The sequence below is a fragment of the Erwinia sp. PME.40.26/001 genome, from assembly GCF_055556675.1.
This window is the reverse complement of the sequence record NZ_JBVHNP010000004.1, coordinates 57,014-113,095: the sequence shown is the minus strand read 5'-3', so window position 1 is coordinate 113,095 and position 56,082 is coordinate 57,014. Positions and strand designations below refer to the sequence as shown.

Here is a 56,082-nt window from a genome sequence, read left to right as displayed (position 1 = left end):
TCACCGAACTCATGGGCACCGGCGTCTTACGATGCCAAACTGGATCTGGTCTATCTGCCGATCGGCGTGTCCACGCCGGATATCTGGGGAGGACACCGTACTCCGGAAATGGAGCGTTTCGCCACCGGAATGCTGGCCCTGAATGCCACTACCGGTAAACTGGCCTGGTTCTATCAGACGGTTCACCACGATCTGTGGGATATGGACGTACCGGCGCAGCCTACGCTGGCTGATATTAACGACAAAGACGGTAACAAGGTGCCGGTCATCTATATTCCGACCAAAACCGGCGATATCTTTGTGCTGAACCGTACCAACGGTAAGCCTGTGGTGCCGGCACCGGAAATGCAGGTGCCGGGCGGGGCAGCGAAGGGCGACCACGTTTCGCCAACGCAGCCTTACTCTGAACTGAGCTTCCGTCCGAAAGCTCACCTGTCCGGAAAGGATATGTGGGGTGCGACGATTTACGATCAGCTGATTTGTCGCGTGATGTTCCATCAGCTGCGTTACGAAGGCCCGTTCACGCCACCGTCCGAGCAGGGCACCCTGGTCTTCCCGGGTAACCTGGGTATGTTCGAGTGGGGCGGGATCGCCGTCGATACTGACCGTCAGGTGGCGGTGACTAACCCTATGGCGCTGCCGTTTGTTTCCCGTCTGATCCCACGCGGTCCGGGTAACCCGATCGAGCCGGACGAGAATGATAAAGGCGGTACCGGTACCGAGTCTGGCGTTCAGCCGCAGTACGGCCTGCCGTACGGCGTGACGCTGAATCCGTTCCTGTCGCCGCTGGGCTTCCCGTGCAAGCAGCCTTCATGGGGCTATATCTCTGCGGTTGACCTGAAGACTAACGATATTGTGTGGAAAAAACGTATCGGCACCGTGCGCGATAGCTCACCGGTTCCGCTGCCGTTTAAAATGGGTATGCCAATGCTGGGCGGGCCGGTGACGACTGCCGGTAACGTGTTCTTTATTGCGGCTACCGCTGATAACTTCCTGCGCGCCTTTAACGTCTCCAACGGCGAACAGCTGTGGGAAGCCCGTCTGCCGGCAGGGGGCCAGGCTACGCCAATGACTTATGAAGTGAACGGCAAACAGTACGTGCTGATTGTGGCCGGTGGTCACGGTTCGTTTGGAACTAAGCTGGGCGATTACGTGAAAGCGTATGCGCTGCCTGACAGCAAATAAGCCTTAACGTCAGAAGCAAAAAGGGCGACCCCAGGGTCGCCCTTTTTTTATGCCAGCGCCCTGAGTGCAGCTATTTGTTGCTGCCAGCGCATCAGTGCCGCAGCCTCATCCTTCAGGTGGAACGTCAGGCCGCTGGTGACCGTTGCGTACGGCGCGCGATGGGCGATCACCTGCTTCACTTCCGCATGGAATACCGCCAGCGCCAGGTCGGTCAGGGTCTCGTCACGCAGGGTGGCCTGCGCCTGGACTTCGACGACGGCTCCCTCCAGCACCAGCGCCAGGGTCATTTTCCCGTCGCGACGCAGATTGCGGGTGGTGGTGGAGTCAGGCCAGATGGCAAACAGCAGTTCGCCCGGGGAGCGGGCGATGATCTCGCCCAAGCTGAGCTGTGCCGCATAGGGCCAGCCGTTATCGCCTACGCTGGACAGGCGAATGGCCTGATGGCGGTGGCTGGCGGGCAGGGAGCCGTCGAGAAGCGCCAGCAGGGCGTCTGGCAGGTGAGTGGCAGGGATCATATCCGCTTCCTTAAAGGGTCAGGCAGCCAGTTTACCCTGCAATCGTCCTGACCTGCATCTGTCTGTTCATCGGTGAAACCGTACCCGCCTGTTTTTCTCCGTCTGCGTTCAGCGACTCCCTGCCGATAAAATTAAAATGTTTTGCTACAAAATAATGAAGTTATTTTTATATTTTAGTTTTATCCGATGCCGTTCCCCTGACCATCCCTTTTATAGCTAAACTTCGTGTAAACCAGACTGATTTAATCGGCCACCGGCAGCGTCTCCTTAATCTTCCCCTAAGTATTTTCATTTAGGCTCCATATATATGGGTGTTGGTAAGCTCTTTTTGCGCCTTTATCACCCTTGAAGGTGGCGCTTGATGCTTTTATACCCGATTCGGGCGCAGGAAGATGACAGCCACCGGCTGGAAGCGATAAGGCGGGATGCCGAACAGGATCGGACGCTGGCGCGCCTGTGGGCCTGCGCTGAAAATCATTCGTGATGTTTATTGTTTAATGGAAGTAATCAATGTCAGACTTTTTGCCTTTCTCGCGTCCGGCAATGGGTGCGGAAGAACTGGCCGCGGTGGCCGACGTGCTGCGCTCCGGCTGGATCACTACCGGACCGAAAAATCAGCAGCTTGAAGCGGCTTTTTGCCAGCTGACCGGCAACCGTCACGCTATTGCAGTCAGCTCGGCCACGGCCGGAATGCACGTCACGCTGATGGCGCTGGGCATTCAGCCCGGTGATGAGGTGATCACCCCCTCGCTGACCTGGGTTTCCACGCTGAATATGATCGTGCTGCTGGGGGCGACCCCGGTGATGATTGATGTGGATCGCGACACGCTGATGGTGACCCCGGCGCTGATTGAAGCGGCCATCACGCCGCGCACCCGGGCCATTATTCCGGTGCACTATGCCGGTGCTCCGGCTGACACTGATGCCATCCGTGCGCTGGGTCAGCGTTACGGTATTGCCGTTATCGAGGATGCGGCCCACGCGGCAGGAACCACGTATCGCGGGCGGCACGTCGGAGACCGGGGAACGGCGATTTTCTCCTTCCATGCGATTAAAAATATGAGCTGCGCGGAAGGCGGCCTGGTGGTGACAGACGATGAGGCGCTGGCTGACCGCGTGCGCAGCCTGAAGTTTCACGGTCTGGGGGTGGATGCTTTCGACCGTCAGACTCAGGGCCGTGCGCCGCAGGCCGAAGTGATCTCCCCGGGGTTTAAATACAATCTTGCTGACATTAATGCGGCGATTGCGCTGGTGCAGCTGGATAAGCTGGCCGCGAACAATGCCCGCCGCGAACAGATTGCACTGCGTTACCTCGATGAACTTTCCACGACGCCCTTCCTGCCGCTCACGCCGCCCAGCTGGCCGCATCAGCATGCCTGGCATCTGTTTATTCTGCGCGTTGATTCTGAACGGTGTGGCCTGAACCGCGACGCTCTGATGCAGGCGCTGAAGGACCAGGGGATCGGTAGCGGTCTGCACTTCCGCGCCGCACACACGCAAAAATATTACCGCGAACGTTTTCCTCACCTGAGCCTGCCGCATACGGAGTGGAACTCAGAACGCATCTGCTCGATTCCGCTGTTTCCGGGCATGACCGATGAAGATGTCAGCCGCGTCATTGCGGCACTGCATGCGCTGGTGAGGAAATAACATGACCGAACAACCAATCAACAAAGTCTCCGTGGTGATCCCGGTCTATAACGAGCAGGAGAGCCTGCCCGAACTGATCCGCCGTACGGATGCCGCCTGCGCACAGCTGGCCCTGGACTATGAAATCCTGCTGGTCGATGACGGCAGCAGCGATGCCTCTGCCGATATGCTGGTTGCGGCGGCTGAAGCGCCCGGCAGCCATATTGTGGCGGTACTGCTTAACCGTAACTACGGCCAGCATTCCGCCATCATGGCCGGATTCAGTCACGTCACCGGCGATCTGGTGATCACCCTCGATGCCGATCTGCAAAATCCGCCGGAGGAGATCCCCCGGCTGGTGGAAACCGCCAGTCAGGGCTACGACGTGGTGGGCACCGTGCGGCAGAACCGTCAGGACAGCTGGTTCCGTAAGTGTGCCTCACGCATGATCAACCACCTGATCCAGCGCACTACCGGCAAAGCGATGGGGGACTACGGCTGTATGCTGCGCGCCTACCGCCGCCACATCGTCGATGCCATGCTGCACTGCCACGAGCGCAGCACCTTTATTCCGATCCTTGCCAATACCTTTGCCCGCCGTGCGACGGAGATCCCGGTGCACCATGCCGAACGAGAGTTTGGTGATTCGAAATACAGCCTGATGCGACTGATCAACCTGATGTATGACCTGATTACCTGCCTGACGACCACGCCGCTGCGCCTGTTAAGCGTCTTTGGCAGCGTGATTGCTCTGGCGGGCTTTGCCATTTCCCTGCTGCTGGTTGCTCTGCGCCTGTTTTTCGGCCCGGCGTGGGCGGCAGAAGGGGTGTTTATGCTGTTTGCCGTCCTGTTTATTTTTGTCGGCGCACAGTTTGTTGGTATGGGGCTGCTTGGCGAGTATATCGGGCGAATCTATAACGATGTGCGTGCCCGTCCCCGCTATTTTATTCAGCGCGTTGTCAGCCACGACGCCAATTCCACACAGGATAAAACCTCATGAAAGCCGTTGTTTTTGCCTACCATGATATGGGATGCGCAGGCATCCGGGCGCTGGCTGAAGCCGGTTATGACATCTGCGCCATTTTTACACACGCGGATAATCCCCATGAAAACCACTTTTTCGGTTCCGTCGCGCGCACCGCAGCCCAGCTCGTCGTGCCGGTTTATGCCCCGGAAGAGGTGAATCATCCGCTGTGGGTTAACCGCCTGCGTGAGATGAAACCGGATGTCATTTTCTCTTTCCACTACCGACAGATGCTGAACGACGAGATCCTCAGCGCCGCCCGGGCAGGAGCTTTCAACCTCCATGCCTCGCTGCTACCGAAATATCGTGGACGTGCTCCCCTTAACTGGGTGCTGGTAAACGGGGAACAGGAAACCGGTGTGACGCTGCACCGCATGGTGAAACGTGCCGACGCCGGGGCCATTATCGCCCGGGAAAAGGTGGTCATCGCAGCAGAAGACAATGCGCTGACGCTGCATTACAAGCTCTGTGAAAGCGCCAAAACGCTGCTGACGCGCAGTCTTCCCGCCCTGCGGAGCGGTGATTTCACTGAGATTCAACAGGATGAAAGCCAGGCCACCTATGTCGGACGGCGGACACCGGAAGACGGGCGCATTGACTGGCACCAGCCGGTGCAGCAGGTGCATAATCTTGTGCGTGCGGTGACCGATCCGTGGCCGGGTGCTTTCAGCTATGTTGGCGGCGCGAAATTTATCCTCTGGCAGTCGCAGATCCGCCATGACTGGCCAGCGGCAAAACCGGGAACTGTGCTCTGCGTTTCACCGTTTGTCGTGGCCTGCGCAGAGGGTGCGCTGGAAGTGGTTACCGGCCAGAGCGACAGTGGCGTGTATATGCAAGGCAGCCAGCTGGCGCAGACGCTGGGGCTGGTGGCGGGTGCGCTGCTGCATAACCAGCCGGCAGCGGCAGCGAAACGCCGGACCCGCGTACTGATCCTCGGTGTCAATGGCTTTATCGGTAACCATCTGACCGAACGCCTGCTGGCCGATGATAATTTTGAGATCTTTGGTCTGGATATTGGTTCCGACGCCATTAGTCGCTTTATTGGTCACGATCGTTTCCACTTCGTTGAAGGGGATATCAGCATTCACTCCGAGTGGATTGAATATCACATCAAGAAATGTGATGTCGTTCTGCCACTGGTGGCGATTGCCACCCCGATTGAATATACCCGTAACCCGTTGCGCGTGTTTGAGCTGGATTTTGAAGAGAATCTGAAAATCATCCGTGACTGCGTGAAGTATAAAAAGCGCATTATCTTCCCGTCGACCTCGGAAGTGTATGGCATGAGTACGGATGCCACCTTTGATGAAGACCACTCTAACCTGGTGGTTGGGCCAATCAATAAGCAGCGGTGGATCTACTCCGTCTCTAAACAGCTGCTGGACCGCGTGATCTGGGCCTACGGGGAAAAAGAGGGGCTGCGCTTTACGCTGTTCCGGCCGTTCAACTGGATGGGGCCACGGCTGGATAACCTTAATGCTGCCCGTATTGGCAGTTCGCGCGCCATTACCCAGCTGATCCTGAACCTGGTGGAAGGTTCGCCGATCAAGCTGATTGACGGCGGGCGTCAGAAACGCTGTTTTACCGATATTCGTGACGGCATTGAAGCGCTGTTCCTGATCATTGAGAACAAGCAGCAGAACTGTGACGGCCAGATCATTAACATCGGTAATCCGGACAACGAGGCGAGCATTAAAGAGCTGGCTGAGCAACTGCTGGAAAGCTTTGAGCGTCACCCGCTGCGCGACCGTTTTCCGCCTTTTGCCGGTTTCCGCGAAGTGGAAAGCAGCAGCTACTATGGCAAAGGATATCAGGATGTGGAGCACCGCAAACCGTCCATCCGCAATGCGAAGCGTCTGCTGAACTGGACGCCTGAAGTGGCGATGAACTTCACTATTGACGCCACGCTGGACTTCTTCCTGCAAACCGTGGAACCGGGTGAGACCACCGAATGATCAACGTCGGTCTGCGCATTGATGTAGACACCTGGCGTGGCACTCGTGACGGTGTGCCGCGCCTGCTCTCCCTTCTTGAGCGCCAGCAAACCCGGGGCAGCTTTTTTTTCAGCGTCGGCCCGGACAATATGGGGCGGCATCTCTGGCGTCTGCTGAAACCGCGCTTTCTGTGGAAAATGCTGCGCTCTGATGCCGCCTCGCTTTATGGCTGGGATATCCTGCTGGCAGGGACGGCCTGGCCCGGACGTCGCATCGGGGAAGGGCTGGCAGAGGTGATCCGCCAGGCGACAATACAGCATGAGGTAGGGCTGCACGCCTGGGATCATTTCGCCTGGCAGACCTGGGCTGGCGTATGGTCTGCGGATAAGCTGAGTGAAGAAATCCGTCGGGGCGTGGACGCATTGACGGCCCTGACGGGGCAGCCGGTGACCTGTTCGGCGGCGGCGGGCTGGCGGGCAGATGGCCGGGTGGTCGCTGCCAGACAGCCTTTTAACTTCCGTTATAACAGCGACTGCCGTGGCTCTGAACCTTTCCTGCCGCTGCTGCCGGACGGGCGGACGGGTACTGTGCAGATCCCGGTGACGTTACCCACCTGGGACGAAGTGGTGGGGACGCGCATTGCCCGTCAGGACTATAACGCCTTTATCCTTGATGAAATCAGCCGCCAGCAGGGTGTGCCGGTCTACACCATTCATGCGGAAGCGGAAGGGATCGTGCTGGCGGAGATGTTTGACGCCCTGCTGACCGAGGCGCGTCGCCGGGGTATTCGCTTCTGCCCGCTGGGCGAGCTGCTGCCGCAGGATCTGTCGCAGCTGCCGACGGGTAAGATTGTCCGGGGTAGTCTCCCCGGCCGTGAAGGCTGGCTGGGATGCCAGCAACGAGTCGAGTGATTGCGGATGAAAACCACCCGTTATGCGTTATTACTGCCCGTACTGTATGTGCTCTATTATCTGATCCCCCTTGAGCTTCGCTCACTGTGGCAGCCGGATGAGGTGCGCTATGCCGAGATCAGCCGTGAAATGCTGCTCAGTGGAAACTGGGTGGTGCCTCACTTTCTGGACCTGCGTTACTTCGAAAAGCCGATTGCCGGGTACTGGATCAATAACATCAGTCAGTGGCTATTCGGCCACACCAATTTTGCCGTACGCTTTGGTTCCGTATTTTCCGTCTCGATCAGCGCGCTGCTGATCGGCTGGCTGGCGATGCGCCTGTGGCGCGATCGGGCGACGGCGGTGCTGTCCGCCGTTATCTTCCTCACCTGCATGCTGGTGTACAGCATCGGGACCTATGCCGTACTCGACCCGATGATCACCCTGTGGCTGACCGCTGCCATGTGCAGCTTCTGGCTGGTCGGGGAGGGGGGCAGCAGGCGTCAGAAAGTCGCGGGCTGGCTGCTGCTGGGCCTGGCCTGCGGCATGGGTTTCCTGACAAAAGGGTTTCTGGCGCTGGCGGTGCCGGTGGTGGCCGTCGTTCCGTGGATGATCTGGCAGCGGCGCTTTAAAGAACTGATGCTGTTCGGGCCGCTGGCGCTGGTGAGTGCGGTCGCCATCTCGCTCCCCTGGTCAGTCAGCATTGCCCGGCAGGAGCCAGATTTTTGGCGCTATTTCTTCTGGGTCGAGCATATTCAGCGCTTTGCCGAGAGCAATGCCCAGCATAAGGCCCCGTTCTGGTACTACCTGCCGGTGCTGATTGCCGGAACGCTGCCGTGGCTGGGGCTGTTGCCGGGGGCACTACGGCGGGCCTGGCAACAGCGGCAGGAGGCTCCGGGGGCGGTTTATCTGCTGGGCTGGGTGGTGATGCCGCTGCTGTTCTTCAGCGTGGCGAAAGGCAAGCTGCCGACCTATATTCTGCCCTGCTTTGCGCCGCTGGCGATGCTGCTGGCCCGCCATGCGCTGTTGCTGGCGGCGGCGGGGCGACGCGGGCTGAAACTCAATGGGATGCTCAACCTGCTGGTAGGAACGGTCTTGCTGCTGGTGATGCTGCTGGTGCTGGCCCCCTGGGGCCTGGCAAAGCATCCTGCTTATGCCCAGCATGAGCTGATCAAAGTGCTGCTGGGCAGTACCGCATTTCTGTTCTGGGCGCTGGTGGGGGCGGCCAGCCTGGTTGGAAACGCCAGACACTGGCGGCTGGCGGCACTGTGTCCCCTCGGTCTGGCACTGGTGATTGGGGCAGCCATCCCGGACAAAGTGATTAACTCTAAGCAGCCACAACCGTTTATTGCTGACGTCAGTCAGGATCTGCAACAGAGCCGCTTTGTGCTGGCCAATAACACCGGCATGGCTTCGGCGCTGGCCTGGTCGCTGAAACGGAGTGATATCCGTATGTTAGATCAGCCGGGAGAGCTTGAGTACGGTTTAGGGTACGCCAGCGGGGCCGATCGGCTGGTGACCACACCCGATTTTGCGTCGTGGCTGTATCAGCATCGCCGTGAAGGTAACGTCTCTCTGGTAATGAAACTGTCCGGTGAGGATCGGCAGATAGATGGGCGGATCCCCACGCCTGACCGTATTGTGCAGCGCGGCAGAATGCTGCTCTACTTCTACCGTCAGCAGCCATGAATTTACTGCTGATTGTGCTGGCCAGCCTGCTGAGTTGTGGCGGCCAGTTATGTCAGAAACAGGCCACCGCCCAGGCTCATCGTCGCGGCCTGTTTGGCTGGCTGGCGGCGAGCATTGTACTGCTGGGCGTGGCGCTGCTGGTGTGGTTGCGGGTACTGCAAACCGTTCCGGTGGGGGTGGCTTACCCGATGTTGAGCCTTAACTTTATTTTTGTTTCTCTGGCCGCCCGCTGGTTGTGGAAAGAGATAATTCCGTGGCGTCATGCGCTGGGCATCGCACTGATTGTGGCTGGCGTGGCGGTAATGGGGAGCTATACCTGATGGGGTGGCTGTTTGCCTTTTGTAGCGTAATGCTGGTCAGTGCCGCACAGCTGGTGCTGAAGTGGGCCATGGTGCAACTGCCTCCGGTGGGTCAGACAGGGCTGTTTATTGACACGCTTTTTACGTTCTCCTGGCCGGTACTGGCGCTGGTGGGCGGGCTGGTGGCCTACGGACTGTCCATGCTGTGCTGGGTGCTGGCCCTGCAGCGTCTGCCCCTGAGCCAGGCCTATCCGCTGTTAAGTCTCAGCTACCTGCTGGTCTGGCTGGCCGCCCTCTGGCTGCCGGGGCTGAATGAGGCCTTTCACTGGGGCAAGCTGGCGGGCGCGCTGCTGATCCTCGGCGGGCTGTTGCTGATTTTCTCTCCGGGGAAAAACGGCCGCAGATAATGTTATTATCACCCGATTAATGACTCAGAGTCTGGTTAATCACATGGATGCTTTACCCCCTCTCCTGCAGGTCAGGGAGGTCACTTTTGTGCGCCAGGGGAAAACCCTGTTAGCGCCGGCCTCCTTTGAACTTCACCGCGGCGAATTCGTCTGGCTGACCGGGCCATCCGGAGCCGGTAAAACCACGTTGTTAAAAATTATTGCCTCACTGCTTGAGCCGACCGGGGGCGAGGTGCTCTTTCACGGCCAGCCGATCGTTACGCTGAAGCCAGAGCCTTACCGTCAGCAGGTCTCCTGCGTGTTTCAGACGCCGCAGCTGTTTGGCCGCACGGTGTGCGACAACCTTTCCCTGCCTTATCAGATCCGCCAGCAGGCGACTGACCGGCAGCATCTGGGCCGTGAATTGCGGCGCATCAATCTCTCAGAAGAGATGCTGGATAAGCCTGTTGATCAGCTCTCCGGCGGGGAGAAACAGCGGGTGGCGCTGCTGCGCCATCTGCAGTTTCCTCCGCAGATCCTGCTGCTGGATGAGGTCAGCAGCGCGCTGGATGAGGCGAATAAGCTGACGGTGCAGGCGATCATTAACCAGCAGGTGAGTAACGGCACGGCGGTTATCTGGATCAGCCACGACAGCCATGAGACAGACGATGGCAGGCGACGCATTGCGCTGCGCCCCGCCGGGCAGGGGAGCGAGCATGGACCAGCATAATATTACCAATTCGTCACTGGCTCTGGCGCTGGTGCTGGTAGTGATTGCGCTGCTGGTGAGCAGCAAAGAGCGGCTGGGGCTGGAGAAAGATATTCTCTGGAGCGTGACGCGGGCTGTCATCCAACTGGTTATCGTCGGCTTTGTGCTTAAGTATATCTTCGACGTGGATCACCAGTGGCTGACGGTACTGATGGTGTTGTTTATCTGCGTTAACGCAGCGCTGAATGCGAAAAAACGCAGCGGGTCGATCGACAGAGGCTTTCTGATTGCGTTTGTGGCGGTGGGCTGTGGAACGACGCTGACGCTGACCATTCTGCTACTGAGCGGCGCGATCGCCTTTATCCCCATGCAGGTCATCCCGATCTCGGGAATGATAGCCGGTAATGCGATGGTGGCGGTGGGGCTGTGTTTCAGCAACCTTAACCAACGCTTCAGCGACAATCGTCAGAGGGTTGAAGAGATGCTCAGTCTCGGGGCCGGCATGAAGCTGGCCTCGGCGGCTATCCTGCGCGACAGCATCCGCGCGGCCATGATCCCCACGGTGGACGCCGCAAAAACCGTCGGTCTGGTGAGTTTACCGGGCATGATGTCCGGCCTGATCTTTGCCGGTATTGATCCGGTAAAAGCGATCAAATACCAGATTATGGTGACCTTTATGCTACTGGGAACGGCCAGCCTGTCGACCATTATTGCCGGCTATCTGGCCGCCCGGCGATTCTACACGGCGCGCGTTCAACTGAAATAACCTGAACAGATACCGCATTTTGGGCGGACCACAACAAGGGGCCCGCCCGTCACCATCAGAAATTCACATTGGCGCTCAGACCGCCAATAAAGGCGTCTTTCACCCCAGAGACGGCACCGGGTGAAGCGACGTACTGGAGGCTGGGACGCAGATCAAGCCAGTGGGTGGCGTGAACGTTGTAGTAAACTTCGTAGTTCCATTCTGACCCGTGCTGCACGGGCAGATAGGTCGGGCTGCTGTAGTCATACTCGCCGTTAAACTGATTGGTGCTGCGCTGCATTTTGCTGTAGTCGCTGTTGACGTGAATACGCGCCACGCCAAAACCGATCTCATCCTGCGCACGGGTGGCAAAGGGACCTTTCCACGTTAACTCTACCGCCTGGTAATTATCCGTTTTCGACGTTTTATGATCGTTCATAACGGCCTGTACCGTCAGGCCCAGCCCCCGGCTGACATCGCCATCGGTGGCAGTCATTTGCTGTTGTAGCAGTACATATCCGCCGTAGGCCTTCGCCTGCCTGCCGTAGCCGCCATTGCGATAGCTGGAATATTTATCCCCGTTTACCGAAGAGTAGTAGCCACCAATACGGTAGTTGCCCGGCAGCCTGTTCGCCCCAAGCAGGGGTTTCCAGCCGAATTCGAAGGGCACCATATTCCCCAGGGACGGGCTGCCGTCAAGGTAGAAGCCGTTGCCGCGATCGTAATTATTCCGGTTCTGATTATAGAAACCTGCCTGGAAGAACATATCATCCGGCAGGTTCAGTTTTATCCGTCCTCCCCACTGCGATACTGGCCAGTTATACCAGCGGTCACCGCGCCAGTTGCCCGGCTGACCGCTACCAAAGGCCAGGTTTTCGAACTTGCTGTCGAATGAGTCGAAGTCCTCTCCCGTGGTAACGCGACCGGCTTTGATCTCCACCAGATGGTCAAAGAATCCTTTATTGACCCAGAACTGCGTCAGACGCCAGGTCTGGCCACGGCCCCAGACTTCCTGTACCGAGGAGAGGCCGCCGGTACGCGGGTCATTGATATGCTGGGTCAGATCCCGCCCGTTTCGGCTGGTAATGGTGAACTGGAACTGCGTATCGTCCCAGTTGAGGAGTTTTTCCAGGTCCAGGCTAGTACCAAAGGCCCACTGGTCGGTATAGCGGGCAGTGGTCGAGGTGTTATAGCCACCGGCAAGGTTACTGGCGGATTCCATGGTGTAGTTCACCTGAAAGTCGACGCCTTCCTTTTTCAGTTCGCTACGGTAGCCGCCCCAGTCACCAAATAAATAATCGGAATCCATACTGAGCGGGGCCATATCGGCGTTCGCCGCCGCAGAGGCCAGCAGCAGGGCACCGCTGTACAGCAGTGGGGATATTTTTCGTTTAAACACGCGTTTGTTTGTCACTGTCTTTCGCCTTTTTATTATTGATCTGTACAAGTCCTGGGCGCTTTCTGCTGAGAAGAAAGCCGTACAGATTGTTTGAGGTTGAATGCTTTAAGGACGCCGGGCGCACGTAATTGATCGCCGTGAAGCTATGACACCATGTGTGCGAATGACGGGGAGTGTATTTTTGTGCTGAAAATAATTAGCATGCTTATTTATTTGTATGAAACTAACAACGAAGATAAGCAAATATGTCTGTGGAAGACCGGGCGACAAAAGACCCGTTTTACAGGCGGTGCAAAACGGGTCTTTACAGCGTCAGAAATTAATCCCGGCGCTCAGTCCACCAACGAAAAGATGGGCGTCATCACTCACCGAGCCGGGTTTTGTGGTCTGTTGCAGATTAGGCCGCAGAATGAGATGGGGCGTTAAACGATAATTGTAATAGAGGTTGTAATTAAATCCATCGCCCCGCATCAGCGGCTGGGGTTTGTTATTACGGTACTCTTCGGGGATCTTATACGCGTTCGCATCCGTGGTAAGACTTTCCACAGGCGCGGCCTGGTAGTGCGGAAGCCGTAGCGGTGTTCTGGCCGACGCACCACTGGCAAGCAGCAGCGCTGCCAGACTGGCGGCATACAGATACTGGTTCAGATGTGATGTTCTTTCCATGATTTCACCTCGTTCTGCGATTAACCATCAGGATGATTTCTTTACCCGATCAGTACATCACAACTCGCTGCGGCCGTTTCAATGTTTAATGCGACGGTGAAAATCCTGGGCGAAACAAATAAAAAAAACGCCCACAAGGGGCGTTCAGAAGGATATTTTAGGGCTTAACGGCGGCCGAATATTTTGGCCGCAAGGAAGCCAACACCCGCAGCAATCACCAGAGAAACCAGTGGTGACTCCTGCGTTTTTGTTTTCACGCAGTCCAGTGCGTCATCAACGGCGTAGGAGGCTTTGGCGGCCTGCTGACGGACTTTGCCTCTGAATTCATGCTCTGGCGAGTCTACGGCTTTACCAAACTCTTCCTGACCTTTGCCGATGGCTTCTTGTGCTTTATCGTTCGCTTTATCAAACAGACTCATTGTGCCTCCTTTTGATGGCATGATTTCCTGTAACGATTTTAAGCGTAGACCATCTGGCGGGCTTTACCGGGGTGTTATGTGTAAAAGTATGAATGAAAAGGTCAGCAACGGGCAAAAAAAGAGGAGGGATGACTCCCCCCTCCTGACACGATGATCGTTTGTCGATCCTCAGTGATAGCCTTCGTCCGGCTTGATTTTGCCGCGGAACACGTAGTAGCTCCAGAAGGTGTACACCAGAATGACCGGAATAATCAGCAGGGCACCGACCAGCATAAAGCCCTGACTCTGCGGCGGTGAGGCAGCCTGCCAGATGGTGATGGACGGTGGAATGATATACGGCCAGATGCTGATACCCAGCCCGGTAAAGCCGAGGAACACCAGCGCCAGCGTCAGCAGGAACGGGGTGTAGTGCGCGTGGCGCAGCAGCGAACGCCACAGACCCCAGGCGGCTGCCAGCACCAGTAAGGGCACCGGCAGGAACCAGAACAGATTAGGCAGGGTGAACCAACGGTGCATAATATTGGTGTGGGCCAGCGGCGTCCAGATACTGACGATGGCGATCACCACCAGCAGTGCGATCAGCAGCGGCCGGGTCAGCGCCGTCATTTTACGGTGCAGTTCATTTTCAGTTTTCATGATAAGCCAGGTGCTGCCCAGCAGAGCATAGGCCAGAACCAGACCTACACCGCAGAACAGCGTAAACGGCGTCAGCCAGGCCAGTGCCGGGCCGCTGTAAGTGCGGTCCGTCACTTCGAAGCCATTAATGACCGCACCCAGTACCACACCCTGGCTGAAGGTGGCAACAAACGAGCCGCCGATAAATGCCTTATCCCAAAACGGACGGTGCTCTTCGGTCGCTTTAAAGCGGAACTCAAAGGCCACGCCGCGGAAAATCAGGCCGATCAGCATGATGGTCAGCGGGACGGCGAGCGCAGAGGTGATCACCGCGTAAGCCAGGGGGAACGCACCAAACAGTGCCGCTCCGCCCAGTACCAGCCAGGTTTCGTTACCATCCCAAACCGGAGCGACGGTGTTAACCATCATATCGCGTTCAATGGGATCTTTATTGAACGGGAACAGGATGCCGATACCGAGATCGAAACCATCCATGATGATGTACATCAGGGTGGCGAAGATGATGATGGTAAACCAGATAATTGAGAGATCGATACCCACCTTACTTCTCCTCCTGTGACGACTGTAATTTTTCTTTCACCGCAGACAGCGGACGAGCCGGCGTATGTGATGTGCCCGGGCCGCCGTCTGCTGGCGGATGACCTTCACCGGTCTGTGGACCTTTCTTGATCAGATTAGCCAGATAGCTGTAACCCACGCCAAATACGGCGCAGTAGACCAGCAGGAAGACGATCAGGCTGATGCTCATCTGTAGCGTACTGTGCAGAGATACGGCATCACGGGTGCGCAGCAGGCCGTAAATCACCCAGGGCTGACGGCCCATCTCCGTGGTGATCCAGCCTGCTACCAGTGCAATCAGACCGGAAGGCCCCATCAGCAGGACAAACCACAGGAACGGACGCGAGGTGTAGAGGCGCTGGCCGCGACGCATCCAAAGGCTGACGGCACCCAGCAGGATCATCAGCATTCCCAGCCCGACCATAACGCGGAAGGACCAGAATACCACCGTAGAATCAGGGCGGTCCTCTTTCGGGAAGGACTTCAGAGCCGGTACCTGCTTGTCCAGGCTGTGGGTCAGGATCAGGCTGCCGAGGTAAGGAATTTCCACCGCATACTTGGTGCGCTCCTCTTTCATATCCGGGATACCAAACAGGATCAGCGGGGTGGATTCACCCGGACGGTTTTCCCAGTGCCCCTCGATGGCTGCGATTTTGGCCGGCTGATGTTCCAGCGTGTTCAGGCCGTGAGCGTCACCAATCATCGCCTGAATGGGCGAAACGATCAGCGCCATCCACAGGGACATCGACAGCATTTTGCGTACGGCCGGGGTGTCATTTTTACGCAGCAGGTGATAAGCGGCCGAGGCACCCACAAAGAAAGCGGTCACCAGGAAGGCGGCCACGGACATATGCAGCAGGCGGTATGGGAAGGACGGGTTAAAGATGACTTTAAACCAGTCTACCGGGATGACGATACCGTTTTCCAGCGCATAGCCCTGCGGCGTCTGCATCCAGCTGTTAGAGGCCAGGATCCAGAAGGTGGAGATGATCGTGCCAAGCGCCACCATGCAGGTAGAGAAAAAGTGCAGGCCACGGCTGACGCGGTTCCAGCCAAACAGCATCACGCCGAGGAACCCCGCCTCAAGGAAGAACGCGGTAAGCACTTCATAGGTCAGCAGTGGGCCGGTAATACTGCCGGCAAACTGCGAGAAACCCGCCCAGTTGGTGCCGAACTGGTAGGCCATGACCAGGCCAGAAACTACGCCCATGCCGAAGTTAACGGCAAAGATTTTTGACCAGAAATGATAGAGGTCGCGATAAACCTCATTTTTGCTTTTCAGCCACAGACCTTCGAGCACGGCCAGAAAACTGGCCAGGCCGATGGTGATGGCGGGGAAGAGAATGTGGAAGGCTACGGTGAAACCAAACTGTATCCTCGCCAGATGGAACGCATCTAATCCGAACATTGCTTACCTCGATCTAACATGAACTACGGCCTTTTATTTTTCTACCCACAGTTAACAAATAGGTGAAATAGTGCAAAAAAGAAAATTTGTCAGCTGGGGACTTCTCATCGGAAATGGGATCTTAAAACCAAAACGGGTGAAGAAGTAGCAACAGTAATAGTGAACCGGCCTATAACAGTAACGATTATTACGAGTAATTGTTTCATCAGCAGGTTAAATCAGCGAAAATTATTGTTAACGCAAGATAGTAGGATGCTGCCCGGATGTGAAAATGCTGTATCTTTATGTCGTAAAAGCTTTTTTTTGACCGAAAATGCGATCGCTTGTTGCGCAATAGCACGGGGGGAAAGCCTTAAAATAACCGCAGTGGTGCGGCTATTAATATAGCTTTTAAGGCTATAAAAAAGAGTGTTTACACCTCATTATTATAATAGCCATAAGGTTTGCCACAACTTGTGAATAATATGTGTATTTACTGTTATGTTTTAACTGCTTATTTATCCCCGATCCGTAACTGCTTTTTTTAGCTTTACTGTACGGCTTTTGCCGTAAAGGACGTCTGCGGACGGCGCGCAGTTGTTAAAGTTGTAATACACACAAATATGTAATTTGAATCATTTAGTTACAAATTGATGGCGTTTATCTGTTCGATTCTTGCCGGAAATCAAGAAAGTTCATCTTGAATGGTGGGCTGTGGTGTGATGTTAGTGTCCATGATATAACCGTAAAAAAGTGTCAGGAGCGGGAGTCAGATGGAAACCTTTTTGATGTTGTTACCGGTGTATATGGCCTACCTGCTGGGTACGGCAAGTCCGGGTCCGAGTAATATGGCGATCATGGCTGTGGCGATGAGCCAGGGACGTCGCCCGGCACTGATGCTGGCCTTTGGCGTCATTACCGGTTCGCTGTGCTGGGCACTGCTGGTGGCTACCGGGCTGTCTGCACTGCTTCAGGCCTGGGCACAGGCGATTGTGGTGATCAAAGTAGCCGGCGGTATTTATCTGCTGTGGATGGCGTGGAAAGCCGCCCGTAGCGCGGCGCGCCGGGGAGAGGTCGCAGCGGTACAGCGGGCGTCATCGGGTTCAGCCCTGTCGCTCTATCGCCGTGGTCTGTTGCTGCATCTGGGTAATCCCAAGGCTATTCTGGTGTGGACGGCAATCATGTCACTCGGTATCCGACCCGATGCAGCCCCCGGCGTGCTGCTGCTGATTGTCGGCGGTTGTGCGCTACTGGGGATCCTGGTTTTTAGCAGCTACGCGCTGCTGTTCTCCACCGCGGCGATGAGCCGGGGTTATCGCCGGTGCCGCCGGGCAATTGAGGGCATTTTTGCTGCGTTCTTTACCTTCGCCGGTCTGAAACTGCTGTTTTCCCGCTAGCTCCGGGCGGGCGACCCTCAGGGTCGCCCGCGCATCAGGCCGCCGGACAGGCGTCCAACTCGTCTTGCGGCATCCCGGCTTCGCGCGCGGCCAGGCAAATCTGCTGCCAGGTGTTGGCATCAACCGGAATACCATGCTGCCGGCGCGCTGCGCGCTGCGCCTCTTCCCACTCACCGGGGATAAGAATCGGGTTGTCGCCCGCCTGCGGTGAGGCTTTTACCCAGTCAATAAAGGCATCTGCTTCCTGCTGTAGTGCCGGGGCATCAAAGGCGGCCGGATCGAGCACCACGGTGGTCATACTGTTAAAAATGGCTTCCGCCGATGTTTGCAGCGACTGCGGGTGCGTGGTTTGTCCGCCGGACAGCGCTCCGCCGAGCACTTCACACATCACCGCCAGCGCATAGCCTTTATGCAGGCCAAACGCCCGCAGTGAACCATAAGGCGCTTCATGCATGACGCCGGGATCGACGGCCGGTTGACCCTGGTGGTCAATCAGATAACCTGGCGCAACCTCCAGCCCTTTATTCCAGGCCACCCGCGTTTTACCAAAGGCGATACCGCTGGTGGCAAAATCGAGCAGCAGCGGCGGTTTTCCCGGACGCGGGAAGACCGCACAAAACGGATTGGTGCCAAAGCGGCGGTCGCTGCCGTTAAACGGGGCCACCATCGGATCGCCCACTACGTTAACAAAGTGGAAAGAGATAAACCCGGCGCGCGCGCACTGTTCAGCCCAGTGGCCGATTCGGCCGATATGGTGCGAACGACGCAGCGCAACGGCACACATTCCCAGATCGCGGGTGCGGTCGATAGCCAGCGTCATCGCTTCTGCGGCCATCACCTGGCCAAAACCCTGACCGCCGTCAACGGTGATCACTGCGCCAGCATCTTTCGCAATCTGTAAACGCTGGTTCAGTTTCAGGTGTCCCTGCGCTCTGGAGATCATATAGCTGGGGATCATCCCGACGCCGTGCGAGTCGTGCCCGGCAAGATTCGCGGCCACCAGATGTTCCGCCACGCGCTGTGCCTCCTGTTCGCTGCTGCCTGCGTATTGCCACAGGCGCTGTACCAGGGTTTGTAAGCGGTGGTGATCGATCCGTAACTCCTTCTGTTTCTGACTCATCTTTTTTCCTTAAAATAATGAAGGTTACTGTTTATTTTTAAACGAATAATTGACGTTTGTCCGTTTAATTTTTACGCAGCAGGGCTTTTTATTATCAGGAAAATTCAGGCAATACTGCATGAGATATTGCTAATTCTGGTGATTGATATCTATACTATTGCATTGATATATATTGACTTTTTTGACTAAAGCCAAATTTTTGCGCTGAAGCAAAATGCTTTTGGGGTAAAACAGCCGTATGGAAAGTGAACACAACGATCCCAGCATTATTCCCTCACTGGATCTGTCTGCCATTCCGCGTGAGATCATGCTGCTGGGGAAACGGCTGGCCGATACCAAATATCAGATTGATATGCTGGGTAAAGTGGGCTGGGGTGAACTGACGGCGAACCTGCACGGTCTGGAAGCCAGCGGCGAATGGAATGGCCCGGATGATGCGCTGACGTTTTTCAGCAAAGTATTCCCGTTTGCCATTTTGCCATCCGAGACCGAGCCGATGGGGGTCTACCAGGTTCCCACCGAACAGGTTATCGGCCGCAGCTGGCGCTGGTGGCCCGATCATCTCAGCGGCAACAGCGAAGAGAAGCTGCGGGAGCATCTGAATGGACCGCATGCGGCTGAAAGCACCTCTTACTATTTTATTTCTGCGCTGGCTGTACTGCTGGCGGTACAGGGGCAGAGCAGGGTTAACTATTGCCGCCAGCGACATATTCCGGCCATCACCGCCCGCGTGACCTATCTGTCCTATCCGCCGGCGGATCGCTTTAAGCTTTACCATGTCACCCATGGTTCGACCCGGCAGAGCTGGGTTGTCCTCAACGACCGCTACCTTCAGGCGCTCCACTGGCCGCGCATTTCACTGCCGGCGCTGGCGACGTATGGCGTCCACAGCGCCAGCTGGCCGCAGACTTTTCCCCCTGTTGCCCGCATATTTGATGAGTTGCATCACCCTCAGCAGGCGGAGGATTTTGTTGCGCCCTGCGTGGATTTACAGGCGCTGAATGAAACGATAGAAGCGGAAAAACGCGAGGCACAGCTGGCAGCGAAACCGGTGAAAATGTCTCTGAGTGATATGGACATCGTCAATATCTGGCCGGTCAGCATGACGCTGATGTTCTTTTTCCTGCTTTCTCTGGTCGCTGCCGGTCTCACGGCGGGGGAGGGATGGTTAGGACTGATTGGTCTGGTGATTTGTGGTATGTCCGGCAGTCTGCTGCTGTTTCTGGCCGCGCCCGTGTTCCTGGTGCGTAAGAGTACGTCAGGACGTGCGCAGGAAGGGGAGGCGGTATATTTACCCGAACCTGCTGATAACAGTCAGCTTCCTCCGGCGGCACAATAAAAAGTGCCCACGCTGAGGTGGGCAAAAAAACTATTCATCTGACTTTGCCATTTATTATATAGCAATTAATGATCGCACTTTTTCCGTAGAAATAATAAGCGTTTATACAGATCGATTCAGGGGGATCGATCGGCTAAATCGATTGATGACGTAAAATGTGAAGCTAACGGTACAATGCGGATTCAATTCAGATTATTTAGCACTAAATCACCCATAACAGGCTTAATGTTGTCTTGAAAATCCGGCTTTAATCATCTCCTCACGCAGGGCACTGGCAATCGCCCGGTTGCCGCCGGTAATCGGGAAAATCACGTTATTGACTACATCGTCCAGATCGTGTTCGTTAAATTCCTGTGACGTCAGCTGCGTGCCGCCTTCATCATTGATCGCAATCGACCCGATAATATGGGTGCCCGCATTTTTGGCTGACAGGCTGTAACGGCCGAGGCTGGTATTTATTGTGCTCATAAGATCTCCTTGTAACCTTTTCAGTGGGAAAGTGGAGCAAGTGAGTCTTTAAAATGACCTGATAAGTTTAGTAACACCCGCCACTTTCCTCCCCGTCTGTAAGGTAAAGATTTGAAAGAGCGTGATCCTGTTCGCATAAATCTTGCCGTGTTTGTCGCCGCATTATGGCCGTTATGACTCTGCCAGCGTGACATCCAGTTCCAGTCTGGCCAGCTCCTGGCGCGCGGGTGCGGGCAGATGCGGATCGGTGATGACAGCATCAAACTGGGTCAGCGGCAGGGCGAGGAAGGTGGCAATTTTATTATATTTTGAACTGTCGGCCAGCAGAACGCGCTTGCGGGTGACCTCACTCACGGCCCGTTTTACCGCAATTTTTTCTTCATCAGGCGTAAAGATCCCACGCATTCCCCAGCAGGAAGCTGAGATAAACGCAATATCCACTGAAAGACCGCGCAGCGCCTGTGCTGCTGCCTCCCCCACGCACGAGCGGTTATCCCGGCACAGCGTTCCCCCGGTATGGATCATCCTGCACTGGCTGGTTTCGATCAGGAAATGAGCAATAACGAAATCATTGGTGATAATCAGCAGGTCGTCACGCGTTCCCAGCTCCCGCGCCAGCGCCAGCGTGGTAGTGCCTGCATCAAGGTAGATGCAGCTGTTACGGGGAATATGGCGGGCGGCCGCAGCACCAATGGCCTGCTTTTCCAGGCTGAACATGCTGGTTTTATCCTGGTGCGTCGGCTCGCTGGACAGACGCTCTGTCGAACGTACCCCTCCTGAGACCATCAGTACGGCACCCTGCTCCTCCAGTTTTTGCAGATCGCGGCGAATGGTCATGTGCGAGACGGCCAGCCGCTCGGTCAGTTCGGCAATGCTCACCACACCACGTTCCTGCACCAGCGCTAAAATTTGTTGATGTCGTTCTACCGGGATCATACTTACTCCTGATGGGTCTGCCGGGATGCTGCGCTGAGTGTAAAGGAGGGCAATGCTCCTCTGCACCACAATTTTTCTCAATTTATCACGTTATAGTGAAGTCAGGTGCCCGATACATTCTGATTATCCTACTTAACATGATGATAAAAGACTGATTTTAGTATCAGAGCGTGTTAATGGCGCTGTGTTAATTCTTGTTAAATCGAAAGTGATTCTGTTAATTATTGTGATACTCATCACCAAAACTGCCGGATAAAACGCCTATACTTCACACATCAAAACAAATAATCACCAAAATTAACACGGAGAGCATATGTCTGACGCAGCATCAATGTCGGTTTGTGTTGTTGGCCTCGGTTCGATGGGCATGGGGGCCGCGCAGTCCTGTATTAAAGCGGGCCTGAAGACCTGGGGTGTGGATCTTAACCCACAGGCGCTACAGACGCTGCGCGACAGCGGCGCTCAGGCGGCAGAAACCTCTGCCCGTGATTTTGCCGACCGGCTTGATGCGGTGCTGCTGCTGGTGGTCAACGCCACGCAGGTGAAGCAGATCCTGTTTGGCGAGAATAGTCTGGCCGCGCTGCTGAAACCGGGGACAGTAGTCATGGTTTCTTCCACCATCTCGTCTCAGGATGCGCAGGACATTGAGCAGCAGCTTGCCGCCTATCAGCTGATCATGCTGGATGCCCCGGTGTCCGGCGGGGCGGCAAAGGCCGCTACCGGCGAGATGACGGTGATGGCTTCCGGCAGCGATCGGGCGTTTACGCGATTACAGCCGGTGCTGGATGCGGTAGCCGGGAAAGTGTATCGCATTGGCAGTGATATCGGCCTCGGCTCTACCGTAAAAATTATCCATCAGTTGCTGGCTGGCGTGCATATTGCGGCAGGCGCAGAAGCCATGGCGCTGGCAGCCCGTGCCGGTATTCCGCTGGATACCATGTACGACGTGGTGACCCATGCGGCGGGCAACTCGTGGATGTTTGAAAACCGGATGCGTCACGTGGTTGACGGTGACTATTCTCCTAAGTCTGCCGTGGATATTTTTGTGAAAGATCTGGGGCTGGTCGCGGATACGGCGAAAGCCTTGCATTTTCCGCTGCCGCTGGCCTCTACGGCCTTCAATATGTTTACCTCTGCCAGCAACGCGGGTTTCGGACGCGAAGATGACAGCGCGGTGATTAAGATTTTCAGCGGCATTACCCTGCCGGAAAAAAAGGAGCAGAAATAATGCGTCTGGGTGTGATTGCTGATGATTTTACCGGGGCAACGGATATTGCCAGTTTCCTGGTGCAGAACGGAATGTCTACCGTGCAGGTCAACGGCGTTCCTGAGCAGCCGCTGGCCCATACGGCCGATGCCCTTGTGGTCAGCCTGAAATCGCGCTCCTGCGCACCTGAAAAAGCCGTGACGGACTCGTTGCAGGCGCTGCGCTGGTTGCAGGAGCAGGGCTGTGAGCGGTTCTACTTTAAATACTGTTCGACTTTTGACAGTACGCCACGCGGCAATATTGGCCCGGTCACCGATGCCCTGCTGGCGGCGTTGGGGGAAACGCAGACCATTATTTCTCCATCGCTGCCGGTCAACGGGCGAACGGTCTATAAGGGGCATCTGTTTGTGATGGATCAGCTGCTGTCGGATTCCGGGATGCGTCACCATCCGGTCACGCCCATGACCGACAGTAATCTGCTGCGTCTGATCGAAGCCCAGGGCAGCGGCAAAGCGGGATTAATTGACAGCCAGACGCTCGATCGCGGTGCGGCAGCGGTGCAGCAGGCACTGGAGGCGCTGGCGCATGAAGGGGTGCGCTATGCGGTACTGGATGCGCTGACTGAACAGCATCTGCTGACCCAGGGGGAAGCCCTGAAGGACAGGCGCCTGGTGACCGGCGGTTCAGGGCTGGCTATCGGGCTGGCGCGGCAGTGGGCCACGGAAGGTTATGATGCGACGCACGCCCAGGCCGCAGGTAATCCGCAGGGCGCGCGTGCTGTGGTGCTGTCGGGCTCCTGTTCCAGCATGACCAATCGCCAGGTGGCACGCTATCGTCAGCAGGCGGCAGCCTGCGCTGTCGACGTGGAACGGGCGCTGCATGACCGCGACGGCTACGCCAGTGAACTCAGTGACTGGGTGGCACAGCATGAGACCGCTCCCCTGGCACCGCTGGTGTACGCCACCTCCGAACCGGAAGCCTTACAGCGTATTCAGCAGCAGTACGGCGCAGAGCGCAGCAGTGAGGCGGTAGAGCAGTTGTTCTCCGCGCTGGTGCGCAACCTGCAGCAGCGCGGCTGGCAGCGCTTTATTGTCGCGGGAGGCGAAACCTCCGGAGTGGTCGCACAGACGCTGGGTATCGATGCTTTTCATATCGGCCCGACTATCTCTCCTGGCGTCCCCTGGGTACGGGCCGTCAGCCAGCCGGTCTCGCTGGCGCTGAAATCCGGGAATTTCGGCGATGAAAACTTTTTTGCCCGCGCACAAAGGGAGTTTGCAGTATGACTGAACAACAGGCTCGCGAAGAGATGGTCCGTCTGGGCGCCTCGTTTTTCCAGCGCGGCTATGCCACCGGATCGGCGGGGAATCTGTCCATGCGCCTGGAGGATGGATCGCTGCTGGCAACGCCAACCGGCTCCTGCCTGGGAGAACTTAAGGCCGACAGGCTGTCGAAAGTGACCCCGGAAGGTGAGTGGATCGGGGGAGATAAACCCTCGAAAGAGATCAGCTTCCACCGTGCTATCTATCTGAATAATCCGGCGTGCGGTGCGATTGTTCATCTGCACTGCCTCTACCTGACGGCGCTCTCCTGCCTGCAGGATCTGGACAGTAAAAACTGTATTCGTCCGTTTACGCCGTATGTGGTCATGCGCGTTGGGGATGTGCCGGTGGTGCCGTATTACCGCCCCGGCGACCCGCGTCTGGGGGAGGACCTGGCCCGACTGGCACCGCATTACAAAGCGTTTTTGCTGGCGAATCATGGCCCGGTCGTGGTGGGAAAAACCCTGCGTGAAGCCGCCGACAACACTGAAGAACTGGAAGAGACAGCCCGACTGATCTTTACGCTGGGTGACCGCCCAATCCGTTATCTCAACGATGACGAAGTGGCTGAATTACGGAGCTGAATATGCCTAAATTTGCTGCCAATCTTTCCACACTGTTTACTGAACTGCCATTTTTGTCGCGTTTTGATGCGGCGGCAGAAGCCGGTTTTCACGGAGTGGAGTTTCTGTTTCCCTACGACCATGAGGCCGGGGCGATCAGGCAGGCCTTAGTCCGCAATCATCTGGAGCTGGTGTTATTTAACACGGCTCCGGGCAATACCGCGGCAGGTGAGTGGGGCGTTGCGGCTATCCCGGGCCGTGAAGCCGATGCTCGTGAGGATATTGACCGCGCCCTGGGGTATGCGCTGGCGCTCAACTGCCGTCAGGTGCATATCATGGCGGCGGTCGTCCCGGATGGTGCCGATCGTGAGGCTTACTGTCGCACCTTTATTGATAACGTACGCTATGCCGCCGCAAAGTTTGCTCCGCACGGGGTGCGTATTCTGCTTGAAGCGCTGAATCCGGTAACGAAGCCCCGTTACCTCTACGCCAGTCAGTATCAGGTGCTGGAGATGCTGAAACGTATCGACCGGCCGGGGGTGTTCAGTCAGCTCGATCTTTTCCATGCCCAGCGGGTGGATGGCAACTTAAGCCATCTGATTGCTGACTATGTCGGGCAGTACCAGCATATCCAGATTGCTTCTGCGCCGGATCGCCACGAGCCGGATGAAGGGGAGATCAACTATCCGTGGCTGTTCGATCTGCTGGATCGCAGCGGTTATACCGGCTGGATCGGCTGCGAATATTTCCCCCGCACCACCACGCTGGAAGGACTGGGCTGGTTTAACGCTTACAAATAACGGCGTTGTTTTTACTGACGCTGCGTGTTCTGCACGCAGCGCTGGCTTTTTGCTGCCTGAATCAGGCGGCGGGCCGGGGAAAGAGAGAAAAGAACGGTGCTGCAGAGCACTGCATATAACTAAAATCCTGTGAGGCTGAAAAGATGTCTACTGCCCTGTTACTCACTATTGCTGTCGCCAGCGTGCTGATACTGCTGTTACTGGTCATCAAAGCCAGGGTTCATCCGTTTGTCGCGCTGATTGTCGTCAGCCTGCTGGTGGCGATATCGACCGGTATTCCGGCCGATAACATCATGAAAGTCATTGTTTCCGGAATGGGGGGGCTGCTGGGATCAATCACCATCATTATTGTGCTGGGGGCAATGCTCGGAGCAATTATTGAATCGTCCGGCGGGGCAGAGTCCCTGGCGCAGCGTTTCACCCATACCCTGGGCGTGAAGCGGACCGTCGCAGCGCTGACGATGGCCGCGTTTATTCTGGGCATTCCGGTCTTCTTTGAAGTGGGCTTTATCATCGTGATCCCGCTGATTTACGGTTTCACCAAAGTGGCGCGCGTATCGCCGCTTAAGTACGGCCTGCCCATGGCCGGGGTGATGTTAACCGTTCATGTGGCGTTGCCGACGCATCCCGGAGCGGCGGCGGCGGCCGGGCTGTTAGGCGCCGATATGGGCTGGCTGATGCTGCTGGGGATCGGTGTGTCGGTTCCGGTTGGAGTGGTGGGGTACTTTGTCGCAAAGGGCATGAACCGGCGTCAGTATCATCTCTCACTTGATGTGCTGGAGCAGCTTCAGCTGGCAAAGCCGGAGAGCAGCCCGCGCCAGAACCAGGAGCAACCGCCGGGAGCCTGGCTGATCTCCTCGCTAATTGTCGTGCCCATTGTGCTGATCGTGGTGGGTACGCTGGCGCACAGCGTATTAGCGGAAGGCAGTACACTGCGGCAGTGCCTTACCCTGATAGGGACACCGGCCATTGCATTGCTGATTGCCCTTGCCCTCTCTGCCTGGCTGTTAGGCCTGCGCCGTGGCTGGAGTAAAGATAAACTGAGTGAGCTTCTCGATCGGGCGATTCCCGGTTCAGCAGGGGTGATTCTGGTAGCCGGGGCAGGGGGAGCCTTTGGTAAGGTGCTGGTCGAATCCGGCGTAGGCAATGCGCTGGCGCTGTCGCTGGAGACCATCCACCTGCCGCTGATCCCCGCGGCGTTCATCCTTTCTCTGGCACTGCGCGCTTCGCAGGGGTCTGCTACCGTGGCTATCTTAACCACCAGCGGACTGCTGACCCAGGCGGTAACTGGACTGAGTGATATGCAACTGGTGCTGGTGACGCTTTCGGCCTGCTTCGGTGGGCTGGGGCTGTCCCACGTCAATGATGCCGGTTTCTGGGTTGTGACGCGCTACCTTGGCCTGTCGGTGGCGGATGGCCTGAAAACCTGGACGGTACTGACGACGGCGATGGGGCTGACGGGGTTTGTGCTGGTCTGGCTGCTGTCTCTGATGATCTAGTCACGACGCCAGACGCGAAACTGAAATCTTCTTCTATACTTAAGTCACTACGTGGTAGTGACTTTTTTATTGAGAAGAGGGCAAGGAATGAAAATTATTCTCTGGATTATTGCGATCATTTTCATCGTCGGCCTGCTGACGATTACGGGCGTATTTAAGCTCATTTTCTGATCGAAGGCAGACAGGGTGTGACTGCACTGTTTCAAAACACGGGGTCAGCGACAGGCTGGCCCCGTTCTTTTTGCCTGGCGATCGTCTCCGGCCAGCCTTGAGGACCCTTTCTCAGCCGATCGGTCGCAGGTATCATGCGCATTCAGGCGCTTGTGGCAAACGGCGCAGACGGCACCGTGCTGTTCTTCGTTATTACCCACAGATGTCGTAAATTTGAATTTGGTACTTCCGCATCTGCCACACCTTAGCATTTTCATCGCCTCTACTCTTCCTGAGCTGCATTGGATGAGAATTATCTTATCAAAAAATCCACAGAGATCTATAAATAATATTTATTAATCAAACCAGGGTGTTATTATATTTAACTGCTTGATTTATATTGTTTTTATTTATTAATACTGCTTTTGGTTAAGGCTGATCGGGATTGGAAACATCATTTTTTAAGTATTGTGATGATATTCATCAAGTTAACGTTTTCATCATCGATAATTCAATTCTGAAAGGTCAAATTAATCGCGCTTTTTGGAAGGTAGGTTCCTGATATTGGCGAATTTCCCTAATGTTATATTTCCGTAGGGCAATTATATTTTTTTATATCCTTATGTTATATAATATAAAAAAATAGAAAGCCCTGTTCACCTGTCAGACAGGCATCACTGATTAATGGGACGTTTAACTGTCTTATATATAATGATTAATCGAAGAAGTAATACTTTTTGTCAGTAATTCTGACAAACGACGCGGATGTTGCAGGTCGCTATCATCCAGGGAGCAGTGAAACATCGTGAATAAAAAAACAGCCTTAATTCTGTCGACATTGCTCGGTGGAATGACTTTGGGTCAAGCCCAGTCGGCAACGCTAATGAATGGCGTTGCCAGCACCTGGCATACCTTCAGTAATAATGTCAGCCAGACGTGGAACGAACCTCAAACGGTGGATCTCTATGTTCCCGCCATTACCTGGCATAACCGCTGGACCTATGACAAAGAGAAGACCGACCGCTACAATGAACGCCCCTGGGGCGCGGGCGGGGGCGTCTCTCGCTATGACGATAAGGGCAACTGGAACGGCATCTACCTGATGGCGTTTAAAGACTCCTACAACAAGTGGGAACCGATCGGCGGTTATGGCTGGGAAAAGACCTGGCGGCCGGTTAGTAATGCGGATTTTCGTCTGGGTTTAGGTTATACCGCTGGGGTAACAATGCGTGATAACTGGAACTATATTCCCATTCCGCTAGTCTTGCCTCTGGCATCTGTAGGCTATGGTCCGGCAACTTTTCAGATGACTTACATTCCAGGAACTTACAATAACGGCAACGTATATTTCGCCTGGTTACGCTGGCAGTTTTAACTGCCAGTAAGGGGGGGATAAAAATGACCTATGGTAAAAAAAGCGATATTTATCACTTTTTCGTCGTCGGCTACTGGACAAAAGCCGTGGCAATTGCTGTACTAACCCCCGACACAGTTTAGTGTCCATTTTTCATGTAAAGGTAATATAGATGTCTAAGATCAAAGGTAGCGTTAAGTGGTTTAATGAGTCCAAGGGATTCGGTTTCATTACTCCTGAAGATGGTAGCAAAGATGTGTTCGTTCACTTCTCTGCCATCCAGAGCAATGGTTTCAAAACTCTGGCTGAAGGTCAGCGCGTAGAGTTCGAAATCACCAACGGTGCCAAAGGCCCATCTGCTGCTAACGTTGCCGCTATTTAAGTTATCAGACAGAATTTTAAAAACCCGCCTGAAGGCGGGTTTTTTTTTGCTTCTGTTGCGCCAGAATTTTACGGCGTAAAATATTCTGCCAGCCAGAAGAGGGTCGCCGCGCCCGTGAGCAGGACGGCGACATATTCATTTCGGGTGCGGGGAAGGAGGTGCATGGCTATCATCTCTGCGGGTAGGATTCTCTTCAGTGTGCCGCAGCAGTATTAAGGAAACATTAAATTGTGCCGGGCGGATGAAAAATCGCCTCTTTTTTACACCAGTCAGCTTTTGTAACATGAGCCTGTGATCTGGCTCCTTGCCTGTACTGCCCTGTGGACGCTATAACTTCAGACAGGAAACTTCACCTGTTAACCCCTGCTGCTGGCATATTGCGGAGAATGACCCATGAATATTCGTCTGGCCGAATCGAAAGATGCCTTTGCCCTCAGCGCACTGTTAGCCGAGCTGGGGTACGCCGATACGGCACCGTTTATTGAGCGTCGCCTCGCCCAGCTGATGATTGATGAGACTGAACGCCTGCTGATTGCTGAACACGGTAATACGGTGCTGGGCTTTCTGTCGCTGCATTTTATCCCTCAGCTGGCCCTGGCCGGGGATTTTGCCCGTATCAGCTATTTCTGTATTGCGGAGGGGGAACGCAGTAAAGGTGCCGGCCAGCAGTTGCTGCAGCATGCTGAACAGCTGGCCCGCCAGCGTGCCTGCGACCGGATGGAAGTGCACTGTCACCAGCGCCGCGAAAAAGCGAATGCGTTCTACGCGCGTGAAGGCTACGATGAATCACCGCGTTACCACATCAAAGAGCTGAACTGAATGATGAAAGTGGCTTTGGGGCAGTTTGCCGTCAGTCGTGAATGGCAGGATAATGCCCGGACCTGCGTTGGACTGATGCAGCAGGCAGAGCAGCAGGGTGCGCGGCTGCTGGTGCTGCCGGAGGCCGTGCTGGCAAGAGACATCACCGATCCCGATCTGGCGGTGAAGTCTGCTCAGGCACTGGATGGCCCCTTTCTCAGCCAGCTGCTGGCTGCCAGCGGCAAGAATACCCTGACCACCGTGCTGACTCTGCACGTGCCGGATGAGGGCGGACGGGTACGCAACGTGCTGGTCGCGATGCGTGGTGGCACCCTCCTTGCCCGCTATGACAAACTCCACCTCTACGATGCTTTTGCGGTCCAGGAGTCACGTAATGTAAGCCCTGGCGACAGCATCCCCCCGCTGATCGATGTGGATGGCCTGAAGGTCGGGCTGATGACCTGCTATGACATCCGTTTTCCTGAACTGGCACGTCGTCTGGTGCTGGACGGGGCCGATCTGCTGGTGTTACCGGCGGCATGGGTGCGTGGGCCGATGAAAGAGAAGCACTGGGAGGTGCTGATCACGGCGCGGGCGCTGGAAAATACCTGCTACGTGCTGGCTACCGGGGAGTGCGGGCCGCGCAATATTGGTCACAGCATGGTGGTAGACCCGCTCGGTGTCGCCATTGCCCAGGCGGCTGAGGGGCCGGCGCTGGTGCTTGCCGACGTTGACCCCGAACGTATTGCTGATGTTCGCCGTGCTCTTCCGGTGCTGGTTAACCGTCGTTTCGGGCGTCCTGAACTCTCCTGAACACCTTTTGTTACAGCTTGCGGTTGAATTGCCCTGCGAAGCGCGCGTTAATACTTCCCGGTGTGCTCGCGTAATCACGAGTATCGGTGGTCAGGTTAATTAAAGAAGGTAAGTATGGAAGGTATCAGTCTCGCCAAATTGCTGATCGTTGGCGCATTAATCGTCCTGTTATTCGGAACCAAAAAGCTGCGCACTCTGGGTGGGGACTTAGGTTCAGCCATCAAGGGGTTCAAAAAGGCGATGAATGATGACGACACTTCCGCCGCGCAAAAAATGGCGACAGAAGAAAAACCCGCCGGGCAGGTTACTCATAAAGAATGAGGCTGACCGCATAAAAAAACGGATGACGCTGTCATCCGTTTTTTTTGGGCCGGGGCTGACCGGCGGCGTATCACGATCTGTCAGATCGCAGAAGCTCTTTTATTTAACCTCTAACCCCTTCGCCTGCATATCGGCATGATAAGAGGAGCGCACAAACGGGCCACAGGCTGCATGAGTGAAGCCCATGTCCATTGCGGCCTCTTTCATTTCATCGAACTCAGCCGGGCTGACATAACGCTGTACCGGAAGATGGTGACGGCTTGGCGAGAGATACTGCCCCAGCGTCAGCATGGTGACACCGTGACGGCGCAGATCGCGCATGACTTCCACGATCTCCGCGTTGGTTTCGCCCAGGCCGACCATCAGGCCCGACTTGGTCGGGATGTCCGGGTGTGCTTCTTTAAAACGCTCCAGCAGCTTCAGTGACCAGTCATAGTTCGCGCCAGGACGGACCTGACGATACACGCGCGGCACGTTTTCCAGGTTGTGGTTAAACACATCCGGTGGTGTATCAATCAGGATTTCAAGGGCGCGATCCATACGACCGCGGAAGTCAGGGACCAGCGTTTCGATTTTAATCGCCGGGCTTTTCTCGCGGATCGCGCGGATACAGTCGGCAAAATGCTGTGCCCCCCCGTCGCGCAGATCGTCTCGGTCCACGGAGGTGATCACCACGTAGCGCAGCGCCATATCAGCAATAGTCTGTGCCAGCTTACCGGGTTCGTTCGCATCCGGGGTCATAGGACGACCGTGGGCCACATCGCAGAACGGGCAGCGACGCGTGCAGATGGCACCCAAAATCATAAAGGTTGCCGTACCGTGGTTGAAGCATTCAGCAAGGTTAGGGCAGGAGGCCTCTTCGCAAACGGAGTGCAGACCATTTTTACGCATAGCAGCTTTGATGCCCTGGATGCGGCTGGAATCAGCGGGAAGCTTAATACGCATCCACTCCGGCTTACGTAAAATCTCCGTGCGCTCGGTGACCACGGTTTTCACCGGGATCAGTGCCATTTTGTCTGCGTCGCGGTATTTAACACCGCGTTCCATCACGATCGGTTTACTCATATTCTTGCAGGTTCCAGGTTGGATTGCGGCAATCTGTAGGGTGCTAAAACAGCCGCGAACACTCAATGAGTTGGTGATTTTCAACTTTATTTGAAAAAGCGCAAAAAATTATATCACCTCCTTGCAACAGATTCAGCCTGCCTGAGCGAGAAAGCGTTACAGAATTGTAAATCAACATACCCCCGCCCTTATCTTAACGGCAGTTGGGTGTTTTCGCTCCAGGAAACGTCAGTTATTGCCAGCTGACTGGCAAAATTGGCAATCAGCAGGGGGCGCACATCGTCGGGGGTCACCCTGGGGGTAAGGGCCGACAGCTGCGTCATCTCCATCCCGGCATAACCGCAGGGATTAATACGCAGAAAGGGCGTTAAATCCATGTCGACATTCAGGGCCAGCCCGTGAAACGAGCAGCCGTGCCGGATACGTAACCCGAGCGAGCAGATTTTTTTATCGTCTACGTAGACGCCCGGCGCATCAGCCCGCGCGCTGGCGCTGACGGAAAAGCGAGCCAGAGTCGCGATCACGGTCTGTTCCAGAGCGGTAACCAGCTGACGCACACCGACCTTACGACGCTTCAGATTGATCATCACATACATCACCTGCTGACCGGGTCCGTGGTAGGTCACCTGACCACCGCGATCGCTCTGCATCACCGGAATATCGCCGGGCATCAGCAGATGTTCGCTTTTACCCGCCTGGCCCTGAGTAAAGACCGGCAGGTGTTCCACCAGCCAGATTTCGTCCGGCGTTTCATCATGACGCTGGTCGGTAAACTGGTGCATGGCGAGAGAGACAGGGGCCCAGGGCTGGATGCCAAGCTGGCGTACAATCAGGGTATGTTGAGACAAAACGGAGGATCCGGTTGGCTGAAGAGGGGAGCAGTATAACGTCGGTACAGGGCAAGAACCAGCCTGCCCCGCCCGACGTCAGGGTTACAGTACCATGCGGACAATTTCAATCTTGCCCAGCTCATCGTACAGGGTCTCTACCTGCTCGATGTGGGTTGCCGTAATGGTAATCGACACGGAGTGATAGTTGCCTTTACTGCTGGGCTTGACGTCCGGAGAGTAATCGCCTGGCGCATGGCGCTGTACGACTTCAACCACTTGATCGACCAGCTCCGGCTGTGCCAGACCCATCACTTTATAGGTAAAAGAGGTGGGGAATTCGAGCAGTTCTTTAAGATTGGTTTTCATAGGGACTCCGGTGACACAAACAAGTACTCCTGCCGCAGCAGGAGTTCACAGATACTAACAATATGGGGATATTTCAGGGATATTTCAAGTAGGGCCGATCTGGTGATCGGCCCTTCAGGCGGGTAGCGGTTCACGCGTCATACCGAGGGTGAACGGCGCTAAAAAACGGGGTGATCAACCAAACCAGTGGTGGAACATCAGTTTGATATAATCCACGATGCGACCAAAGAAACCGCCTTCCGGCATTGCGTTCAGCACCACCAGCGGGTGCTGCTCAATGGTTTTTCCATCCAGCTGGAAGTTAATGCTGCCCACTACCTGGTTTTTCTGCAGCGGAGCGTGCAGTTCGGTGTTGGTCAGGGTGTAGCTGGCTTTCAGATCTTTCATCCGGCCGCGCGGAATGGTCAGGAAGACATCTTTCTCAACGCCCAGCTGTACGCGGTCACTGTTACCGAACCAGACCGGCTCAGAGGCGAATTCTTTACCCGCCTTCAGGGGGGCAACAGTTTCAAAGAAGCGGAAGCCCCACGTCAGCAGTTTCTTACTTTCGGTTTCACGACCTTTGTAGGTGCGACCGCCCATTACCGCAGAGATCAGACGCATCTGGCCTTCGGTGGCTGAGGCGACCAGGTTATAACCGGCGGCTTCCGTGTGCCCGGTTTTGATGCCGTCGACATTCAGGCTGGTATCCCACAGCAGACCATTACGGTTCATCTGGCGGATATTATTGAAGGTAAACTCTTTTTCGTGGTAAACCGCATATTCGTCCGGTACGTCACGGATCAGCGCCCGGCCAATCAGCGCCATATCGCGCGGTGAGCTGTACTGACCTTCGGCATCCAGACCGTGGACCGTCTGGAAATGGGTGTTTTGCAGACCAAGCGCTTTTACGTAGTTATTCATCAGGCCCACGAACGCGTCCTGGCTGCCGGCGACATAATCAGCCATGGCTACGCAGGCATCGTTACCTGATTGCAGGACGATGCCGCGTGTCAGCTGTGACACTGGTACGCGGTCGCCGGGTTTCAGGAACATCAGCGATGAGCCCTTGAATACCGGATTACCGGTTGCCCAGGCGTCTTTCCCGACGGTGACGATATCATCCTGATGGATTTTACCGGCTTTAACCGCCTGGCCGATGACATAGCTGGTCATCATTTTCGTCAGGCTCGCCGGGTCACGGCGTGCATCGGCGTTTTTCTCAGCCAGCACCTTCCCTGAGTTGTAGTCGATCAGAACGTAGGCTTCAGCATCAATCTCCGGCACGCCGGGGATCATGGTTTTGATGTTCAGGTCGTCAGCATAGGCGACAACGTTGAGGCTGAGGGCGATAAGCGTGCCTGTGGTCAGGCGTTTGAGCAGTCGGGATGGCTTGAGAGTGTTCATGTAAGGACGACAACATCCATGGGCTAGGTTAAAAAAGTGACTCACTATAGCAAAATCATCCAGCCGGGACCCGCCTAAATCAGGGGGGCCACAGAGAATTACATTGAGCCAGGTGCGACGGTAATAAACGATTGTTGCTGCGCTTCGCTTGCCAGGCGCTGCTGTAATGCGGCAGCCTGCTGGCGGGAGGTGAAGCGACCCAACTGTACGCGGTAAACGTTACCGCTGCTCTCGACGGAGCCCGGCACGCCAAACTGCTTACCCAGGCTGGTGGCCAGCGCCTGTGCGCGTGGGCCGTCTTTCAGGGCTCCGACCTGCACCACATAGTTGCCGCCGGTACTGCTGGCCGCAGGTTGTGATACAGCGGCAGGGGCGGAAACCGCTGCAGCACTGGCGGCGGCGGGTGCGGCTGATACCGGCTCACTGCTTTCCAGTACGCCACCCGGTAAGGGCTGTGCTGCGCCGAGGAAGCCACTGCTGCGCACCGGAGCACCGGTGGAACTGTCCCCCCCGGTCAGCGTGCTGTTATCCACCGGGCGCGTCGATTGCTGGTCGGTTTCCTGCGGCTGAGGGCTGGAATACTGTACCGGCTGTGATGACATGGACGGTGCTGCTGCTTCACCGCCGCCCATCACCGCCATACCCCCGCCAATGTCCGGGCGGGCGGGCAGGGCATAGCTCTGCTTCGCGACGGTGGTACCAATGGTACCCGGGCCCGACAGGGTTCCGTCCGGTGCCACATTAATATAATCGATGCGGACTTTACTGTTGTTCGAGATATTCAGGCGGTCGCCCGCGGCGCGCGACAGATCGATAATGCGGCCCGGGGTATAAGGGCCGCGATCGTTGACACGCACCACAATCATACGACCATTGGCGATATTGGTAACGCGAACATAGCTGGGCAGCGGCAGGGTGGGATGCGCGGCGGTCATGGCGTTCGGATCGAAAGTTTCACCGGTTGCGGTGCGGTTGCCGTTGGCTTCTTCACCGTACCAGGCGGCCAGGCCAACCTGGCTGAAGTTGGACGGATCTTTGACAATTTTATAATTTTTGCCGTTCACCGAGTAATCCTGGTTAGTCCCGGGATTAACGGGTTCATAGCGCGGCTCTGCCCCGCCGATTTCGACAACCGGGCCATTATAGGCCGCCTGCTGCTGGGTGACAGGCGCTTGCTGGTCGCTGTCAGTAGTACAGGCTGCCAGCATCGCTGACGCCAGGGCAATCCAAAGCCAATCCTTACGCATGTGTGTGCCTCTTAAACGCTCTTCGACAACAGTTTTCGATGGGTGTGAATCGACATAATGATCCCGAACCCGGCCATCAGAACGATCAGCGCGGAACCCCCGTAACTGACCAGCGGTAACGGTACCCCAACCACCGGCAAAATGCCGCTGACCATACCGATGTTTACGAAGACATAAACAAAGAAGATCAGCATCATGCCACCGGCCATCACGCGCCCAAAGGTTGTCTGCGCGCGGGCGGCCATGGTCAGGCCGCGCATAATCAGAAGCACGTAGAGTATCAGCAGAACCAGCACGCCGACTAATCCTAATTCTTCTGCCAGGACGGCAAAAATAAAATCGGTGTGGCGCTCGGGCAGGAACTCAAGCTGCGACTGCGTGCCGTGCAGCCAGCCTTTACCGCGCAGCCCTCCGGAGCCAATGGCAATCTTCGACTGAATGATATGATAGCCAGCGCCCAGCGGGTCGCTTTCCGGATCGAGCAGCATCATCACGCGGTCACGCTGATAGTCATGCATCAGGAAGAACCACAGGATCGGAATAAAAGCGGCCACCAGCAGCACGGCGACGGCGATCAGCTTCCAGCTCATGCCGGACAGGAACAGCACAAACAGCCCTGAGGCAGCGATCAGAATAGAAGTCCCGAGGTCGGGCTGAGCGGCCACCAGCAGGGTCGGCATAAAGATCAGTACCAGAGCGATACCGGTGTTTTTCAACGTCGGTGGACAGACATCGCGGTTGATAAACCGCGCGACCATCAGCGGTACGGCAATTTTGGCAATCTCGGACGGCTGAAAACGGACGACGCCCAGATCAAGCCAGCGCTGTGCTCCTTTACTGATATGGCCAAAGGCATCAACGGCAATCAGTAAGATTACACAAATAATGTACAGATAGGGTGCCCAGCCTTCATAGACGCGCGGTGGGATCTGCGCCATGACCAGCATGACGATCACCCCCATGGCAATCTGCCCCAGCTTACGCTCCATCATGCCCGGATCCTGGCCGCTGGCGCTCCACATCACCAGCGCGCTGTAAACTAACAGCGCGGTGATGATCAGACAAAACAGGGGATCAATATGGATTCGTGTCCAGATTGTCTTTTTCTGATGGCTATCATTCATAACCGGTTATTCACCTTCATAGCCTGGCGGCGTGGGGGCAGCGTCAGGCAGGTTAGTATTGTTATCGCCAAGGATAATATGGTCGAGGATTTGGCGCATGATGGTGCCGACTGCCGGTCCTGCGCCGCCATTTTCAAGAATGATACTGACGGCCACGCGCGGGTGGTCATAAGGGGCAAAGGCTGTCATCAGCTTATGATCGCGCAGACGTTCGGTCAGTTTGTGGGCATTGTAGGTCTCGTTGGCTTTCAGACCAAATACCTGTGCCGTACCGGACTTGGCGGCGATTTTATATGGCGCATCTTCGAAGCTTTTACGTGCCGTACCGTTCGGACGGTTGGCCACGCCGTACATCCCGTCTTTGGCAATTTCCCAGTAACCAGTATGAATGTCGGCGATAGGGGCGCTCTGTGGCTGACGCCACGGCACTTTCACTCCACCCTGCATCGTATCCATCATCAGGTGCGGGGTTTTGATCACCCCATCGTTAATCAGGATCATCAGCGCTTTGTTCATTTGTACCGGCGTCGCTGTCCAGTAGCCCTGGCCGATGCCTACCGGGATGGTGTCCCCCTGATACCAGGGTTTCTTAAAGCGCTTCATTTTCCACTCGCGGGTCGGCATGTTGCCCGGTGTTTCTTCGATCAGATCGATGCCCGTCAGATGCCCGTAGCCAAACTTGGTCATCCATTCGCTCAGGCGGTCAATGCCCATATCATAGGCGACCTGGTAGAAGAAGGTATCCGCTGATTCTTCAAGGGACTTGGTGACATTCAGGCGGCCATGCCCCCAGCGTTTCCAGTCGCGGAAGCGCTTCTCTGAACCGGGAAGCTGCCACCAGCCGGGATCGAACAGCGAGGTATTGCGGGTGATCACCCCTGCGGTCAGCGCCGATACCGCAATGTAGGGCTTAACCGTGGAGGCCGGTGGATAGGCCCCCTGGGTGGCGCGGTTAATCAGCGGACGGTTTTCATCATGCAGCAGGCCGTTGTAGTCCTTGCTGGAGATCCCATCGACAAAGAGGTTAGGATCGTAGCTGGGCATGGAAACCATCGCCAGAATTTCACCATTACGCGGGTCGGTGACCACCACCGCCGCACGGCTGCCGGTCAGCAGGGTTTCAATGTACTGCTGCAGCTTCAGGTCAATCGTCAGATAGATATCGCGACCGGCCTGGGGCGACTGTTCATGCAGCTGGCGGATCACGCGGCCCCGGTTATTGACTTCCACCTCTTCATAACCGGTTTTACCGTGCAGCACATCTTCGTAATAGCGTTCGATGCCCAGCTTACCGATATCATGGGTCGCCGCGTAATTGGGCCACTTGCCTTCTTTATCCAGACGCTCAACATCGCGGTCATTAATCTTGGAGACATAGCCCAGAACGTGGGTGAGCGCCGAGCCATAAGGGTAGTAACGTCGCTGATAGCCTTTAACTTCAACGCCGGGGAAACGGTACTGATTGACGGCGAAACGCGCTACCTGAACGTCGTTCAGGCTGGTTTTCACGGCAATCGAGGTAAAGCGGCGCGAGCGTTTGCGCTCTTTTTGAAATGCGTCGATATCTTCATCGGTCAGATCGACAATCGGTTTCAGCTCCTGCAGTGTTTTTTGCAGGTTATCCACTTTTTCCGGCATCAGCTCAAGCTGATAAATGGTGCGGTTAAGCGCCAGCGGAATGCCGTTACGATCGTAGATAATGCCACGGCTGGGCGCGACAGGAACCAGTTTAATACGGTTCTCGTTAGAGCGGGTTCTGTAGTCGTCAAAGCGAACGATTTGCAGGTGGTAAAGATTTGCTACCAGTACACCGGAGAGCACAATAATGCCAAAAAATGCGATCAGAGCCCGGCGAACAAACAGCGTCTGCTCGGCGGTGTAGTCACGAAAGGAGTTACGTTGTAATTTCATCCGCTGCTTTGTCTGTCCGGTTAACCTTATCTGCTATTCGCGATGATAAGGATGATTCGCAGTAATGCTCCATGCACGATACAAACTCTCTGCAACCAATACGCGTACCAGCGGATGGGGCAGGGTCAGCGCTGAGAGTGACCAGCTTTGTTCCGCCGCGGCCTTGCAGGCGGGTGACAGGCCTTCCGGACCGCCAATAAACAGGCTGACATCCCGGCCATCCTGCTTCCAGCGCTCCAACTGGCTGGCAAGCTGCGGGGTTTCCCACGGCTGGCCCGGTATATCCAGCGTCACGATGCGATTGCCTTTACCTGCGGCTGCCAGCATCATTTCGCCTTCTTTTTCCAGAATGCGTTTGATATCCGCATTCTTACCGCGTTTTCCGGCGGGGACTTCAACCAGTTCAAATGGCATATCTTTTGGAAAACGACGCAGATATTCCATAAATCCTGTTTGTACCCAGTCAGGCATTTTCGTGCCGACGGCGACCAGTTGCAGCTTCACGGCTTAACTCCAGAGCTTTTCCAGTTCGTAGAGCTTACGGCTCTCTGCTTCCATGACGTGAACGATTACTTCACCGAGGTCAACGACCACCCAGTCACTTGGGGCACGGCTGTTAACACGGAATGCGTCCAGACCGATCAGCTTGGCTTCCTGGACCACGTGTTCTGCAATGGAAACCAGATGACGCGTTGAGGTACCGGTGCAGATAATCATGCAGCTGGTGATGCTGGATTTGCCCTGGACGTCGATAGCGACGATATCCTGCGCTTTTAAATCGTCACATTTATCAATGACGAAGTCTTGGAGTGCTTGACCTTGCAAAAGGTTCCCCCTTGGGATTTAAGTCTGAAGTTATCGCATATCCACCAGTAAAGCGGTGTCGACAACCGTAACAGTGTGTGTTTGCGGGCCTGAAACCCGGAAAAATTAGCGGCGCAGTATATCACGCTGTTAACACTTCCGATATAAACCCTCGCGATCGATATAATCGCTAACGGCCTCAGGCAATAAATCAGCGTCAGAGAGACCCTGATGGCGGCGGGCGCGGATCTCGGTCGCAGAGATATTGAGCAGCGGTGTCTGCGCCAGGAATATTTTACCGGCCGGGGCGTGCTGCAACGCCTGCGGGTGCTGCGCAAGATGACGGTCCAGCCAGTTCTGCAGCGCGGGCGTTTCCATCTGACTGGGGTAACCGGGGCGCTGGCAGACCAGCAGGTGACACAGCGACAGCAAATCCTGCCAGCGGTGCCACTTATGTAAGGTTAGCAGGGAGTCCTGGCCGATGATAAACGCCAGCGGCTGGGCGGCTCCGCGTTCTGCGCGTACGGCAGCCAGTGTCTCAATAGTGTATGACGGGGTCTTGCGCTGCATTTCCCTCAGATCCAGGTCAAACAGCGGACGCCCGGCGATAGCCAGTTTCACCATGGCCACCCGCTGTGCCGGGGTTGCTTCGGGCTGGGGACGATGGGGGGGCACGTTATTAGGCAGCAGCGTAACCTTTGCCAGCCCGGTGGCCTGCGCAAGCGCTTCCACCGGCCGCAGATGACCGTAATGAATCGGATCAAAAGTGCCGCCAAACAGCGCGTGCAGCGCGGGACGGTCAGACATCACAGAAGCTCGCCGGGAAGGACGGATGGCATAATACCAGCGCCAGCGTTTCCAGTTCAGACCAGACGGACTGACCGTAATCCTGCTTCAGCGTCAGTTCAATCTGCATCAGTAGCCGCACGGCCTGGCTGAGCTGTGCCGCGCTCAGGCGCTGTAACGCATCGCTGAACAGCGTACGGCGGTTTTGCCACACGCGATGCTGATCAAACAGTGCGCGCAGGGGCGTTTGCGCCATCTGCCGCTGCAGCGTCACCAGCAGCAGCAGATCGCGCTGTAGCGTACGCATCAGGATCACCGGTTCGCTATCTTCCGAGTGCATCTGGCGCAGAATATGCAGCGCACGTTTACTCTTCCCGGCCAGCAAGGCATCGACCCAGTGATAGGGCGTGAAGTGAGCCGCATCGTTCACCGCCTGCTCCACGCGCGGCAGCGTCAGCTTGCCATCAGGCCACAGCAGCGACAGCCGCTCCAGCGCCTGAGACAGGGCAAGCAGATTACCTTCATAGCAGTAGCAGAGCAGCTGGTTCGCTGCATCATCCAGCGTTAACTGATTCTTTTTGGCACGTGCAGATACCCAGCGGGGCAGCTGGGCCTGCTCCGGCGTCTGGCATGGAACCACCGCACCCTGGGCGCTGAGGGCTTTATACCAGGCGCTGTTTTCCTGCGCTTTGGTCAGTTTCACCACGCGCAGGATCAGTAAAATATCGCTGTGCAGCAGCGTTGAGAGCGTCAGGAGCTGTTCGCTCATGGCTGCACTGGGGCCGCTGTCCGGCAAGGTCAGCTGTAGCGTCTGCCGGCTGGCGAACAGGCTCAGGGCCTGGCAGGTGGCAAAGATATCCTGCCAGTCGGTGCCGGTTTCCAGCGTGACGCTGAAGTGTTCGGTAAAGCCCTGCTGCTGGGCGGCAGCGCGGATGGCATCCTGCGCTTCCTGCAGCAGCAGTGGTTCATTACCACTCAATAAATAGCAGGCGCGCAGCCCCTCACGGAGTTGCGCGCCGAGTTGCTCAGGGTAGATCCTGATCATCGTGTGTAAGAGCTGTCCGACATGCTGCCCGCGTCAGCGGGCATACGGTCAACCGCGGATGGCGTGCTGTCGAGCGTATTGATCGACGGATCGTCCTCAGCGGCATGGACGGTGAGCAGTTTACGCACCAGCTGTTGCACGGCCTGGGTACGCATCTCATTAATGATGATCTGCTGCTCGGAGTCTTTCGCCAGGGCGGCCAGCGGGTTATCAAAGAATGAACGGTATACCGTGGCGCTGATCGGATAGATACCTTTATTCGGCACCAGCACCTGCGCGTTCACGGTCATCATCATGGAGTACTCCGCCGTTTTACCGTCCTGGAATATCGATGCCGTATCGCGTCCCTGCGTTGTCCCCATCAGACGCAGGGAAGGAATATCCTTGCGGTCACCCGGGTTATCGACAATAGTGACGTTATTCAGGCGCAGCTGTTCGCGTACGGCACGTGTGAGCGGTCCATACGGATCAGACGTGTCGAGGATCAGCGTTTTCATTTCCGGCGGCACCGAGGTGGTGCCGCGCAGATGATAACCACAACCGGCGGTGAACAACACCGCCAGGGTAAGTAACACAGAGACTATCGGATGTCGCACAATTCCTCCTGACATCAACCGACGACCAGGTTAAGCAGCTTGCCCGGTACGTAAATCACTTTACGAATGGTGACGCCGTCGAGATATTTGGCCACCAGATGCTCCTGCGCAGCGCGAGCCTGCACCTGTTCCTGATTAGCGTCAGCCGCGACGGTGATTTTACCGCGCACTTTACCGTTAACCTGTACCACGACCAGCAATGAATCTTCTACCATTGCGGCGTCATCCGCCTGAGGCCATGGGGCATTATCGATATCACCTGCTCCACCCAGCGACTGCCACAGGACGAAGCAGGCATGCGGAGTGAACGGGTTCAGCATGCGTACCACGGCCAGCAAGGCTTCCTGCATCAGCGCACGATCCTGCTCGCTCTCCTGCGGAGCGCGAGCCAGCTTGTTCATCAGCTCCATAATCGCCGCAATGGCGGTGTTAAAGGTCTGACGGCGGCCGATATCATCGGACACCTTGCTAATGGTTTTATGCAGATCGCGACGCAGATTTTTCTGATCGTCAGTCAGCGCATCGACGTCGAGGGCGACAGTTGCGCCTTTCTGCGTGTGTTCAAAGGCCAGTTTCCAGACGCGCTTCAGGAAGCGGTTTGCCCCTTCGACACCGGACTCCTGCCATTCCAGCGTCATTTCTGCCGGCGAAGCAAACATCATAAACAGACGTACGGTATCGGCACCGTAGCGTTCAACCATAATCTGCGGGTCGATGCCGTTGTTTTTCGACTTCGACATTTTGCTCATACCCGCGTACACCAGCTCGTGTCCGGCAGCGTCGCTGGCTTTAACGATACGGCCTTTTTCATCCCGCTCTACGGTCACATCAACTGGCGATACCCAGTTGCGCTCACCGCTGGCACCCAGATAGTAGAAGGCATCTGCCAGCACCATCCCCTGACAAAGCAGGCGTTTTGCCGGCTCGTCCGAGTTCACCAGGCCTGCGTCGCGCAGCAGCTTGTGGAAGAAGCGGAAGTAGAGCAGGTGCATGATGGCGTGCTCGATGCCGCCAACATACTGATCCACGGGCAGCCAGTAGTTAGCCGCTGCCGGGTCAAGCATCCCTTTATCATAGTCCGGGCAGGTATAACGTGCGTAATACCATGAGGATTCCATAAAGGTATCAAAGGTATCCGTCTCACGCAGTGCTGGCTGACCGTTAACGGTCGTTTTAGCCCACTCAGGGTCGGCTTTAATCGGGCTGGTGATGCCATCCATGACCACATCTTCCGGCAGGATCACCGGCAGCTGATCTTCCGGGGTAGGCATGACGGTACCATCTTCCAGCGTGACCATGGGAATAGGTGCGCCCCAGTAACGCTGGCGTGAAACACCCCAGTCGCGCAGACGATAGTTAACTTTGCGTTCGCCCACGCCAATATCGGCCAGCTTAGTGGCAATGGCATTGAAGCCCTCTTCATAGGACAGACCGTCAAACTCGCCGGAGTTAAACAGCGTGCCTTTTTCCGTCATTGCGGCTTCGCTCAGATCCGGTGCGCTGCCATCGGCGGTCAGGATCACCGGTTTGATCTGCAAATCGTATTTGGTGGCGAACTCCCAGTCGCGCTGGTCATGACCTGGAACGGCCATAACGGCACCGGTGCCGTATTCCATCAGCACGAAGTTGGCGACCCAGACCGGTACGTCTTCGCCGGTCAGCGGGTGTTTTGCAAACAGGCCGGTGGCCATGCCTTTTTTCTCCATCGTGGCCATTTCGGCTTCGGCCACTTTGGTATTACGGCATTCGGCGATAAAGTCGGCCAGGGCCGGATGGGTCGCTGCGGCCTGGGCTGCCAGCGGGTGTCCTGCGGCTACCGCGAGGTAGGTCACACCCATAAAGGTGTCAGGGCGTGTGGTATAAACACGCAGTTTTTCCTGGCTGTTGTTGACGTTAAACTCGATTTCCACCCCTTCAGAGCGGCCAATCCAGTTGCGCTGCATGGTTTTAACCTGCTCAGGCCAGCTTTCCAGCGTGTCGAGGTCATTCAGCAGTTCGTCGGCGTAATCAGTAATTTTGACGAACCACTGGGGGATCTCTTTGCGTTCAACTTTGGTGTCACAGCGCCAGCAGCAGCCATCGATCACCTGCTCGTTCGCCAGTACGGTCAAATCGTGCGGACACCAGTTCACCGCAGAGGTCTTTTTGTAGACCAGGCCTTTTTCATACAACCGGGTGAAGAACCACTGCTCCCAGCGATAGTATTCTGGTTGGCAGGTGGCCAGTTCACGGTTCCAGTCATACCCGAAGCCCAGCAGCTTAAGCTGGTTCTTCATGTAGTCGATATTGGAATAGGTCCAGGGTGCCGGGGCTGTGTTGTTTTTCACCGCCGCCCCTTCAGCCGGCAGGCCGAAGGCATCCCAGCCGATTGGCTGTAAGACGTTTTTACCCAGCATGCGCTGGTAGCGGGAGATGACATCGCCAATAGTATAGTTGCGCACGTGGCCCATGTGCAGGCGGCCAGAAGGATAGGGCAGCATGGAGAGGCAGTAATACTTCTCTTTACCTTCGTCTTCGGTCACTTTGAACGTTTGCTTATCATCCCATTGCTGCTGGACATGGGATTCTATCTCTTCCGGGCGATATTGCTCTTGCATAGTAGCCAGTGGTCCTTTGTATAAATTTTTTTTCGTGTTCGATCAGATCCGCATAGCATAGCTGATCCGCACCCGGCGCAACAACAGTAAGCGTCCTGCCGGAGGGCATTTCTCTGTAAGCTGTAATCGGGGCGGCAATTTTTAGCGCGAAAACACGGAAGTTTTTCAGTTACAACTAGAATGAGAAGAAACGCGTTCGTTATCAATAAGGAGAGTCTATGAACAAGGTTGCTCAGTATTATCGTGAGCTGGTGTCTTCCCTGACCCAACGCATTGAACGCGGGGAGCGGGATATTGATGCCCTGGTGGAGAGTGCCCGCCAGAGAATGAATAACCGGGGTGAGTTAACAAAAAACGAAATTGATGATGTCAGCCGTGCCGTACGCCGTGACCTTGAAGAGTTTGCGCGCAGCTATGCGGAAAATCAGGAAGAACTCAGCGATAGCGTGTTTATGCGGGTGATCCGCCAGAGCATCTGGAAAGAACTGGCTGATATTACGGATAAAAGTCAGCTGGAGTGGCGTGAGGTTTTCCAGGATCTGAATCATCACGGTGTCTATCAAAGCGGGGAAGTGGTGGGGCTGGGGAATCTGGTGTGTGAGCATTGTCAGTTTACCCGGGCGATCTACACGCCAGAAGTCCTGACACGCTGTCCGGAATGCAACCACGATCAGTTTGTCCGGCAGCCGTTTGAGCCTTGATATATCTTCTGATACAGGAACAGATTTTTGTTGCCGTCCCAGTTATGGCGACAGGGACGGTTCCGTTTGATGGCGGTGCAGCGGCGGACCCTCTGTTTCGGTCCGCCCGCTCATGCGCCAGAGAGGAATTAATGCAGGATTTTGGCGAGGAAATCTTTGGCACGTTCAGACTGAGGATTGTTAAAGAAATCGTCTTTCGGTGAGTCCTCCACAATCTTCCCTTCATCCATAAAGATCACCCGGTTAGCAACTTTACGCGCAAAGCCCATTTCGTGTGTCACCACCATCATGGTCATCCCTTCATTCGCCAGTTCAACCATCACGTCAAGGACCTCGTTGATCATCTCCGGGTCAAGAGCGGAGGTCGGTTCGTCGAACAGCATGGCGATAGGATCCATGCACAGCGCACGGGCAATGGCCACTCGCTGCTGCTGACCGCCGGATAGCTGGCCCGGGAACTTATTGGCATGGGCGCTCAGGCCCACGCGCTCCAGCAGCTTGAGGCCTTTCTGCCGCGCTTCCTCTTTGTCACGCTTTAGCACTTTCACCTGTGCCAGCGTCAGGTTTTCAACAATGGACAGATGCGGAAACAGCTCGAAATGCTGGAACACCATGCCGACTTTAGAGCGGAGTTGGGCGAGGTTGGTCTTCTTGTCGTTGACCGGTGTGCCGTTCACTTCAATCTGCCCTTTCTGGATGGGCTCAAGACCATTTACCGTTTTTATCAGTGTCGACTTTCCGGAACCTGAAGGACCGCATACCACCACCACTTCACCTTTTTTAACTTCGGTTGAGCAGTCGGTCAGCACCTGAAAGTGACCATACCACTTAGAAACATTTTTCAGGGTAATCATTTAAGCAGTCCTTTTTTTCTTTAAATAGCTGACCAACAGCGAAGCGCTAAGGCTGATAACGAAGTAAATTGCACCGGCGAACAGCACCATTTCAATCTCAGTACCGTTATTGACGCCAATGGTATCGGCAGTACGGAAAAAGTCCGCCAGGCTCAGGACATACACCAGAGAGGTGTCCTGGAACAGGACGATGCCCTGGGTCAGCAGCAGCGGGACCATGGCACGAAACGCCTGTGGCAGAATGATCAGGCGCATGGACTGCCATTGGGTCATTCCCAGCGCCAGCGCGGCGCTGCCCTGGCCACGGGCAATACTTAAGATCCCTGCGCGGATAATTTCCGAATAATAGGCGGCCTCAAACAGCGAGAAGGCGACCATCGCAGAAATCAGGCGAATATCCGTTTTTGGCGATAACCCCAACACCTGCTGCAGGAAACTCGGCACCACCAGATAGAACCACAGCAGCACCATCACTAAAGGCACCGAACGGAACAGGTTGACATAAATCTTGGCAAACCAGCTGATGGGCTTGAAGGTGGAGAGGCGCATGACCGCCAGCAGCGTGCCCCAGATGATGCCGAATATTACCGCGGTAACGGTAATCTTTAGCGTAACGACCATACCCGCCCACAGGTAGGGGAGGTTGGGGACGATAGTACTCCAGTCAAATTCGTACATTATTTGCCCCCCGGCAGTCGGACTTTACGTTCTACCAGCCCCATCAGCACCATAATCACCGCATTGATGGCGATATAGGCGAGGGTAATGGCCGTGAACGATTCATAAGCATGCGCAGAATAGTCGAGCAGCTTGCTCGCCTGAGCAGCCATATCCACCAGGCCTATGGTGGACGCGATGGCTGAGTTTTTCACCAGGTTAAGCATTTCCGAGGTCATCGGCGGCACAATCACCCGGTAGGCATTGGGCAGTAACACATAACGATAGGTTTGTGGCAACGTCAGCCCCATCGCCAGACCCGCATTTTTCTGACCACTTGGCAGTGACTGAATGGCGGCACGAACCTGTTCACATACGCGGGCAGCGGTAAACAGGCCAAGGCACAGAACAGAGCAGGTGAAGAACTGGATATTGGGATCGATTTCCGATTTGAACCACATGCCAAGACCTTCTGGCAACAGTTCCGGCACCACCAGATACCAGATAAAGAATTGCACGATCAGCGGTACGTTACGGAACAGCTCAACATAACAGGTTCCCAGACCGGCAAGCAGACGGTTGGGAACGGTACGTAAAATACCGAACAGGGAACCGACTAACAGGGCGATAATCCAGGCACAAACGGAGACGGCAATGGTGACCTGAAAGCCGGACCACAGCCAACCGAGATAGGTTGTATTACCGAACGGGGCCTCTTGCAGGAATATTCCCCAGTTCCAATCAATAGACATAAAACACTCCGGTAAAAAAAGGGTAGCGACCGCTACCCTGAAGATTGATGAAAGGCTCTGCTGTGCTCCCCGGGGAACGACCGGTTTACACCTTCGTCAGGCACCAGAGCTTAAGCGCTGTCCGCCTGACTGTGTCTGTCCGAGCCTGTGTTCAGCAATCATGGGGCAGCGAAGGCTGCCCCTGTTTCTCGTTATTAATTCATTGCCTTGTCGTTCGGCGATTTGAACAGGGCTTTCATATCGTCAGAAAGATCGAAATCCATGGTCATATTTTTAGGAGGGATGGGCTGCTTGAACCATTTGTCGAACCATTTAGCTGCTTCGCCGGAGGTTTGCGCCTGCGCAATGGTGTCGTCCATCAACTTTTTAAAGTCGCCGTCGCCTTTGCGCAGCATACAGCCATAGGCTTCATGAGACTGTGGTGTGCCGAGAATTTCCCAGTTCGCGGGTTTCTTGGCTTTAGCTCGTTCACCGGCCAGCAGGGCATCATCCATCATAAAGGCCACGGCACGGCCGCTTTCCAGCGTACGGAAGGAATCCCCGTGATCTTTAGCGCTGATGATGCGCATGCCCATTTTTTTCTCATCGTTCAGCTTGTTCAGCAGAATTTCAGACGTTGTCCCTGAGGTTACCACGACACTTTTGCCTTTAAGGTCGCCGAAGTCTTTGATCTCACCGCCTTTTTTCACCAGCAGACGCGTACCGACCACAAAGATGCTGTCAGAGAAGCTGGCCTGTTTCTGGCGTTCCAGATTGTTGGTGGTGGAGCCACACTCAAAATCGTAGGTGCCGTTCTGTAACAGCGGGATACGGTTCTGAGAGGTAATCGGCAGCATTTTTACCTGCAGATCGGGTTTATTCAGTTTTTTCTTGATCGCGTCAACAATCGCGTTGGAGTAATCCTGGGAGTAGCCCACAACTTTCTGCTGATTGTCGTAATAGGAGAACGGGACGGAGGATTCACGGTGGCCAACGACGATCACGCCGTTTTTGGCAATTTTTTCCAGGGTAGATGCCTGCTGCTGCTGTGCAGCATCCTCAGCCTGAGCGATACCAGAGGCGAATCCTGCCAGTGCAAGGCAAAGCCCCAGTTTCCGTAATTTCATGTTCCAACTCCTTTGCAGTAGTGGCGTGAAATAAAGCAACGCCGACGTGATGTGATGTGTGTATATCCTGCTATTTTTCTGTTTTATTCAAAATTAAAGCGGGTGCCATTCCCCAATAACATAGCTGAATGTTAATGGTATGAAACGAAAAAGTTTCTTTTTTGCGATGTACCCCGCACCAATCAGGTGCGGTTTTTTAGCAATGCTCCGCTAAGGGGCAATAAATGCGCCATGACGGGGCATGAATCTTTTCGTAACGACTTGATACGGGAGTGCCACACGCTTACACGGAAATATTTTGCAATCATCGTGCCAACGGCGGTCTTTAAGACGAAGTGCAGCATAAGCTGTGGCGGAAAGAGAACGGGATCGGGGAGAATTATTGCCGACACTGGCGCATGGGAAGGCCTTTTTCGCACCAGAGGCTGAACGTTTCCGGTCAGCGCGCAGCGGGGCAGCAGAGGTCGGCCAGAGAACAGGCCGACCTCTTCAGGCTACCTGCGGCGTGAACGCCAGGTGCAGAACACGCCGGCAATGGCGAACACGAAGGAAATGCCCCAGATCCCCCAGTTGCCTGCGCGGGCATAAGGAGTCAGCCCGCTGGTTGGGGTCACTTTGGCTGACAGCACCTCCGCTTTGAACTGCGGAATGATGCGAGCGATATTCCCCCGGGCATCTACCACCGCCGTCACGCCATTGTTGGTGCTGCGCAGCAGGGGACGGCCCAGTTCCAGCGCTCGCATCTGCGCCATCTGCAGGTGCTGCCACGGACCGATAGAGTGACCAAACCACGCATCGTTCGAGATCGTCAGCAGGAAGTTGGTGTCCGGTCTGAAGTTATCCCGCACCTGTTGCCCGATCACAATCTCATAGCAGATGGCGGCAGTAAGGTTATAGCCCGCGACCTGCAGCTGCGGCTGCACGTAGCCGCCCCGGCTGAAAGAGGACATCGGCAGATCAAAGAGCGGGGCCAGCGGACGCAGCAGCGTTTCCAGCGGAACGAATTCACCAAACGGTACCAGATGATTCTTTTGGTAACGATTGTTGCCTAAGTAGCTGTAGGGCTGCGGACCGCCGAGCACAATAATCGAGTTGTAATCGTGGTAGCGATTGTCTTCCAGACGGGAGTCAACGATGCCGGTCACCAGGCTGCTGCCCGCCGCACGCAGTTGCTCATCCACCGCTTTAAGAAACGGTTGCTGGCGGGTTTCAAGGTCAGGAATGGCAGACTCTGGCCAGATGATAATCGGGGCTTTGCCGACAAACGGGCGGCTGAGGGCCGTATAGGTTTTCAGGGTATTGATCAGCTGATTCGGATCCCACTTCATCGACTGCTCAATATTACCCTGTACCAGCGCCACCTCAACGGTCCTGTCGGGTAAGGGCTGGAACCAGCTGATATAACGCAGGGGCCAAGGCAGTAGCAGCAGCATGAGCGCCGCTACGCCGGTGACCAGGCGGCGCTGCAGTACGGCATAAACGGCCAGTCCGGCAATGATCATCAGCAGGAAGGTGATGCCTTCCACTCCCACTATCGGGCCCAGGCCTTTTAGCGGACCGTTGATCTGACTGTAGCCAAACTGCAACCACGGGAAGCCGGTCAGTACCCAGCCGCGCAGGAACTCGGTGATTTGCCACAGCACCGGAGCCGCCAGCGCCAGACGTAGCAGCGAGGTTTTTGGCGTCAGGCGGTTCAGCAGTGTGGCAAACAGCAGGGTGTACAGCGACAGGTAGGCCGCCAGCAGTATCACCAGGAACACGTTGATCGGGCCTGGCATGCCGCCAAAGGTGGCGATGCTGACATACACCCAGTTGACGCCGCTGGCAAACAGGCCAAAGCCCCAGGCAAAGCCAATGGCGCTGGCCTGGCGGGTGGTACGGTTCAGGGTTAGCGCCTGTAAACCAAACAGGGACACCAGGGCCGCGGGCCAGACATCGTAAGGGGAGAAAGAAAGGGTGCCAATGGCACCCGTTATTAGCGCTAATAGCAGGCGAACCCGCTGGCGCTGGCACAATGACGCAATTGCCATAAATGAATTACTCTTCCAGAGTCGGTTGCGGCGAATTTTCCGGGATTTTGACGTGGACCTGAATAATACGACGGCTGTCTGCCATCGCTACTTTAAACTGGTAACCATCGATCTCAATACTTTCACCACGCGCGGGCAGGTGGCCGAAGCCCTGCATTACCAGGCCGCCGATGGTATCCACCTCTTCATCGCTGAAGTGGGTATTGAAGACCTCGTTAAAGTCTTCGATCGGCGTCAGGGCACGGATTGTGTAGGTATGGCGACTCAGCTGACGGATATCGCGATCTTCTTCATCGTCGTATTCGTCTTCAATTTCTCCGACAATCAGTTCAAGGATATCTTCAATCGTCACCAGGCCAGAGACACCGCCGAATTCGTCAATCACAATCGCCATATGATAGCGCTGTGAGCGAAACTCCTTCAGCATCCGGTCCACGCGCTTGCTTTCCGGCACCACCACCGCAGTGCGCAGCACCTTGTCCATGCTGAATGGCTCAGAACCACTGCTCATAAACGGCAGCAGATCTTTGGCCATCAGGATGCCTTCAACATGGTCCTTGTCTTCGCTGATAACCGGGAAGCGTGAGTGTGCGGACTCAATAATGACCGCCAGGCACTCTTCCAGCGTCTGGTTACGCTTCAGCGTGACCATCTGGGAGCGGGGGATCATAATGTCCCTGACACGCTGCTCGGCGATATCCATCACCCCCTCCAGCATGTCCCGGGTGTCCGGGTCGATCAGATCATTCTGTTCTGAATCCCGGATCAACTCCAGCAGGTCATCGCGGTTCTTCGGCTCACCGTGGAACAACTGGTTGAGCATCAGCGTGAAAAATCCCTTTTTGCTACTGGGACTGTCATTGTTTTGTGAATGGTCATCGCTCATGGCGTTTTTGAGTTTGTCTCTCTATTAACAGAATCGGCTGCCCCGGAAGGGTCAAGGGCAGGCGGAGTGGCTGGCGAACCAGCCGGGTCGTTATTCTTTCTCCGAAATGTACGGATCGGGGTAGCCAAGAGCAAGCATTATCTCGGTCTCCAGCGATTCCATCTCTTCGGCTTCGTCATCTTCAATGTGATCATACCCTAACAGGTGCAGGCTACCGTGGATCACCATGTGCGCCCAGTGCGCCTCCAGCGCCTTATCCTGTTCCCTGGCTTCCTGCTCAACCACCTGGCGGCAGATAATTAAATCCCCGAGCAGCGGCAGTTCGATGCCCGGGGGGGCCTCAAAGGGAAACGACAGCACATTGGTCGGTTTGTCTTTACCGCGATAGGTATGATTCAGCTCATGGCTTTCTGCCTCATCGACGACGCGAACAGTGACTTCACTTTCGGGCTGGAACTGCGGCAGGACGGCATCCAGCCAGCGCTGGAACTCTGCTTCGGCGGGCAGGCCCTGTTCGCTTTCACAGGCGAGTTGCAGGTCCAGAATCACATTACTCATTGGTTCTCCTGTGAAGCCTGCTGTGCAGCCAGGGCTTCACGTTTACGTTCTTCGGTCTGGGTATCGCGCCGCTTTTGATCGGCGGCTTCCCAGGCTTCATAGGCCACAACGATGCGCGCCACGACAGGGTGGCGCACCACGTCTTCACTGTGGAAGAAATTGAAACTCAGTTCGTCCACGTCGGAAAGCACTTCAATCGCATGGCGCAGGCCGGATTTCAGGTTACGCGGCAGGTCAATCTGCGTCACGTCACCGGTGATCACCGCTTTCGAGTTAAAGCCAATGCGCGTCAGGAACATTTTCATCTGCTCGATGGTTGTGTTCTGGCTTTCATCAAGAATGATAAACGCGTCGTTCAGCGTGCGGCCGCGCATATAGGCCAGCGGGGCCACTTCAATAACATTACGTTCGATCAGCTTCTCGACGCGTTCAAAGCCCAGCATTTCGAACAGCGCATCATACAGAGGACGCAGGTACGGGTCGACTTTCTGGCTGAGATCGCCCGGCAGGAAGCCCAGTTTTTCACCCGCTTCCACTGCCGGACGGGTCAGCATGATACGACGGATCTCCTGGCGTTCCAGGGCATCGACCGCTGCCGCCACGGCGAGATAAGTTTTACCCGTACCCGCCGGGCCAATACCAAAGGTCACGTCGTGGTCAAGAATGTTAGCCACATACTGCGCCTGGTTCGGCGTACGCGGTTTGATTACCCCACGTTTGGTTTTGATGTGAATCGCTTTGCCAAACTCGGGCACGCTGTCGGCTGTCTGTTCCAGTACGCCGCTCTCTTTAATCGCCAGATGTATCTGCTCCGGGTCAATATCCGGAATGTGCCCACGCACCGGGGCGGTATCAACATAAAGATGACGCAGTATATCGACAGCGGCATGAACGCTTAATGCGCGGCCCACCAGTTTAAAGGCGTTTTCGCGGCGGTTAATTTCAATACCCAGTCGGCGCTCTAACTGTTTGATATTGTCATCAAACGGGCCACACAGGCTCAGCAGGCGGGCGTTATCAATCGGTTCCAGGGTTACTTCACGTGTTTCAATGTTCAAACTAATCCTTTGGGTCACACAGGGCCAGGTTGAGAAATGGATGGCTGACCTGGCATAAGTGCCAGCGCCATAAAGGAAGTATTTATGGCAGCACGCAAAGCTGCAAGCGTTGGGGTGGATATTTGGGCGCGGCTTTCAGAAACCAAGTGTAACGCAATGAAATGATACGGCGAACCGGGAAGGCTCGCCGCAGGATAAGCGGTCAGGGTTGGAAAGTACCGACGCCCAGTTCATTCTCTTTGCGCGTACGTGCAATGACCGACTCCGGGGATTCGCTGGTGCGCAGGCCCATCTGATCTTCGCCACGGATGAAAATACCGCGCAGCGAGTTGGCATACACATCGACGATTTCGACGTCAACAAACTTACCAATGTGCTCCGGCGTGCCTTCAAAGTTGACGACGCGGTTGCAGCCGGTGCGGCCGGAGAGTTCCATTACGTTTTTACGCGACGTCCCTTCCACCAGGATACGCTGTACGCTGCCGAGCATCCGGCGGCTCCAGGCCATCGCCTGCTGGTTGATGCGGTCCTGCAGAATATACAGGCGCTGTTTTTTCTCGTCTTCTGAGACATCATCCGGCAGGTCGGCGGCGGGCGTTCCGGGACGGGCAGAATAGATAAAGCTGTAGCTGGTATCAAAATTGATCTCGCCGACCAGTTTCATGGTCTGCTCAAAATCTGCCTGGGTTTCGCCGGGAAAACCGATGATAAAGTCAGAGCTGATATGGATATCAGGGCGCGCCGCCACCAGTTTACGGATGATGGCTTTATATTCCAGGGCCGTGTGGGCACGTTTCATCAGCGTCAGAATACGGTCCGCGCCGCTCTGTACCGGCAGGTGAAGGAAACTCACCAGTTCGGGCGTATCGCGATAGACCTCGATGATATCATCAGTAAATTCGATCGGATGGCTGGTGGTGAAGCGGATACGATCGATGCCGTCTATCGCAGCTACCAGACGCAGCAGTTCCGCAAAAGAGCAGATACCCCCGTCGAAGGTAGCGCCGCGATAGGCGTTCACGTTCTGACCCAGCAGGTTAACTTCGCGTACCCCCTGGGCAGCCAGTTGGGCGATTTCAAACAGAATATCATCTGAGGGGCGGCTGACTTCCTCACCGCGCGTGTAAGGAACGACGCAGAAGGTGCAGTATTTATTGCAGCCTTCCATAATCGACACAAATGCGGTTGGTCCCTCAGCACGCGGTTCGGGCATCCGGTCAAACTTTTCGATTTCCGGGAAACTGACGTCCACGACCGGGCTTTTGGTGCCGCGTACGGTATTGATCATCTCCGGCAGACGGTGCAGCGTTTGCGGGCCAAACACAATATCCACACAGTTTGCGCGCTGGCGGAGCTGGTCCCCCTCCTGAGAGGCGACACAGCCACCGACCCCGATGATCACATCGGGATTCGACTCTTTCAGTTTTCTCCAGCGACCCAGCAAAGCGAAAACTTTCTCCTGGGCCTTTTCACGAATCGAACAGGTGTTGAGCAGCAGAACATCGGCATCTTCCGCCGCGTCGGTCAGGGTATACCCGTGGGTGCTGTTTAACAGGTCTGCCATTTTTGATGAGTCATACTCATTCATCTGACAGCCCCAGGTTTTAATATGCAGTTTTTTTGTCATCGACTTGCCATTTGTCATGCAGAAAGGAGTGCGGGGCGCGTATTGTAGTGGTTCGCTGCCCGTGGCAGCGGTGTCGCGGCGATCTGTTTGTCGCAGAAAAATCCGGTACACTTAACAACGATTAGGATAACAGAATTCTGCCGGTGAGGTGTAGCTGCAGAGCACGTATGATACGGCCGGTGAAGGAAAAAACATGACGGAATTAAAGCAAAAAGTGGATGTGGCCATTGTCGGTGGCGGCATGGTCGGTGCCGCGCTGGCCAGCGGGCTGGCGCAACATGGCTTCAGGGTGGCGGTGCTGGAACAGGAGGCCCCATCGGAATTTGATGCGTCAGGTCATCCTGACGTGCGTATTTCGGCCATCGGGGCGGCCTCAGTGGCGTTGCTGAAACAGCTGGACGTCTGGCCCACGGTCCTGGGGATGCGTGCCGTTCCCTATCGTCGGCTCGAAACCTGGGAGTGGCAGAGCGCTCAGGTGGCCTTCGATGCCGAATCGCTGGGCTTGCCCGAGCTTGGCTATATGGTTGAAAACAGCGTACTTCAGCGCGCGCTGTGGCAGCGTCTGCAACAGCAGGACATCCGCCTGCTGTGTCCGGCGCGCCTGCGCGATCTCCAGCCAGTAAACGGGGGATGGCAGCTGCGGCTGGATAACGATGATACGCTGACCGCACGGCTGGTGGTGGGGGCTGACGGCGCAAACTCCCAGGTCAGGCAGCTGGCAGGCATCGGCATACACGGCTGGAACTATGCACAGTCCTGCATGCTGATCAGCGTGCGCTGTGACCGTGACGCCGGTGATGCGACATGGCAGCAGTTTACGCCGCAGGGCCCCCGCGCCTTCCTGCCGCTGTTTGATCGCTGGGCTTCGCTGGTGTGGTATGACAGTCCGGCGCGAATTCGCCAGCTGCAGGCGATGACCATGCCCCAGCTACAAAAAGAGATCCAGGCGAACTTTCCGGCGCGCCTCGGAAGGGTTACCCCGGTCACCGCCGGTTCATTCCCGCTGGTTCGCCGTCACGCCACGCGCTACGTACTGCCGGGGCTGGCACTGGTGGGGGATGCGGCTCATACCATTAACCCGCTGGCCGGGCAGGGCGTCAATCTGGGCTATCGTGATGTTGATGCGTTAATCCGCGTGCTGAGTGAGTCGCGCCTGCGCGCGGAAGACTGGGCCTCCTCGCCGGTATTACAGCGCTATCAGCGTAAACGGCTGAAAGATAACCTGCTGATGCAGAGCGGAATGGATCTGTTTTATTTTGCGTTCAGTAACCCGTCGGCACCGTTGAAGATCGTACGCAATCTGGGGCTGATCGTGGCGCAGCATTCCGGCGTGTTAAAACGTCAGGCGCTAAGGTATGCCTTAGGGCTTTAGGCTGGGCGGGGTGAAGGGTTGGCCGGAACAGAAGGTCGACCCCTGTTCAACTGCCCGTGTGGATGTGCTTCAGACGTAAAAAAGCCCGCTTGCGCGGGCTTTTTTACTTTGTGGCTGGGGTGCAGGGATTCGAACCCCGGAATGCTGGTATCAGAAACCAGAGCCTTACCACTTGGCGACACCCCAAT

57 protein-coding genes and 1 tRNA gene (1 of these 58 running past the window's edge) are annotated in these 56,082 nt (G+C 55.8%); 26 read left to right on the top strand and 32 right to left on the bottom strand.

What is annotated here, in order from left to right; translation table 11 throughout:
- Nucleotides 1-1,185 carry the final stretch of a glucose/quinate/shikimate family membrane-bound PQQ-dependent dehydrogenase gene (locus ACZ3HG_RS13400; protein WP_465333010.1) on the top strand. 1,197 nt of this gene lie to the left of the window's left edge, so only the last 1,185 of its 2,382 coding nucleotides appear in the window; its start codon lies off the left edge, out of view; the stop codon is at nt 1,183-1,185.
- A gap of 47 nt (nt 1,186-1,232) precedes the next feature.
- Here ACZ3HG_RS13400 and ACZ3HG_RS13395 read toward each other — a convergent pair whose 3' ends face one another.
- Entirely contained in the window at nt 1,233-1,700 is a 468-nt protein-coding gene (locus ACZ3HG_RS13395; protein WP_191936373.1) for a pyridoxamine 5-phosphate oxidase, read from the bottom strand.
- 361 nt (nt 1,701-2,061) lie between these two features.
- Here ACZ3HG_RS13395 and ACZ3HG_RS13390 point away from each other — a divergent pair, with 361 nt between their 5' ends.
- Genes ACZ3HG_RS13390 through fetB form a run of 10 tightly spaced genes read left to right on the top strand, consistent with a single transcriptional unit; the run spans nt 2,062 to nt 11,026 of the window.
- Nucleotides 2,062-2,184, top strand: coding sequence for a hypothetical protein (locus ACZ3HG_RS13390; protein ID WP_274604284.1), 123 nt, complete (start codon nt 2,062-2,064; stop codon nt 2,182-2,184).
- A 26-nt stretch (nt 2,185-2,210) separates the two neighbouring features.
- Nucleotides 2,211-3,350: a UDP-4-amino-4-deoxy-L-arabinose aminotransferase gene (gene arnB / locus ACZ3HG_RS13385; protein ID WP_191933534.1), complete on the top strand. Its 1,140-nt coding sequence runs from the start codon at nt 2,211-2,213 to the stop codon at nt 3,348-3,350.
- A 1-nt stretch (nt 3,351) separates the two neighbouring features.
- On the top strand, nt 3,352-4,329 hold the full coding sequence (gene arnC / locus ACZ3HG_RS13380) for an undecaprenyl-phosphate 4-deoxy-4-formamido-L-arabinose transferase (protein WP_191933533.1): 978 nt from the start codon (nt 3,352-3,354) through the stop codon (nt 4,327-4,329).
- Nucleotides 4,326-6,308, top strand: a complete 1,983-nt coding sequence (gene arnA / locus ACZ3HG_RS13375) for a bifunctional UDP-4-amino-4-deoxy-L-arabinose formyltransferase/UDP-glucuronic acid oxidase ArnA (RefSeq protein ID WP_465333009.1) — start codon at nt 4,326-4,328, stop codon at nt 6,306-6,308. Before arnC ends, arnA begins: the two co-directional genes overlap by 4 nt.
- Complete coding sequence (arnD, locus tag ACZ3HG_RS13370; RefSeq protein ID WP_191933531.1) at nt 6,305-7,198, top strand: 4-deoxy-4-formamido-L-arabinose-phosphoundecaprenol deformylase; 894 nt, start codon at nt 6,305-6,307, stop codon at nt 7,196-7,198. Before arnA ends, arnD begins: the two co-directional genes overlap by 4 nt.
- A 6-nt stretch (nt 7,199-7,204) precedes the next feature.
- Nucleotides 7,205-8,866 (top strand): lipid IV(A) 4-amino-4-deoxy-L-arabinosyltransferase, encoded by a 1,662-nt coding sequence (arnT, locus tag ACZ3HG_RS13365; protein ID WP_465333008.1) that lies wholly within the window; start codon nt 7,205-7,207, stop codon nt 8,864-8,866.
- Nucleotides 8,863-9,186 (top strand): 4-amino-4-deoxy-L-arabinose-phosphoundecaprenol flippase subunit ArnE, encoded by a 324-nt coding sequence (gene arnE, locus ACZ3HG_RS13360; RefSeq protein WP_191933529.1) that lies wholly within the window; start codon nt 8,863-8,865, stop codon nt 9,184-9,186. Before arnT ends, arnE begins: the two co-directional genes overlap by 4 nt.
- The gene (gene arnF, locus ACZ3HG_RS13355) at nt 9,186-9,572 is read left to right on the top strand and encodes a 4-amino-4-deoxy-L-arabinose-phosphoundecaprenol flippase subunit ArnF (RefSeq protein WP_465333007.1); all 387 of its coding nucleotides are present in this window, start codon (nt 9,186-9,188) and stop codon (nt 9,570-9,572) included. Before arnE ends, arnF begins: the two co-directional genes overlap by 1 nt.
- 43 nt (nt 9,573-9,615) lie before the next feature.
- Entirely contained in the window at nt 9,616-10,281 is a 666-nt protein-coding gene (fetA, locus tag ACZ3HG_RS13350) for an iron efflux ABC transporter ATP-binding subunit FetA (protein WP_465333006.1), read from the top strand.
- A complete protein-coding gene (gene fetB, locus ACZ3HG_RS13345; protein WP_191933526.1) occupies nt 10,268-11,026 on the top strand; it encodes an iron efflux ABC transporter permease subunit FetB in 759 nt (252 codons plus the stop codon). Before fetA ends, fetB begins: the two co-directional genes overlap by 14 nt.
- A gap of 55 nt (nt 11,027-11,081) precedes the next feature.
- On the opposite strand, the gene ACZ3HG_RS13340 is transcribed toward fetB, so the two are convergent.
- The 5 genes from ACZ3HG_RS13340 to ACZ3HG_RS13320 all read right to left on the bottom strand — a co-directional run bounded on the left by ACZ3HG_RS13340 (nt 11,082) and on the right by ACZ3HG_RS13320 (nt 16,091).
- Nucleotides 11,082-12,329 carry a carbohydrate porin gene (locus tag ACZ3HG_RS13340; protein ID WP_191933667.1) on the bottom strand — a complete coding sequence of 416 codons (1,248 nt, stop codon included), beginning with the start codon at nt 12,327-12,329 and terminating at the stop codon, nt 11,082-11,084.
- Nucleotides 12,330-12,716: 387 nt separating this feature from the next.
- Nucleotides 12,717-13,070 carry a carbohydrate porin gene (locus ACZ3HG_RS13335; protein WP_465333005.1) on the bottom strand — a complete coding sequence of 118 codons (354 nt, stop codon included), beginning with the start codon at nt 13,068-13,070 and terminating at the stop codon, nt 12,717-12,719.
- A gap of 164 nt (nt 13,071-13,234) precedes the next feature.
- The gene (locus ACZ3HG_RS13330; protein ID WP_191933524.1) at nt 13,235-13,489 is read right to left on the bottom strand and encodes a CsbD family protein; all 255 of its coding nucleotides are present in this window, start codon (nt 13,487-13,489) and stop codon (nt 13,235-13,237) included.
- Between the two features lie 168 nt (nt 13,490-13,657).
- Entirely contained in the window at nt 13,658-14,665 is a 1,008-nt protein-coding gene (gene cydB / locus ACZ3HG_RS13325; RefSeq protein ID WP_191933523.1) for a cytochrome d ubiquinol oxidase subunit II, read from the bottom strand.
- A 1-nt stretch (nt 14,666) separates the two neighbouring features.
- Nucleotides 14,667-16,091, bottom strand: a complete 1,425-nt coding sequence (locus ACZ3HG_RS13320) for a cytochrome ubiquinol oxidase subunit I (protein WP_191936380.1) — start codon at nt 16,089-16,091, stop codon at nt 14,667-14,669.
- Nucleotides 16,092-16,843: 752 nt separating this feature from the next.
- Here ACZ3HG_RS13320 and ACZ3HG_RS13315 point away from each other — a divergent pair.
- On the top strand, nt 16,844-17,467 hold the full coding sequence (locus ACZ3HG_RS13315) for a LysE family translocator (protein ID WP_191933521.1): 624 nt from the start codon (nt 16,844-16,846) through the stop codon (nt 17,465-17,467).
- A gap of 34 nt (nt 17,468-17,501) precedes the next feature.
- Here ACZ3HG_RS13315 and ACZ3HG_RS13310 read toward each other — a convergent pair whose 3' ends face one another.
- Nucleotides 17,502-18,587, bottom strand: coding sequence for a malate/lactate/ureidoglycolate dehydrogenase (locus tag ACZ3HG_RS13310; protein WP_465333004.1), 1,086 nt, complete (start codon nt 18,585-18,587; stop codon nt 17,502-17,504).
- Between the two features lie 238 nt (nt 18,588-18,825).
- Between ACZ3HG_RS13310 and ACZ3HG_RS13305 the strand changes: the two genes are divergently transcribed.
- Nucleotides 18,826-19,926, top strand: coding sequence for a hypothetical protein (locus tag ACZ3HG_RS13305; RefSeq protein WP_244633655.1), 1,101 nt, complete (start codon nt 18,826-18,828; stop codon nt 19,924-19,926).
- A 222-nt stretch (nt 19,927-20,148) separates the two neighbouring features.
- Here the strand turns inward: ACZ3HG_RS13305 and ACZ3HG_RS13300 are convergent, their stop codons facing one another.
- Nucleotides 20,149-20,394: a hypothetical protein gene (locus tag ACZ3HG_RS13300; protein ID WP_191933519.1), complete on the bottom strand. Its 246-nt coding sequence runs from the start codon at nt 20,392-20,394 to the stop codon at nt 20,149-20,151.
- Between the two features lie 171 nt (nt 20,395-20,565).
- Complete coding sequence (gene ygbI / locus ACZ3HG_RS13295) at nt 20,566-21,330, bottom strand: DNA-binding transcriptional repressor YgbI (RefSeq protein WP_191933518.1); 765 nt, start codon at nt 21,328-21,330, stop codon at nt 20,566-20,568.
- Between the two features lie 313 nt (nt 21,331-21,643).
- Between ygbI and ltnD the strand changes: the two genes are divergently transcribed.
- The 11 genes from ltnD (at nt 21,644) to tatE (ending at nt 30,536) form a co-directional block, all read left to right on the top strand.
- Complete coding sequence (gene ltnD / locus ACZ3HG_RS13290) at nt 21,644-22,558, top strand: L-threonate dehydrogenase (RefSeq protein WP_191933517.1); 915 nt, start codon at nt 21,644-21,646, stop codon at nt 22,556-22,558.
- Nucleotides 22,558-23,820, top strand: coding sequence for a 3-oxo-tetronate kinase (gene otnK, locus ACZ3HG_RS13285; protein WP_191933516.1), 1,263 nt, complete (start codon nt 22,558-22,560; stop codon nt 23,818-23,820). The genes ltnD and otnK overlap by 1 nt, the downstream gene beginning before the upstream one ends.
- Complete coding sequence (gene otnC, locus ACZ3HG_RS13280; protein WP_191933515.1) at nt 23,817-24,440, top strand: 3-oxo-tetronate 4-phosphate decarboxylase; 624 nt, start codon at nt 23,817-23,819, stop codon at nt 24,438-24,440. The genes otnK and otnC overlap by 4 nt, the downstream gene beginning before the upstream one ends.
- Before the next feature lie 2 nt (nt 24,441-24,442).
- Nucleotides 24,443-25,219, top strand: a complete 777-nt coding sequence (locus tag ACZ3HG_RS13275; RefSeq protein ID WP_191933514.1) for an HPr family phosphocarrier protein — start codon at nt 24,443-24,445, stop codon at nt 25,217-25,219.
- Between the two features lie 143 nt (nt 25,220-25,362).
- Nucleotides 25,363-26,718, top strand: a complete 1,356-nt coding sequence (locus ACZ3HG_RS13270; RefSeq protein WP_191933513.1) for a GntP family transporter — start codon at nt 25,363-25,365, stop codon at nt 26,716-26,718.
- A gap of 87 nt (nt 26,719-26,805) precedes the next feature.
- On the top strand, nt 26,806-26,889 hold the full coding sequence (locus tag ACZ3HG_RS13265) for a small membrane protein YohP (protein WP_017346848.1): 84 nt from the start codon (nt 26,806-26,808) through the stop codon (nt 26,887-26,889).
- A gap of 829 nt (nt 26,890-27,718) precedes the next feature.
- Nucleotides 27,719-28,243, top strand: coding sequence for a lipid IV(A) palmitoyltransferase PagP (pagP, locus tag ACZ3HG_RS13260; RefSeq protein ID WP_191933512.1), 525 nt, complete (start codon nt 27,719-27,721; stop codon nt 28,241-28,243).
- 151 nt (nt 28,244-28,394) lie between these two features.
- Nucleotides 28,395-28,604, top strand: coding sequence for a transcription antiterminator/RNA stability regulator CspE (cspE, locus tag ACZ3HG_RS13255; protein ID WP_004156612.1), 210 nt, complete (start codon nt 28,395-28,397; stop codon nt 28,602-28,604).
- A gap of 393 nt (nt 28,605-28,997) precedes the next feature.
- Nucleotides 28,998-29,423, top strand: a complete 426-nt coding sequence (locus ACZ3HG_RS13250) for a GNAT family N-acetyltransferase (protein WP_191936384.1) — start codon at nt 28,998-29,000, stop codon at nt 29,421-29,423.
- 3 nt (nt 29,424-29,426) lie between these two features.
- Nucleotides 29,427-30,215: a deaminated glutathione amidase gene (locus ACZ3HG_RS13245; RefSeq protein WP_191936495.1), complete on the top strand. Its 789-nt coding sequence runs from the start codon at nt 29,427-29,429 to the stop codon at nt 30,213-30,215.
- Between the two features lie 114 nt (nt 30,216-30,329).
- Entirely contained in the window at nt 30,330-30,536 is a 207-nt protein-coding gene (gene tatE, locus ACZ3HG_RS13240) for a twin-arginine translocase subunit TatE (RefSeq protein WP_191933510.1), read from the top strand.
- Nucleotides 30,537-30,635: 99 nt separating this feature from the next.
- On the opposite strand, the gene lipA is transcribed toward tatE, so the two are convergent.
- The 13 genes from lipA to leuS all read right to left on the bottom strand — a co-directional run bounded on the left by lipA (nt 30,636) and on the right by leuS (nt 44,293).
- Nucleotides 30,636-31,601 carry a lipoyl synthase gene (gene lipA / locus ACZ3HG_RS13235; protein ID WP_191933509.1) on the bottom strand — a complete coding sequence of 322 codons (966 nt, stop codon included), beginning with the start codon at nt 31,599-31,601 and terminating at the stop codon, nt 30,636-30,638.
- 188 nt (nt 31,602-31,789) lie between these two features.
- A complete protein-coding gene (gene lipB / locus ACZ3HG_RS13230; protein WP_191933508.1) occupies nt 31,790-32,449 on the bottom strand; it encodes a lipoyl(octanoyl) transferase LipB in 660 nt (219 codons plus the stop codon).
- Nucleotides 32,450-32,533: 84 nt separating this feature from the next.
- Nucleotides 32,534-32,797: a DUF493 family protein YbeD gene (gene ybeD / locus ACZ3HG_RS13225; RefSeq protein ID WP_062745316.1), complete on the bottom strand. Its 264-nt coding sequence runs from the start codon at nt 32,795-32,797 to the stop codon at nt 32,534-32,536.
- Nucleotides 32,798-32,971: 174 nt separating this feature from the next.
- Complete coding sequence (gene dacA, locus ACZ3HG_RS13220) at nt 32,972-34,183, bottom strand: D-alanyl-D-alanine carboxypeptidase DacA (RefSeq protein WP_191933507.1); 1,212 nt, start codon at nt 34,181-34,183, stop codon at nt 32,972-32,974.
- A gap of 98 nt (nt 34,184-34,281) precedes the next feature.
- The gene (gene rlpA / locus ACZ3HG_RS13215; RefSeq protein ID WP_465333003.1) at nt 34,282-35,430 is read right to left on the bottom strand and encodes an endolytic peptidoglycan transglycosylase RlpA; all 1,149 of its coding nucleotides are present in this window, start codon (nt 35,428-35,430) and stop codon (nt 34,282-34,284) included.
- 11 nt (nt 35,431-35,441) lie between these two features.
- Entirely contained in the window at nt 35,442-36,554 is a 1,113-nt protein-coding gene (gene mrdB, locus ACZ3HG_RS13210) for a peptidoglycan glycosyltransferase MrdB (protein ID WP_062745322.1), read from the bottom strand.
- A gap of 6 nt (nt 36,555-36,560) precedes the next feature.
- The gene (gene mrdA / locus ACZ3HG_RS13205; protein WP_191933505.1) at nt 36,561-38,465 is read right to left on the bottom strand and encodes a peptidoglycan DD-transpeptidase MrdA; all 1,905 of its coding nucleotides are present in this window, start codon (nt 38,463-38,465) and stop codon (nt 36,561-36,563) included.
- Nucleotides 38,466-38,498: 33 nt separating this feature from the next.
- Entirely contained in the window at nt 38,499-38,969 is a 471-nt protein-coding gene (gene rlmH, locus ACZ3HG_RS13200) for a 23S rRNA (pseudouridine(1915)-N(3))-methyltransferase RlmH (RefSeq protein WP_062745326.1), read from the bottom strand.
- 3 nt (nt 38,970-38,972) lie between these two features.
- Nucleotides 38,973-39,290 (bottom strand): ribosome silencing factor, encoded by a 318-nt coding sequence (gene rsfS / locus ACZ3HG_RS13195; protein WP_191933504.1) that lies wholly within the window; start codon nt 39,288-39,290, stop codon nt 38,973-38,975.
- Nucleotides 39,291-39,419: 129 nt separating this feature from the next.
- Complete coding sequence (nadD, locus tag ACZ3HG_RS13190; RefSeq protein WP_191933503.1) at nt 39,420-40,076, bottom strand: nicotinate-nucleotide adenylyltransferase; 657 nt, start codon at nt 40,074-40,076, stop codon at nt 39,420-39,422.
- A complete protein-coding gene (gene holA, locus ACZ3HG_RS13185; protein ID WP_191933502.1) occupies nt 40,069-41,100 on the bottom strand; it encodes a DNA polymerase III subunit delta in 1,032 nt (343 codons plus the stop codon). Before holA ends, nadD begins: the two co-directional genes overlap by 8 nt.
- On the bottom strand, nt 41,097-41,696 hold the full coding sequence (lptE, locus tag ACZ3HG_RS13180) for an LPS assembly lipoprotein LptE (protein WP_465333002.1): 600 nt from the start codon (nt 41,694-41,696) through the stop codon (nt 41,097-41,099). Before lptE ends, holA begins: the two co-directional genes overlap by 4 nt.
- Nucleotides 41,697-41,710: 14 nt before the next feature.
- The gene (leuS, locus tag ACZ3HG_RS13175; protein WP_191933500.1) at nt 41,711-44,293 is read right to left on the bottom strand and encodes a leucine--tRNA ligase; all 2,583 of its coding nucleotides are present in this window, start codon (nt 44,291-44,293) and stop codon (nt 41,711-41,713) included.
- Nucleotides 44,294-44,511: 218 nt separating this feature from the next.
- Between leuS and ACZ3HG_RS13170 the strand changes: the two genes are divergently transcribed.
- Nucleotides 44,512-44,994, top strand: a complete 483-nt coding sequence (locus tag ACZ3HG_RS13170; RefSeq protein ID WP_191933499.1) for a zinc ribbon-containing protein — start codon at nt 44,512-44,514, stop codon at nt 44,992-44,994.
- A gap of 128 nt (nt 44,995-45,122) precedes the next feature.
- On the opposite strand, the gene ACZ3HG_RS13165 is transcribed toward ACZ3HG_RS13170, so the two are convergent.
- The 9 genes from ACZ3HG_RS13165 to miaB form a co-directional block, all read right to left on the bottom strand.
- Nucleotides 45,123-45,848 carry an amino acid ABC transporter ATP-binding protein gene (locus tag ACZ3HG_RS13165; protein ID WP_191933498.1) on the bottom strand — a complete coding sequence of 242 codons (726 nt, stop codon included), beginning with the start codon at nt 45,846-45,848 and terminating at the stop codon, nt 45,123-45,125.
- On the bottom strand, nt 45,849-46,526 hold the full coding sequence (gene gltK, locus ACZ3HG_RS13160; protein WP_191933497.1) for a glutamate/aspartate ABC transporter permease GltK: 678 nt from the start codon (nt 46,524-46,526) through the stop codon (nt 45,849-45,851).
- Nucleotides 46,526-47,257 carry an amino acid ABC transporter permease gene (locus ACZ3HG_RS13155; protein WP_191933496.1) on the bottom strand — a complete coding sequence of 244 codons (732 nt, stop codon included), beginning with the start codon at nt 47,255-47,257 and terminating at the stop codon, nt 46,526-46,528. The genes gltK and ACZ3HG_RS13155 overlap by 1 nt, the downstream gene beginning before the upstream one ends.
- Nucleotides 47,258-47,451: 194 nt before the next feature.
- Nucleotides 47,452-48,363 carry a glutamate/aspartate ABC transporter substrate-binding protein gene (locus ACZ3HG_RS13150; protein ID WP_465333001.1) on the bottom strand — a complete coding sequence of 304 codons (912 nt, stop codon included), beginning with the start codon at nt 48,361-48,363 and terminating at the stop codon, nt 47,452-47,454.
- 494 nt (nt 48,364-48,857) lie between these two features.
- Complete coding sequence (gene lnt / locus ACZ3HG_RS13145) at nt 48,858-50,393, bottom strand: apolipoprotein N-acyltransferase (protein WP_465333000.1); 1,536 nt, start codon at nt 50,391-50,393, stop codon at nt 48,858-48,860.
- Nucleotides 50,394-50,400: 7 nt separating this feature from the next.
- Nucleotides 50,401-51,279: a CNNM family magnesium/cobalt transport protein CorC gene (gene corC / locus ACZ3HG_RS13140; protein WP_191933493.1), complete on the bottom strand. Its 879-nt coding sequence runs from the start codon at nt 51,277-51,279 to the stop codon at nt 50,401-50,403.
- Between the two features lie 90 nt (nt 51,280-51,369).
- Nucleotides 51,370-51,837 carry an rRNA maturation RNase YbeY gene (ybeY, locus tag ACZ3HG_RS13135; protein WP_465332999.1) on the bottom strand — a complete coding sequence of 156 codons (468 nt, stop codon included), beginning with the start codon at nt 51,835-51,837 and terminating at the stop codon, nt 51,370-51,372.
- Nucleotides 51,834-52,895, bottom strand: a complete 1,062-nt coding sequence (locus ACZ3HG_RS13130) for a PhoH family protein (RefSeq protein ID WP_191933491.1) — start codon at nt 52,893-52,895, stop codon at nt 51,834-51,836. Before ACZ3HG_RS13130 ends, ybeY begins: the two co-directional genes overlap by 4 nt.
- 202 nt (nt 52,896-53,097) lie before the next feature.
- Nucleotides 53,098-54,522, bottom strand: coding sequence for a tRNA (N6-isopentenyl adenosine(37)-C2)-methylthiotransferase MiaB (miaB, locus tag ACZ3HG_RS13125; protein WP_191933490.1), 1,425 nt, complete (start codon nt 54,520-54,522; stop codon nt 53,098-53,100).
- Between the two features lie 193 nt (nt 54,523-54,715).
- Here miaB and ubiF point away from each other — a divergent pair, with 193 nt between their 5' ends.
- Entirely contained in the window at nt 54,716-55,894 is a 1,179-nt protein-coding gene (gene ubiF / locus ACZ3HG_RS13120; protein WP_191933489.1) for a 3-demethoxyubiquinol 3-hydroxylase, read from the top strand.
- A 111-nt stretch (nt 55,895-56,005) separates the two neighbouring features.
- On the opposite strand, the gene ACZ3HG_RS13115 is transcribed toward ubiF, so the two are convergent.
- Nucleotides 56,006-56,080: transfer RNA gene (locus ACZ3HG_RS13115), tRNA-Gln, on the bottom strand.
- Nucleotides 56,081-56,082: the final 2 nt, after the last annotated feature.

What these genes read in the sequence shown, in the direction of transcription:
- arnA (WP_465333009.1), top strand. Translation starts at nt 4,326, where the DNA reads ATGAAAGCCGTTGTTTTTGCCTACCATGATATGGGATGCGCAGGCATC.
- ubiF (WP_191933489.1), top strand. Translation starts at nt 54,716, where the DNA reads ATGACGGAATTAAAGCAAAAAGTGGATGTGGCCATTGTCGGTGGCGGC.
- ltnD (WP_191933517.1), top strand. Translation starts at nt 21,644, where the DNA reads ATGTCTGACGCAGCATCAATGTCGGTTTGTGTTGTTGGCCTCGGTTCG.
- miaB (WP_191933490.1), bottom strand. Translation starts at nt 54,522, where the DNA reads ATGACAAAAAAACTGCATATTAAAACCTGGGGCTGTCAGATGAATGAG.
- ACZ3HG_RS13335 (WP_465333005.1), bottom strand. Translation starts at nt 13,070, where the DNA reads ATGGAAAGAACATCACATCTGAACCAGTATCTGTATGCCGCCAGTCTG.
- mrdA (WP_191933505.1), bottom strand. Translation starts at nt 38,465, where the DNA reads ATGAAATTACAACGTAACTCCTTTCGTGACTACACCGCCGAGCAGACG.
- ACZ3HG_RS13275 (WP_191933514.1), top strand. Translation starts at nt 24,443, where the DNA reads ATGCCTAAATTTGCTGCCAATCTTTCCACACTGTTTACTGAACTGCCA.
- ACZ3HG_RS13270 (WP_191933513.1), top strand. Translation starts at nt 25,363, where the DNA reads ATGTCTACTGCCCTGTTACTCACTATTGCTGTCGCCAGCGTGCTGATA.
- tatE (WP_191933510.1), top strand. Translation starts at nt 30,330, where the DNA reads ATGGAAGGTATCAGTCTCGCCAAATTGCTGATCGTTGGCGCATTAATC.
- otnC (WP_191933515.1), top strand. Translation starts at nt 23,817, where the DNA reads ATGACTGAACAACAGGCTCGCGAAGAGATGGTCCGTCTGGGCGCCTCG.
- ACZ3HG_RS13315 (WP_191933521.1), top strand. Translation starts at nt 16,844, where the DNA reads ATGGAAACCTTTTTGATGTTGTTACCGGTGTATATGGCCTACCTGCTG.
- arnT (WP_465333008.1), top strand. Translation starts at nt 7,205, where the DNA reads ATGAAAACCACCCGTTATGCGTTATTACTGCCCGTACTGTATGTGCTC.
- rlpA (WP_465333003.1), bottom strand. Translation starts at nt 35,430, where the DNA reads ATGCGTAAGGATTGGCTTTGGATTGCCCTGGCGTCAGCGATGCTGGCA.
- ACZ3HG_RS13250 (WP_191936384.1), top strand. Translation starts at nt 28,998, where the DNA reads ATGAATATTCGTCTGGCCGAATCGAAAGATGCCTTTGCCCTCAGCGCA.
- ACZ3HG_RS13320 (WP_191936380.1), bottom strand. Translation starts at nt 16,091, where the DNA reads ATGTTCGGATTAGATGCGTTCCATCTGGCGAGGATACAGTTTGGTTTC.
- otnK (WP_191933516.1), top strand. Translation starts at nt 22,558, where the DNA reads ATGCGTCTGGGTGTGATTGCTGATGATTTTACCGGGGCAACGGATATT.
- ACZ3HG_RS13330 (WP_191933524.1), bottom strand. Translation starts at nt 13,489, where the DNA reads ATGAGTCTGTTTGATAAAGCGAACGATAAAGCACAAGAAGCCATCGGC.
- arnD (WP_191933531.1), top strand. Translation starts at nt 6,305, where the DNA reads ATGATCAACGTCGGTCTGCGCATTGATGTAGACACCTGGCGTGGCACT.
- ACZ3HG_RS13310 (WP_465333004.1), bottom strand. Translation starts at nt 18,587, where the DNA reads ATGAGTCAGAAACAGAAGGAGTTACGGATCGATCACCACCGCTTACAA.
- holA (WP_191933502.1), bottom strand. Translation starts at nt 41,100, where the DNA reads ATGATCAGGATCTACCCTGAGCAACTCGGCGCGCAACTCCGTGAGGGG.
- corC (WP_191933493.1), bottom strand. Translation starts at nt 51,279, where the DNA reads ATGAGCGATGACCATTCACAAAACAATGACAGTCCCAGTAGCAAAAAG.
- ACZ3HG_RS13170 (WP_191933499.1), top strand. Translation starts at nt 44,512, where the DNA reads ATGAACAAGGTTGCTCAGTATTATCGTGAGCTGGTGTCTTCCCTGACC.
- ACZ3HG_RS13165 (WP_191933498.1), bottom strand. Translation starts at nt 45,848, where the DNA reads ATGATTACCCTGAAAAATGTTTCTAAGTGGTATGGTCACTTTCAGGTG.
- arnB (WP_191933534.1), top strand. Translation starts at nt 2,211, where the DNA reads ATGTCAGACTTTTTGCCTTTCTCGCGTCCGGCAATGGGTGCGGAAGAA.
- mrdB (WP_062745322.1), bottom strand. Translation starts at nt 36,554, where the DNA reads ATGAATGATAGCCATCAGAAAAAGACAATCTGGACACGAATCCATATT.
- ACZ3HG_RS13265 (WP_017346848.1), top strand. Translation starts at nt 26,806, where the DNA reads ATGAAAATTATTCTCTGGATTATTGCGATCATTTTCATCGTCGGCCTG.
- ybeY (WP_465332999.1), bottom strand. Translation starts at nt 51,837, where the DNA reads ATGAGTAATGTGATTCTGGACCTGCAACTCGCCTGTGAAAGCGAACAG.
- leuS (WP_191933500.1), bottom strand. Translation starts at nt 44,293, where the DNA reads ATGCAAGAGCAATATCGCCCGGAAGAGATAGAATCCCATGTCCAGCAG.
- fetB (WP_191933526.1), top strand. Translation starts at nt 10,268, where the DNA reads ATGGACCAGCATAATATTACCAATTCGTCACTGGCTCTGGCGCTGGTG.
- ybeD (WP_062745316.1), bottom strand. Translation starts at nt 32,797, where the DNA reads ATGAAAACCAATCTTAAAGAACTGCTCGAATTCCCCACCTCTTTTACC.
- arnC (WP_191933533.1), top strand. Translation starts at nt 3,352, where the DNA reads ATGACCGAACAACCAATCAACAAAGTCTCCGTGGTGATCCCGGTCTAT.
- nadD (WP_191933503.1), bottom strand. Translation starts at nt 40,076, where the DNA reads ATGTCTGACCGTCCCGCGCTGCACGCGCTGTTTGGCGGCACTTTTGAT.
- dacA (WP_191933507.1), bottom strand. Translation starts at nt 34,183, where the DNA reads ATGAACACTCTCAAGCCATCCCGACTGCTCAAACGCCTGACCACAGGC.
- ACZ3HG_RS13395 (WP_191936373.1), bottom strand. Translation starts at nt 1,700, where the DNA reads ATGATCCCTGCCACTCACCTGCCAGACGCCCTGCTGGCGCTTCTCGAC.
- ACZ3HG_RS13155 (WP_191933496.1), bottom strand. Translation starts at nt 47,257, where the DNA reads ATGTCTATTGATTGGAACTGGGGAATATTCCTGCAAGAGGCCCCGTTC.
- ACZ3HG_RS13150 (WP_465333001.1), bottom strand. Translation starts at nt 48,363, where the DNA reads ATGAAATTACGGAAACTGGGGCTTTGCCTTGCACTGGCAGGATTCGCC.
- lnt (WP_465333000.1), bottom strand. Translation starts at nt 50,393, where the DNA reads ATGGCAATTGCGTCATTGTGCCAGCGCCAGCGGGTTCGCCTGCTATTA.
- lipA (WP_191933509.1), bottom strand. Translation starts at nt 31,601, where the DNA reads ATGAGTAAACCGATCGTGATGGAACGCGGTGTTAAATACCGCGACGCA.
- fetA (WP_465333006.1), top strand. Translation starts at nt 9,616, where the DNA reads ATGGATGCTTTACCCCCTCTCCTGCAGGTCAGGGAGGTCACTTTTGTG.
- arnF (WP_465333007.1), top strand. Translation starts at nt 9,186, where the DNA reads ATGGGGTGGCTGTTTGCCTTTTGTAGCGTAATGCTGGTCAGTGCCGCA.
- ACZ3HG_RS13390 (WP_274604284.1), top strand. Translation starts at nt 2,062, where the DNA reads ATGCTTTTATACCCGATTCGGGCGCAGGAAGATGACAGCCACCGGCTG.
- gltK (WP_191933497.1), bottom strand. Translation starts at nt 46,526, where the DNA reads ATGTACGAATTTGACTGGAGTACTATCGTCCCCAACCTCCCCTACCTG.
- pagP (WP_191933512.1), top strand. Translation starts at nt 27,719, where the DNA reads ATGACTTTGGGTCAAGCCCAGTCGGCAACGCTAATGAATGGCGTTGCC.
- arnE (WP_191933529.1), top strand. Translation starts at nt 8,863, where the DNA reads ATGAATTTACTGCTGATTGTGCTGGCCAGCCTGCTGAGTTGTGGCGGC.
- ACZ3HG_RS13340 (WP_191933667.1), bottom strand. Translation starts at nt 12,329, where the DNA reads ATGGCCCCGCTCAGTATGGATTCCGATTATTTATTTGGTGACTGGGGC.
- ACZ3HG_RS13245 (WP_191936495.1), top strand. Translation starts at nt 29,427, where the DNA reads ATGAAAGTGGCTTTGGGGCAGTTTGCCGTCAGTCGTGAATGGCAGGAT.
- cspE (WP_004156612.1), top strand. Translation starts at nt 28,395, where the DNA reads ATGTCTAAGATCAAAGGTAGCGTTAAGTGGTTTAATGAGTCCAAGGGA.
- ygbI (WP_191933518.1), bottom strand. Translation starts at nt 21,330, where the DNA reads ATGATCCCGGTAGAACGACATCAACAAATTTTAGCGCTGGTGCAGGAA.
- ACZ3HG_RS13300 (WP_191933519.1), bottom strand. Translation starts at nt 20,394, where the DNA reads ATGAGCACAATAAATACCAGCCTCGGCCGTTACAGCCTGTCAGCCAAA.
- ACZ3HG_RS13305 (WP_244633655.1), top strand. Translation starts at nt 18,826, where the DNA reads ATGGAAAGTGAACACAACGATCCCAGCATTATTCCCTCACTGGATCTG.